This window comes from Bacteroidales bacterium, from assembly GCA_014860585.1.
Lineage (GTDB): Bacteria > Bacteroidota > Bacteroidia > Bacteroidales > 4484-276 > RZYY01.
In genome coordinates, this window is the sequence record JACZJL010000114.1 from 1 (window position 1) to 57,671 (window position 57,671).

Genomic DNA, 57,671 nt, shown 5'->3' on the forward strand with positions numbered 1-57,671 from the left:
AAAAAAACCATGAAAAATTTATTCATCGCCATCGAAGGCATTGACGGAAGCGGAAAAAGCACGCAAATCAATCTATTAAAGGAAAATCTCCAAAAGGCTGGCCACCACGTTTTTACTACTTTCGAACCAACCGACGGCCCAATCGGGAAAATGATCCGGGATATTTTCAACCACCGATTGGAAGCCGACCAGCGTACAATCGCAGCTTTGTTCGTCGCCGATCGGTTCGAACACCTGCTCAACAAACATCATGGCCTGGTAAGAAAAATGGAAGAGGGGTTTACGGTGATCACAGATCGTTATTACTTCTCCTCCTATGCTTATCATGGCGTACACATGCCGGTTGATTGGGTCATACGTTCGAATGCCTTGTGTGCGGAAATACTGCAGCCTGATCTCAACATTTTCATTGATATTGATCCAGAAACAGGAATGGAAAGGATCAGGAGAGGACGCGAGTCTGTTGAAATGTTTGAGACCCTCGAGAATCTCAAGTTAGTTAGGGAAAAGTATTTTGAGGTGATGGAAAGACTAAAACCGGAAGAGAAGATATTCATCACCAACGGCAACCGCCCGCCAGAAGAGATTGCCGAAGATATTTGGAAAGCGGTGAAAAGGATTGGGGAATGAGATTGATTGCTTTCTCTACTTCCTCATCGGTTGCCATTGCAGGTAAGTCAGGCTGCGCCAGAGCCACTCAAACGGACCAAACCTGAAATGCTTCAGCCATAAATTGCTTAGCGGTATCTGAACAGCAAATATTGCAATTGTTATCAGGATCCCCTGCCAGATGTTTACTTTTCCATAAAGTGCAAACCCATAGCTGAGATACAAAACGGAAGCGATGATACTGTGCATCAGATAATTGGTCAAAGCCATTCTGCCAACCGGTGCAAGTTTGGCAGAGAAGGATTTGAGATGGTCTTTGCTGATTAGCAGAACGATTCCGGAAACATAAGCCATTGTGAGGGCGGGACCGCCAAAGCCGGAACAAATCGTAGCAATTAAGGTGTAAATTGACGGCTGGTTCATTTGTCCCATCGAATAGATTGTAGTATAGATAATATTTAGCGGTAATCCGATGAGTAACCCACGGACGAATACTTGACGGAAGAATGGCAAATGATTTTCAGGATTGTTCAGATAACCTTTACGTGCAGCATATTGCCCTAAAAGAAACATGGCAAGTACGTTTGGATAAAAGAAGACAATACCGGGTAGTAACATGCCGTATTCGGTAAGCCGCATTTTTACGATATCCGAAAAACTTCCCGAAGGATAAACCTCTAAAGCCTTGGTAACGACTGCTGATAATCGTTGGGTGTTTTCGGCAAAACCTGCTTCCATGGCCGATTTTGCTTCGGGACTGAACCCGGCAAGAAAAACAAAAAAGACCATGATCGCATTGAGTGTTATGGGTACAAGGATGAAACCCAGCGCCCATTTCACCAAACTACGGTCTGGCGTTTTTTTGAACAGCAACAGCAAAAACCCGAATAATGCATAAAAAATCAGGATATCGCCCGGCCAAAGTAACGTCATGTGTGCAATCCCAAACAGCAACAGAAAAAATACCCGCCTGCGATAAACCGGAATGACTGTTTTGCCTTCCGGCATTGTTTTGTTTAAAAACAACCAGAAACCATAACCGAAAAGCAACGAAAACAGTACATAGAATTTACTTTCGAAAAAGAGTTTGATAAATCCTGTTGTCAGTTGGTTGGGCAGGTCAGTCCAAAGTTTAACATCCGAAAGTATGGTAACCAGCGGTGCATTCATCAGGGGCATGTTGACCATCAGGATGCCGAAAATAGCCAGTCCGCGCAGCATGTCAAGCGTTTGAATCCTTTGATTCCCGGGAATAGGTGTAAATAGACGTTCCATAATTTTTACAGATTTATTGTATTGGCAAAAAAAAGAAATATTTTTGATGAGCAGAAACGTGTAAAGTTTTGTTAATTTGTACATTGAAAAATTCGATCTATGGTACTTGCAAATCGTTATGTTTTAATTGAGGTCAGTGGGGCAAAACTTGAACAGGAATTTCTCGATTTTCCGTCGCACCTTTACAAGGAGGACAAGAATTTCATCCGGCCCCTCGATCAGGACGTGAATGCAATTTTTAATCGTCAAAAAAACAAATTGTATCGAAATGGCGATTCAAAGCGCTGGTTATTAATGGATGATAAGGATCAGACCCTTGGGAGAATTGCAGCTTTTTACAACCACGCTGTTGCAAAAGCCAACGATCAACCGACGGGTGGAATAGGCTTTTTTGATTGTATCAACGATAAAGAAGCGGCTGCCCTTTTGTTTGATGCTTGTAGAGACTGGCTTAAGGAGAACGGGATGGAAGCCATGGATGGACCGGTCAATTACGGCGATCGCGACAGTTTTTGGGGATGCCTGGTGGATGGGTTTTATGAACCGCTGTACAACATGCCCTATAATTTCCCTTATTACCAAGAACTTTTTGAGTCTTATGGCTTTAAGAACTATTTCAATCAATACACCTATCACCGCACAACCGAACCCGGAGGTGTGGATCCTGTAATTGAAGAAAAGGCAAACCGGATTTACAACAATCCTGATTACCATTTTGAGACCATCAACCTGAAAAATACAGATAAATATGCTGAGGATTTTATGGTGATTTTCAACAAAGCATGGGCAAGGTTTCCTGGTGTGAAGAAACTCTCCAAATCCCATGCGGTCGCTTTGCTAAGAAAAATGAAACCAATTATGGATCCCAGGCTGGTACTTTATGGCTATTATAAAGAGGATCCGATTGCATTTTTTATCATGATGCCCGATATTTACCAGATCATCCGTAAGTTCAAAGGGAAATTCAACCTGATCAATAAATTGAGATTACTTTACCTGCTTAGGGTAAGAAAGACGTGTACACGTATTGTAGGTCGAATTTTCGGTGTGGTACCCGAACATCAGGGCAAAGGGGTGGAAGGCGGTATCATCAAAGCTTTCCAGGAAGTAATTTCGGCATCAAGAAACTTCCAATACACTGATTTGGAAATGAACTGGATCGGCGATTTCAACCCCTCGATGATGAAAGTATGCGAACAAATAGGCAGCAAAATCCGAAAGACCCATGTCACTTACCGCTATCTTTTCGATCGCACCAAGACCTTCAACCGGTCAAGGAGGGTAAACATCTAAAAACCTTTGACCTGCATAATGGAATTTCTGCTTTCAGTTGACCTTGGTATCCGAACCGGTTTGGCTATGTTTGGATCCGACCAGAAGCTTTACTGGTTCCGTTCTCAGAATTTTGGTTCTTCTGCACGCCTTCGCAGGGCAATTCCCTGGTTGCTCAACCAGGAAGAGGATCTGGCTTATGTCATCATTGAGGGAGGCGGGCCATTGCTTAAAATCTGGGATGCTGAACTTCAAAGACGAAACCTTGAAGTGATCAAAATCATGGCAGATAACTGGCGCAGCGAGTTACTCTACTATCGCGAACAGCAAAACCGCAGCGATGCCAAATCCAATGCGATTATTTATGCCGGAAAAGTAATCGAAAAGCTTTCTGATCACAAGGCCACATCCCTCGATAATAACGCCGCAGAAGCAATCCTGATCGGACTTTACGGTATGCAAAGATTAAACTGGATTCGATCTGCAGGACAATACATGAGGAAATAGCTTACTATCCTTAAGTCTTTCCTTTTTGAAGGGCTGAAAATAGTTACCCAATAAAATTTCCATTTTAAATACTTTTTTACCAACCATCCGCGCCCAAATGTCCAGAGCTTTTTAGAATATGTTGGGGACTTCCGGGGAACTTACCTATGTGACGTATTGAGGTCAACAATCAAGGATAAATCCCGGATTTTTTAAAGATTTTAATTGATAAATGATGAAGGTTAGAATGACCGTTTAACAAAATTTAGGATTAATTAGTGTTTTTTTTGAAAATAAGGTAATTAATTACCTTAATTTTGTGATCGTCAATTCAATTTATTCATTCACACCCATTTGGGACTAAACCTGTTTAATTATGAAAAAGCTTAACACAATGGCATTGTTTCTTTTTTTGTGGTCGATGTTCACTTTGCAAGTCGCCGGACAAGATCATCCGGCTTTGAAAATCACAGCTAATCAAGAGGTTATTCAGCAGAAGGCCACACGTGACTTTTCGCTGCTTTACAGCCAGATGGACAATCCGTCTGATGTTGGAACCAATTCGCAGATGTATCCTGACTTTCCAACGTTTTCCTGCCAGGGAGCGGATGATTTCTTTGTTCCTGGCGGTGAAATATGGCAGATAAATTTGATTGAAGTTACCGGATTTTATTCTTTGGGGGGCGGTCCGGCTCTTAAGGCAAATGTTTTTGTGTATCAAAACAATCCGACAACCAATTCACCGGGTGAAGAAATGTATGCTTATTATCAGTATTTAGTTGAAGCACTTCCGGATGGTTCACTGTTACTTATTTTTCCAGTCCCACTTGTTATTCCAGAGGGTCATTACTGGTTATCGGTTCAACCAGTGATGGATTATACTACTTTCGGTCAATGGTTTTGGAGGCGACAGTCCGCCCCTACGATACTTGAAGAGTTTCACTGGCAAAATCCCGGCGGCGGTTTTGGTCAACCCAATGCGCTGACATGGCAAAAAGCTTCATTAATTGACTTTGGTACAACATCGGTGGATTACAATCTGAGTTTTGCTCTTTCAGGGACCATCGTAGAAGAGCCCGGCGAGATGAGTTTTGATCTGATAATAGGAAAATACTTAAATCCGGAGCCCTGGAACAATTGGGTCGGGGGTATTGGAGAAGTTACAAAAGTTACCCTGATACCCACAGGTGTTGGCTTAACACCAATGACCAATATTGAAGGGGTAAATTTTTCCTATTCTTCAGATGGACTCGTGTATGTTGACTTTTATTTTGATACAGAAGGTTCAAATATTGTTTTGAACAGCATTGGGCCGGATTATGGCGCCGGAGATGGCTGGAGCGGTTATTTGCCCCATGAAATGCTTCCACAGATCAATTTTGAGCTGTTCATTAAAGCTACTGTTAGCCTGTTAGACGGCTCTATGCATGAAGTTACAAAATCAATATTTTATGATCCTACACCTCCCTCGGCTGCAACAATTAATATTTATGACTGGCTTGCAGTTGAGGATGAAACCATCCTGATCAACATTCTCCCGGAACTGGCAGCCGACCTTGCCGAAGTGCAAATTGCAGTGGAAGACAAACCCGAAGAATTTCTGAAAGGTGTCGGTGATTACAGTCAGTTTGATGATGATGGTTGTGCCTCGGCCAGTGCTGCAGCCTGTCTGAAATGGTTTGCTGACTCGCTCGGAGATGACCAGATCATGGGCGGCCTTACCCTAGACCAGCTTTACGACCAGTTGTATGAAGATTTTCAAACCAGCCAACGGGTACTGGAGGATGGATCGAATATGTTCGGAGCACATTACGAAGATGTGGTAAGCGGTTTGAGAAACTGGATTGCGCAACATGGCAACGGATACCGGGTGAACCTGCAAAATCCGTTTAACTGGCAGGAGATGCGCAACCAACTGGAAAGAAGACAGGATGTGCTCACTACTTTTTACTATAATACGGACAATGGACAAGCCGGGCATCAGGTAACCTTTAATTCGATAAAAAACCGGCCTGAAGAAAACGGAACGATCCGTGTGGATTTTATGGATCCCTGGGGTGACGGAGAAATTCAACACGGCTACCTCAATCCTGAAACAGGCCAGATCACCGGTTACACAGGGGAGTTGTTCAATGAGGGAACAATTGCAGGAAATATAATCATTTGTCCTGTAGAAGAAGGAATTAACCTGCCTGAATCTCAAGCTGTTTCATCCGGACCTGACTTCCCACCGGTACTGATCAACCTGGGTGAACCCGGACTGAAATGGGTAAGATTACGGTTTATTGATTTTTCAGGTCACGCCTGGCAGGAGGACATTATTCTGGAAAGGATATTGCCCACACCTTTGCCGGTGGATGGCTATTTGCGAATCGGTGATTGGAGTATAGCTGAAAATTGGCATAACTGGATTGGCGGACAGGATGGGACGACACAATTACAACTGCATGGTTTTTCGGAGTTTCCGGTTGCCAAAGTCAGTTTTTTGGTGCAAATTGGAGATGAATGGGTGGTGTTTGATGAGGATGAAGATGGTTATGAACTCATTGAAAATACCACCGGAACGGGGAGCGGAGAGGGTGATGGCTGGAGTGGCTATTTTCCGCACAATTTCGTTCCACAGATCAATGCCGACCTGATGTTCAGGGCAGATGTAATTCTTGAGGACAACAGCACCTTCGAAGTGATGAATTCGATCACATACGACCCCACGCCACCGGATGACGTGCAATTGAACATAGAGGATTTTATGATCCTGCAGGATAATTTTTTGTTGTTGGATATAGAACCAGGATCAGCAAATATTCAGGAAGTGAATATTGAAGTGGTAACAAAGCCAGAGGAATTCAATAAGGGAATCCCCGGGATTACCCAACCCACCGGTGTAACCTGTGCCCCCACTGCTGCCGCTGCCTGTCTGAAATGGTTCGAAAGCCAGGGCGACACGCAGATCACCGCAGGGTTGACCAATGCAGCGTTGATCGACAGCTTAAAAAAATACTGCAAAACAAGTGCAACTGGCACACTTCCGGAAAATCTGGCCAATGGACTCAAAAAGTGGATAGAAGGTCATGGCAATGGATATACGATCAGGGGACCACTCCCATTTGACTGGAAAGAGATGCGCAATGAGCTGGAAAGAGGCCAGGATGTGCTGTCGGGTATCGCCTGGACAGGTGGTGGCGGTCACCGGATGACCTTCAATTCGATCAAGAACCGCCCGGAACCAGACGGTAAGATCAGGGTGGATTTTATGGATCCCTGGACCGGCCAGCAAGAGTGGGGTTACCTTGACCCGGCTACCGGTGAGCTCACCGGCTTTACCTCTACAGCAGGAAATTCAGGAAAACTCAAAGGGATCATCATCATTTGCCCTAAAGAAACGGCGCCATTGCCTGCATCCGGATATACCGTGACGGGTCCCAATCCGCCACCCGTCACCATTCCGGTTGATGATCCCGGGTTGTATTTCCTCCGCATTAATATCCTCGACCAGGACGGGCATACTTCGAGGTTCGACCTGGTGGTTGACCGGGTAGTTCCTGTGGAGCCCTTTGATGGTTTCATCAGCATTGGCGATTTTGTAAATCCTGAGCCCTGGAATAACTGGATAGGAGGAGTTGATGCGACCAGCACGGTTCAGTTGTTCCAAACCTCGGGAGAAGTGTCCATCGACAAGGTTGAATTTTCGTTCAGAAATGAAGACCTGACCTGGAGTGAATTCTATATTGATCTTGACGGCAGCCAGACCTCACTTAACACCCATGGCCCGCTCTATCCCGAAGGGGACGGCTGGAGCGGATACCTGCCGCATGCGCTGCTGCCACAAACCGACCATGAAGTCTTTATTAAAGCCGCAGTAACATTGACCGATGGCACAACCCATGAATTCATTCATTCAACATTCTATAATCCGACACCGCCTGATGGAGTGGAGATAAACCTCACGGACTGGCTGATCATTGACGACGAGACACTCTTACTTGAAATCAATCCTGGAACATGCACAGACATTCAGCAGATCGAAGTAGAGGTTGTGGAGAAGCCCGAAGAGTTTAACAAGGGCATTCCGGATGTATGGCAATTCCCGTATGATTACGGATGTGCTCCGGCCAGTGCTGCGGCTTGTCTGAAATGGTTCGAAAGTCAGGGTGATGATCAGATTGCGGGAGAATTGACTTCTGACCAGTTGCTCGATAGTTTGTACAAATACATGCACACCGATCAAAGGGTAAACGAGGAGGGAGACACCATCAGGGGAACCCTCCCCGCGGATGTGGTTTCGGGTTTGAGAGAATGGATAGAAAAACACGGGAACGGATACAGGGTAACACCCGTGCAGCCCTATGACTGGAAACAGATGCGTGATGAACTGGAAAAGGGGCAGGATGTGCTTACAGGTGTGCTGCATTCAACAGGCGGCCACATGATGACCTTCAATTCCATCAAAAACCGTCCTGAACCAGATGGCCGCATCCGGGTAGATTTCATGGATCCCTGGTCGGGAGAGGAGGAATACGGATACCTGAATCCCGAGACCGGAGTGATATCTGACTTTTCAAATCCTGACACCTTTGAAAGTGCCACGATTTTCCTGAATGTCATCGTTTGCCCCAATGAAACGACGTCATCAATGCCTTCACCTGATGTCGTGATTCCTGGTCCTGTGCCAGCCCCGACACCAATCGATGTAGGGGATCCCGGCCTGAAGTGGATCCGTATCCGTGTCATTGACCAGTCAGGTCATGTTTGGCAGGAAGATTTGGTGGTTGAACGTACCGAACCAATAAATCCGTTTGCTGATGTTATCGTCAAAATCGGCGATTACATTGGGTCAGAGGATTGGTACAATTGGTTTGGCGGACCAGATACAACAACTCCGGTTCAGCTTTTGGATCTGCCGGGCGTTGGCGATGCCTGTTACGATATTCAACTGGTGAACTTTTCCTGGTCAGCTGATGGGATTGAATGGCAGTTATTCGACAGCGATGACGATGGATCAGAACCCTACGAAAACACATTTGGCAGTTTTCCTTCTGAGGGTGATGGCTGGACCGGATACATCGAGCATGCCAACCTGCCACAAAGTTATCAGGAGATTCTGTTCAAAGCTGAAATTGTCACCGACATGTGTGGTTCGTTCGAAGTGGGAGGTTCGAAAAACTTTGATCCAACACCTCCTTCGGGTGTAATCATAAATGTTGAAGATTTTGTCATGATAGAAAACAATGAAATAGTGCTGGAAGTAAACCCGGGCCTTTGTTCCAATCTGACGGGCATTCAATACAACATCACCAAAAAACCCGAGTACTACAACAAAGGCATTCCACATGTGGGTCAGCGCGAAGGAGACCACCCGAATGGGGGTAATGCCTATTGCGCACCAACTGCGGCAGCTGCCTGCCTTAAATATTTTAACGACCCGTTTGCCACTGGTTTCATCGACAGCATCCATGTTTTGATAGATTCACTTGCAAGAATTTGCAGAACGGATTCGATAAGAGGAACCGCTCCTTCCAATCTTGCCGGAGGTATGTTGGAATGGATCCTGAGATATGGATTCCATTATTCAGTGCGTGGTCCGCTGGCTTTCAACTGGCACCAGATGAGATCGGAGTTGCTGCGCAGCCAGAACGTGCTATCCGGCATATACTGGCCAAATGGTGACGGGCACCGCATGACCATGAATTCGATAAAATTGCGACCTGAAAAGGATGGAAAAGTCAGGGTTGATTTTATGGATCCCTGGACAGGCAAGGAAGAATGGGGATATTTGAACACAACTACCGGTCAGCTGACAGGTTTTACCGGAGCCGGCGCCAGCGGCAGGTTAGGAAATATCATTATCGTTTGCCCCCGTGAGCCAGAACCTGTATTACCAGATTATCCTTATTTGCCTGGAAGTGGTGGAGTATTGACCACGATTTCAGTACCTGATCCCGGCCTTTATACACTGGAAGTACGGGCGATCAATGAATCAGGAAGCATTTACACCCATTATTACATTCTGGAGAATCCGGTTCGCCAGGAAGTCGCTTTAAATGCCGGATGGAGTGGTCTTTCTTCTTATGTTGTTCCTTCTGATGACAACTTCGAGGCAATCTTCGGATCCGCTATTGACGATCTGATTATTATGTATAATAACGATGGCATGCTCTGGCCTGCTGAAAATATCAACACGCTGGGATTCTGGAATGCAGACGAAGGGTATGTGATAAAAATGGCCGCTGATGCCACTGTAACGTTCACTGGACAACCCAATCCATTGACAACCGTTACACTCACGGAAGGACTGAATATTCTGCATGTTCCAACCGAATGCGGCATGTTAACATGGGAAGTATTCGAACAATTGAACGAAAATTTCCTCTATATCCAGGGAATTGCCCTTCCACAAATATTTATTCCCATGTATGGTATCGACAATTTGAATATCCTCGAACCTGGCAAAGCCTACTTCATCGTTACAACCCAGGATGTGACCCTCACTTTCCCTGAATGCGGGGTTTCTCGTGGAGATGAAAAGGGACAGATTATTTTTGAAGAAGAGGAATCACCCTGGGGAGTTACCATCAAGTCGCCAGTAAGTCATAATATTGTCGTAACCTCTCATGCAACGGGTTTTTTGAACCCTGGTGATTTTATCGGGGTGTTTAACCCGGCCGGACAACTTGCCGGATATGTATTGGTGGGGGAAAGCCATTCGTCGGTCAATGTTACCGTTTTTGGGAAAGATCCTTTCAATTCTGTTGCTTCCGGGATGAATGAAGGCGAAAAGTTTGAATTCAGGTATTATGATAATGCCTCACGATTGACCAGAACTCTTGAGCCGGTTTATGACGCTTCGCTTCCCGCTGCAGGAACGTTCCAGCCTTTTGGTCTTTCGGTAGTTATCGGGTTTAAAACCAGTTCCTTATCCGTTACTATCCCGGATGTCAGTGAAATCACCCTGTATCCCAATCCAAACGACGGTACCTTTACCATTATTCAGAACAATGACCAGCCATTTATCCGATTTGAGGTTATTGATCCGACAGGTCAATCGGTTAGTGAGGGAGCGCTGCAGGCGCAAACGACAATCAATCTGAAAAAAAGAACCGGCGGAATCTATTTTATCCGGCTTTCAGGACCAGGAACAGTTTTATTGAAAAAAATTGTGATTCAACGGTAAATGCCGGATTGAAGGGTAACACAATAGGGTTGCTTCGGCGACCCTGTTGTTTTTATGGTTAGTCGGATTCTATGGAATTATTTGAAAACCAACTCTTTTGTCAGGTCGAACAGGGCAATAAAGCATTTTGCTGTCAATCTGGAATCTTCAAGTGCATTATGGGTTTCGCCTTCACGCTCAAAGCCAAAATAAGCCGCTACATTGGTGAGGCTATGCGACCGGGGAACTTTTTTACCATTATTTTCCAGGATCATAAATGCATATTGCGAAATGCTGCTCAGTTCAAGCATCCGGTAGGAAAACGGCCAGGGTATTTTTTCCTTTTTATAGGCATAAGTCAGAAAATTGATGTCGTTGATGATGCTCTGGCCACAGATCACGATACTTTTTAAAGAATCCTGTTGTCGAAAGAAGAGACTTTTCCTCATCCAGGCCTCAAACTCCTCCAGTACTTCGTTTAGCATTGGTGCTTCATCAAGATCGTCGATGGAAATCCCGTGAATCTCCTCAGAATGCCCGGAAAAAGCATCTTCATTTTCAGGATAAACATTACTGAGGAATTCTCCCCTGAACTTCCAGTCATCATCGTAAACTTCGGCGCCGATCTGAATAATCTCATTGTAATCGGGTTCCGGCCCGGTCATTTCTAAATCAAGGACAAGGTAAGGCATTGTTTTTTTTGTGGCAAAAATAGAATTATTCAGGTTCAATTCCATTTAAAACATGAATACCTCTGTTTTCTAATTATTTATCCATAGCTTTGCAAAAAAAAACTTTGGTATTATTTGATTTTTCTTCTTGCTTAAATACAAAAATGCAGGCCATGTCACGCTTCGCCCACTTCTCTATACTCCTGAAACTGCTCTTCCCTATAGCGCTGATAGCGTTTACAACGACCCTGTATTCACAGAATTTTACCGATAGTAACCTTCCGATCGTAATCATCAACACCGATATTGACCCCAACACCGGCCAACCCGCAATCATTCCTGATGAGCCGAAGGTGCTGGCTACCATGAAAATCATTTACCATCCGGATGGCTCACGTAACTATGTGAGCGATCAAAACAACCCGGATTATCTTAACTATAATGGCCGTATCGGAATTGAACTCCGGGGCACAACGTCTCAATGGCCGCCGAAAAAACCGTATGGCCTTACCACGCTGAAAGATGATAACCAGACCAACAATAACGTGGAAATTCTTGGCATGCCCAGCGAGAACGACTGGATTCTGAATTCTTTTGCATTTGACCCCTCTCTGTTGCGCGACGCGCTTTCTTATCAACTCTCCAGAAACATTGGAAACTATTCCACTCGTTTTGTTTACTGCGAGGTAATGGTGAACGGGGATTACAAAGGCCTTTACATTTTTATGGAAAAAATAAAAATTGACAATGACCGCCTGGATTTGGTTAAACTCACTACTCTCGACAACACATTACCTATTGTTACCGGCGGATATATTACTAAGGCGGATAAAAATACCGGGGGCGACCCGGTAGCCTGGACCATGCCCTCCTATTCCGGCCCCTGGGCTAATGTGGATTACATTCACGACAATCCAAAGCCGGAAGATATCACCACTCAACAACATAACTATATCTATAATTATTTCATGGCTTTCCAGCAAACGATGACTAGCGGGAATGCTTCACTGGTCACCGGGTACCCCTCCAAGATCGATATTCCTTCATTTATCGATTTTATGATCATTAACGAACTGGCCTCCAATGCGGATGCTTATCAGTTCAGTACATATTTTCACAAAGACAGAAGCGGAAAATTGCGCGCAGGCCCTATTTGGGATTTGAATTTAACCTACGGCAATGACTTATTTTTATGGGGTTTCGACCGAAGCCATACAGATGTGTGGCAGTTCAACTATGAAAATCGGGGATCAAAATTTTGGAAAGACTTGTTTGACCATGCTACCTTTAAATGCTACCTGGCCAAAAGATGGAATGAACTTGCAACATCGGGGCAACCACTCAGCTACGCTATTGTGACCGGCCAAATTGATGAGATCGTCACTCTGATCTCAGAAGCAACTGTCAGAGAAAGCCAACGCTGGGGAACTATTGGTAATCACGCCAATAATATTGCCGAAATGAAAACCTGGCTTCAGGAACGGATCACCTGGCTAAACGCGCAACTCAACAACTACCAGAACTGCGCCAACCCTGATGTGCCGGAATTGGTTATCACAAGGATACATTATCACCCTTTGGAAGAGCAGGGATTTGCCGAAGATGAGCTTGAATATATCGAAATTCTTAACAATAGCAGTGAAACTGTTGACCTGACAGGTATCTATCTCAAGGAATTAGGAATTAGTTACCAGTTTCCACCCAACACGTTTATCAGTCCTTTTGAAACCATACAATTGGCTGGTAATGCTATAGCTTTTGAGCAGTTTTGCGGGATTACCCCCTTCGGGCAATATACCCGGTACCTTTCCAACAAATCACATAATCTGGTTTTATGCGATGCTTTTGGAAATATTATTGACGAAGTTGAATACTTCGACTCGGCGCCATGGCCAGAGGAAGCAGATGGCGATGGTCCTCACCTCAAACTGATCAGCCCCGAGCTTGATAATAGCCTGGCTGAAAACTGGATCGCCTCAACCGATCCTTTGCTTAGCCTTTCGAGACCCCGAAACCAGGTACATCTTTCGTTGTTTCCTAATCCTGCCCCTACCAGCTGCCTCATCGAAAGTGACCACCTGATCATCAACTGCCGCCTGACTGACGTCTTTGGAAAAACCGTAATCGAGGACCAACACCCCCTATCTTACTCTCATACCCTTATAGTTGAGAATCTGAAACCGGCAACCTATATCCTGATCACCAGCTTTGAAGATGGGTCAAGAACAATTAACAAACTTGTTGTTTGTAGAGCCAACTAAAGGTTACTCATTTAGCATTCCGGGAAGCAAATCAAAATCCATGCGTTTACTAGGGGCTTTGACTTTATTAAAAGCCAATAAAGATAAGTATTCCAGAAATATTCAGCCTCCTTTTTGTCCACTTGACTGAAAAGTAATTCCTTTATATTGAATACAGAATCATTACTGTTCTTTTGAAAAACAAATTACCTTTGCTCAAAGAATTTTGAATTTGAACAACTACTAAAAACCCAAATCAAATGACAAGTCAAAAATCGAATGAGTACAGTAAAAAGCAGAGTCGCATGTCGCGGATCATCAAAATCAGGGGGATCCTATTAGGGCTTGCTGCCGCTGTTGTGGCTTATTATTACCAGATGGATGCGTTAAGTTTTAAGACTGATCTCGATATTACTGATGTCCCCCAGCTATTCGGTTACCTGATTTTAATTGCCCTGTTTGTAGAAAGAGCCATTGAGTTATTGCTTGCGCTTTGGCGCAGTGCTGAAGCTGACAGCCTTGACAGGAATATTGAGAAACTGAAAGAAAGAATGGCAAAAATTTCTGACAATACGGAAGCAGAAAAGGAAGCCAAGCGCCAAATTATGACAGAGATTGAACTTGCAGAGGACGACAGGGTAGATTTCAAAGCTGAATCACGGTTGGCAGCTATTTGGACAGGGATGGTTATTGGTGTGATCATTTCAACGATTGGTGTCAGAATACTGGGAAGTATTTTTGAAGACCCGGTTTCATCTCATAAGATTCACATGGGGCTTTTTATTGTTGTTGACGTATTTCTGACAGGTTTTGTCCTGGCCGGCGGATCTGGCGCCATACACAAAATCATGACGCTTTACGATAGTGCCATGACCCGTGCTACCGAAAACAACAAGGCGAAAAAGGGGCAGAGCTAATTGAAAAGCATATTTTAAAGATTTTGGTTTTTGCTTGAAATTCAGCAATTCATGAGACCAATAAGAGGTGATTTTGATCGTTAAAATATTTGTAGTGTGGGTATGAGTATTCAAGTTTAAACAGTTATAGCTTTATATAAGTTAATTGACAATGACAACAATACGCATTGATACAAAAACAAAACCTGCCAGAGAATTGGTGAATTTCCTGAGGTCGCTATCGTTTGTACAAGTCCTGGAGGCTAAAGAAGTTGACAGTGAGCTCAACGAAGAAACGATTGAGGCGATCAGGGAGTTCGAATCCGGTGAAAGTGTTGTATGTGAGAATTATGATGACTATCTGAAAAAGATAGAAGATGTATAGGATTGTTTTTACTAAAAAGTTTCAACGCGATTATAAACTAGCTCAAAAACGGGGCTTAAACAATGATCTGCTCAATGAAGTTGTAAGGCTGTTAGCATCAGAAAAAAAATTGCCTCCCAACAACAAAGATCATTTACTAAAAGGAAACTACATAGGTTTCAGAGAATGTCACATTCAACCGGATTGGTTACTGATCTATCTAATTGATAATGACAGAAAGATAGTAAGCCTGATCAGAACCGGAAGCCATGCGGATTTATTCAGCTAAATGAAAAGGTTTTCACCCTGGAAAATCATAATCTATTAAGCAGCTTGGCGACCCATCAACCCAAAAGATGTATTTTTGTTCCTTAATCAAATCAAACAAAATCAGAAAAACTGGATACAATGAACAAAATCGGATTGTTTTACTGGCCCAAAGGGGGCAATGTCGAGTATTGCGCTAAAAAGATCGCAGCAAAACTTAACAACTTTGAAACAGAGGTTTATAGCCTGAATATGATCAGGGAGCTGGACCTGCCATTTTACGACCTGGTGATTGTGGGTGGCTCCACTTCGGGCGCTGACATCTGGGAAAATGCAGCCGACAACAACTTGTGGTTCGACTTTTTTGCCCGTCTCGAAGGAGCAAATCTCCAGGGGAAACCGGTTGCTATTTTCGGCCTTGGCGACCAGGTGCTTTACCCCGACCACTTTGTGGATGGCATGAGTGTGATCAAACGGGAATTAGATCGTGTGGGCGCTTCACTTGTCGGGCGCTGGTCCACCGACAGTTACGACTTCACCGGATCCGAATCGCTGGAGGAGGGGAAGTTCATCGGCCTTGCTCTCGACGAAGACCAGCAACCCGAACTCACCGATCAGCGAATTGAAAAATGGATTAACCAGATTTTGAAGGAGGCCGGGTTGTAAAAAGGTTTTGTTTTTATGAAACCTCCAATTTATTATCCCTGCCCTAACCAGCAGGGATTATTGTTTTATTGGTTAACAGGCTTTTAAGTTTAAAACATAATAAAATGTCCGAAGTCATCAAATACATAGCTCCAGAAACCGAAATTGAACTTGAAGTCGGTTTTGAAAGGGATACTGTTTGGCTTTCACAAGATCAAATGGTGGCTCTTTTTCAGCGCGATCAATCTGTAATTTCAAGGCATATAAAAAACGTTTTTATTGAACGGGAATTGGATGAAAAAAGCAATATGCAAAAAATGCATATTGCAAATTCTGATAAGCCAGTCATGTTTTACAACCTTGATGTGATCATTTCTGTTGGATACCGTGTAAAATCTCTTCGTGGCACCCAGTTCCGAATTTGGGCTACAAAAATTCTGAAAGAGAAACTGCTCGAATCGGTGAGGCGGAAAAGTACAGCAGAGGAACTGGTGAATGTGGTTAAATACATTGGCAGGATCACTCAGGGTAGAGCGCTGGAAAAGGAAGAAGCGGTGGGCTTGCTGTATGTGATCACTGATTACAGTCATGCCCTGGAAATGCTGGATAAATACGATCACCAACTCCTGGAATTAAAAGCAGGGTTGAAAGAATCAACACTAGTTACCGTTGAGGAAATTAGGCAACTTATTGCTGAGATGAAAACGAAATTTGGGGGTAGCGCCCTTTTCGGACTTGAAAAAGACCGGTCACTCGAGAGTTCCGTGACTGCCATATACCAGACTTATGACGGTAAAGAGTTGTATCCTTCACCGGAAATCAAAGCTGCAAACCTGCTTTACTTTTTGGTAAAAAATCACTCCTTTGTTGATGGCAACAAGCGTATTGCTGCAGCATCATTTATCTTCTTTTTGCATAAAAACAACCTCCTGTATAGCGATTATGGCGCAAAAATCATTGACAACAACACCCTGGTGGCTTTAACATTGATGCTCGCCGAAAGTAATCCGGCTGATAGAGAAATGTTAGTTAAGGTAGTTGTAAACTTGCTAAATAGATAAAGTACTACAAAGAGATTGGCTTTTATAATAACCTCCAACTATTGATATCTGGCAAAAAAAGCGGAGTTTTTAGTTTCGGAATTTGCCTGTCACAAATCTATTCACCGCTAAGGCAACTATTTGCTAATTTTGCAGGCATTAACAACCCTCAACTAATACCGGAAAATGAAAGAAAAATTGGCTGCTTTTGAGCGCCTGCTGAAGATTATGGACGACCTGCGCGCCGGTTGTCCCTGGGACCAGAAACAGACGCTTGAAAGCCTCAGATACCTCACCATCGAAGAAACTTACGAACTCTCCGACGCCATTCTCGAAAAGGATATGATCAACATTAAGAAAGAACTCGGCGACCTGATGCTACACCTGGTTTTTTACGCAAAAATCGGTTCTGAAACCGGCCACTTCGACATCAAGGATGTGCTGGACAGCATCAGCGAAAAGCTGATTGAACGTCATCCGCATATTTATGGCGACGTGAAAGTGGCCAACGCGGAAGATGTGAAAAATAACTGGGAGAAGATCAAATTGCGTGAAAAAGACCGAAAGTCGGTGCTGGATGGTGTGCCCAATTCACTACCGGCAACGGTGAAAGCATACAGGATGCAGGAAAAGGCCCGTGGTGTGGGTTTCGATTGGGAAAATGCAGACCAGGTTTGGGAAAAGGTGAAAGAGGAAATGCAGGAACTCCAATGTGAAGTGAAAAATGGTGAACCCGAGAGCATGGAAAAAGAATTTGGCGACCTGATGTTTTCGCTTGTTAATTATGCCCGCTTCATTGGTGTTAATCCTGAAGATGCTTTGGAGCGCACCAACAAAAAATTCCTCCGGCGGTTTAAATACATCGAAGAACAAACTAAAAATCAGGGAAAAAACCTAAAGGAACTAACCCTTCAGGAAATGGATGCCTTTTGGGATGAGGCAAAGAAGTGTGAATAGTGAAGCCATCAATGGCTTCATTACGAAATTCCCGCTTACGACTCAGAGGAATCAACCCTTAAAAATGAAACTCGAGGTTTTTCTTCAGATCAGGATGTAAACTTTGAAAAACAGGACAAGTAAGAGCTGATTGACGGATAATGGTTTTCTGTTTTTCGGTGTAGTCATTTTTCGGGAAATAAAACTCAACGATTACCTCACTCACCCGTCGTGGATTGGCAGCCATAATCTTGGTGATGTTGATCTTGGTTCCGTCAATACAGAAACCGTGCGTATTGGCAGCAATCCCGATAATAGTTACAGCACAGGCTCCAAGCGAAGTAGCCAGCAGATCGGTGGGTGAAATCGCCTCTCCCTTTCCCTGGTTATCGGGCGGTGCATCGGTGATAAATTGTTGACCCGAGCGGGTATGGGTTATCCGGGTGCGAAGTTCCCCCAAATATTCAATGGTAGATGTAGTCATTATTTCATATTTTTACGTTGGAGCAAATTTAAATCAAACCTTACAACCGCTACAAAATCTTTCATAACCCTGAGATTTCAATTCACAAATACCTTCTTGTGTGCTTTTTGTATATTGAATACCGCTGCCCAAATTTTTTCTCAAGAAACGCTTCTTCTTTGAGAATGATGAGGTGATGCAGGTAAATTCCGGTCACACCAATTGGTAAACTTATGATGTTTGGTACGATTAAAACCGATGAAATAGTCAGCAGGATAACTCCCAGATACATTGGATTGCGGCTGAAACGATAAATTCCGTTGGTTTGCAGTTGGATAGTGTCATTTTTCGGAAGTCCCATTTTGGTAAATTTCCCCAGATCGGCCAATGAAAGGTAAAGAAAGCCTGAAGCAATTATCATGATTAAAATACCGGCAAGTTGAACGAATTCGGGCAAACGATAACTGGGAATTTGCACACCGGCCATATGCACAACCATCAGTAAAACCGGGAACAACGCAGCAAATTTGGAAAACAGCACAACAAAATTAGTGATTGATGCCTTTCCGTAAAGCTCCCCTCCCCGTTTCCTTACAGCATGAATTGTCATAGCCATCCGGACAGAAAGGACGAGAAACAACAGCAGAACAACTAAACTTTGGGTTCCCAAAATGTGTTTTCAAAAAGGTTGAAAGGATTAATGAAACTCACTGCGCAGCTGCTCAACCCATCTGCTGATGCGCGCTTGCGTTAAGTCTGCCTGGTTTACATTGTCAATTGCCAGCCCGACAAACCTGTTGTTTTTAATGGCCAGCGAAATTTCAAAATCATAGCCAACAATGGGGGTGAAGCCAACGATGGTGATCTTATCTTTAAAACGGTGATAAAGGGCGCCCAGGCCGTTCACAAAACTGTCGGCCCACTCTTTCTGATCTCCGGTTCCAAACAGGGCAATCCGTTTAGCCGAAAGGTCAGTTGAGTCTATTCGGCCTGCAAATTTCTCCCAGTCTTCCTGCATTTCACCCAAACCCCAGGTAGATGTTCCGAAAATCAGGTTATCATATTTTTCAATGTCTTTTGCTGTCGCTTTTTCGATGCTGAACAGGTCGGCCTGATCGGCGCCAAAAGCTTGTTGTATCTGTTCAGCAACTTTCATTGTGTTCCCGAGCGTAGAACCGAAGAATATTCCAATTTTTTTCATTTTAAATCCATTTTTACAGATAGTAAACAACACGGATTTACTTTTGTTTGTGTGAAGAGCCAATGCTTAGGGATTAATTCAGTCAATTCATTTTAGTAAAAGAAATATTCCGAAATTCAATCTCCACCTTTATGGAAAATTTAAAATTAGCAGAAATCAGAAAAGAATATTTGCAGGGCGAACTGGACGAAAAGAGTGTGGATAAAAATCCTCTGATTCAATTTAGCCTTTGGATGAATGATGCCCTGAAAGCAGAGGTGTTGGAGCCAACTGCCATGGTGCTTGCAACAGTTGGTAAGAATTTTAAGCCCTCCGCCAGAATGGTTTTGCTCAAAGGCGTTGATGATGGGGATTTTTTATTTTTTTCCAACTATGAAAGTAAAAAAGGATTACAAATTGATGAAAACCCGCATGTTGCGCTGACCTTCTTCTGGAAGGAACTTGAACGTCAGGTACGGATTGAGGGTGAAGTGGAAAAAACTTCGCAAGCCATTTCTGATGACTATTTTAAATCTCGCCCTTACGAAAGCCGTCTAAGCGCTGCTGCATCACCCCAAAGTAAGCCCGTCACGGGCAGGCGGGAGCTTGAACGTTTAAAAGATGAGTTAAGAGAGCAATTTCCCGACAGGAACTTTCCCCGGCCGGCAAACTGGGGAGGATACAGGGTTAAGCCCCGGTTGATTGAATTTTGGCAGGGTCGCAGAAGCCGCCTTCACGACAGGGTTGTTTATGAACTGAATAGCCAGGGAGTGTGGCTAATTAGCAGGCTGGCGCCATAGTTTCAATGGGCAGTTGAAAATTCTGAGCTTTCTGTTTTAGCGCAGCAGATCGAAATTGATTGAAATTTCCCTGTTTTCGCGGAAATCGTACATCGTGAGTTTCCTTATCTGGTAATAGTTGTTCCAGTAGTTTTGGAGACTTCTGATGAAGCTGACTCGTGAGTTGTCGCTGTTGATTTGTGCCGTTGTAAGGTCGGTGATGCTCACTTTATCAATCAGGTAGCGCTGTCGTGAAATTTCATAGCTTTTCTGCGCTACGGTGTCGGATTTGGCAGCAATCTCAAGCCGTCGCTGTTGCATCTTGAAATCCATCACCTGTAAAAAAACACTTTGATTAAAGTCAATTCTTTCCTGTTCCACCGCGGTTCGTACGATATCTCTGTCCGATTCAGCCACCTTGATTCGTCCCTTCGCCAGACCCCAGTCAATGATTGGAATTTGGATGCCGAGCACAAATAATTGTTGATCCTGCGGGTCTTTGTAAACTTCTTCGAATTCAGCAGAACTTTGGGTTAAACCGTATTGTGCAAAAATATTGGCACTAAAGCGATCGGTAGTACGGGCACGGACCACTTCTCTGTCTGATTCGATTAACCTGCGATCAAAAGCCAATGCCTGAGAGTTATTCAGGTTAGCCAGTTCGATGGCAAAATCGGGGGGTATTTCAAAGTAGCTCACGCCCTCGACGGGTGGAACCGGTTCTATGGAAACATCATCCTGCAATCGAAGGTAAGACTTCAGTTTAAACATTCGATCTTCAACATCAAGGGCAGCGGTTTCGTAATCGGCCTGTGCCCTCAGGTAGCTAAGCTCAAGTTGCAACAATTCGTTTTCACCGATACGGCCAAGATTAAAACGACCAAGCCCGATTTTATACAGCGTGTCATAGTAGGCCGTGTTTTGTTCAGCAACATCCTTTTGAATTTGCGAAATGAGCAGGTTAAAAAACAGGTTCGTAACATTGATTGCAATCTGTTCCACTTCCTCCAGATACCTTCGTTTGGCCTCGTTGTAGCGGATCGGATCAATCATCTTCGACCATTTATAAGGGTTAAATCCGAAGATGTTTTGTGAATATCCAACCACCAACGGCGTCGAGAGCCATGCATTCGGCGCAAGTCCGGTGAGGTAGTCGATCCGCTGGAGACCTGTTCGCATATACACCTGCCCTCCTGTAACCCCGATATTTTTACTCAGGGTAAGGTCTGCCGAGGCAGTCGAAAGGCTTCGCTCCCTGAAAGCTTCGCTGCCATCTGGCTGGATTACTTTTTCGATCGAACGGGTATATTGTGGCAAGGTGGCTTCAAAATCGAGTTTTGGGAGAAGCATAGCTTCGGAAGTGCGTAATTCCCAGAAGCTTTTCAGGAACCTGTTTTTGGCTGAAAGTGCATCCGGTGACTGCTCCTGTGCAAGGGTAATCACCTGATCAAGAGTCATCTGCTTACGAAGCGGCTGAGTATGGACGCTTGTTGTGAGTAGTAAACTCAATATTGCTAAAGCGAAATTTTTTATTCTTTTCATAAGGCACTATTCATGTCTTAACGAAGTAACCGGGTCTTGTCCGGCGGCTTTTCGGGCTGGCATCAGGCCAAACACAATACCCACTGAGGCGGCTACACCGAAGGAGACCAGTATTGAAAACAGCGAAACTACTGTTAGAATCCCTGTGGTTGTCATAATGATATGAGCCAGAATAACGCCGAGTACTATCCCGATAAAACCACCACTGATACTGATGATGGTAGCCTCGGCTACAAACTGAAAAATAATGTCATTTCGCCTGGCGCCAATGGCTTTGCGAAGTCCGATCTCACTGATGCGCTCCATCACCGAAGCGAGCATAATGTTCATAATACCGATGCCGCCAACAATGAGTGAAATGCTGGCAATAGCCCCCAGCACAATGTTGAAAATGTCTTTAGTTCGTTGTTGCTGTTTGAGCAGGAGTTCAGGTATGATGATCTCGAAATCGTCTAACCCGGCATGTCGACGTATTAGCATGCGCTGAATGACTGCAGCGGTGGCAGCCAGTTGCTCGCTTTCCTTCATCTGGACAATCAATTTATCCAACTGATTGGTATTATCGCTGGTTTGCTCGTTGTTTCCCTGGTTAATGCTGGCTTTGGTGAGTAAAGAACGATCGCGGTAGCGAAGCAGGACGGTTTTTATAGGAGCAAAAACTGTGTTGTTAAACTCGCTCACACCCAACGTTTCTGTTGCTGCTTTGCTTACTGCACGCGATTTGGTCACCCCGATCACTTCAAGCCAGATATTTCCGCATTTAATCTTTTTTCCGATTGGATTTTCCTGTTTAAAATACTTTGCGCGAATATCCGGCCCTATGATACAAACGGGAGCTCCGTGTTCGCGTTGCCAGTCTGAAAACATTTCGCCTTCGTATAATTCCAGGTTGTACACATCGAAGAAGCCGGGTTCGACACCCGAAAAACGTGCATTTCCACGGGTACCTGATTTAACAACAAATGTATTGTAAACCACTTCAGGGCTAATTCTATCAACTCCAGGAATAATTTCGCTGATGCTTTGAGCGTCGGCAAGTGTAAGTCCCGGGGAATATTTTTTATTTACCGTCTGACCGTCTTCTTCGGTTTGTTCCTCTTCGGTTTTGGTTTCGTCAGTAATTTTTGGGGTAATTACGATGTTGTTGACGCCAACCATCCGGATTTGTTCCAGAATTTCCTGCTGGGCACCTGTTCCAATTGCCATCATTGCTATAACTGCAGCCACACCAAAAATGATTCCCAGCGCAGTAAGGATTGAGCGGAATTTGTTGGTAAATACCGCTTCAACCGCTGAATTCAGGTTATAGAGATGCCGCTTCAAAAGTTATTTGTTGAGGGTGACAAGTTTTAAATCTGCATGATTTTCAGGAATAGCAATGTGCACTTCATCTCCCTGTTCCAACCCCTCAAGAATGATAATTTCATTGTTGTTGGTCGGACCGGGCAAAACCTGTTTTTTTACAGTGTTCATTCCCACATCCTGAAAAACATAACTTATTGTATCGTTGCTGTGTAAAGCTTCAATCGGGATAAAAAGCACACTGTCAATCTGAGCTGTAATGATCATATTTTTAGTGGTCATGGCCGGACGCATGATGGTATCGGACTCGTTTACAGCAATAATTACTTCAAACACTTTAGCATCTGAGCCCGGGCGTTGTTCGCCAATATTTGCCACTTCACTGACAATCCCCGAATATTCGCGTTCGGGGAAAGCATCTATGTTCACCTTTACCTGCTGGCCGGTTTTCACTTTTGAAATGTCTATTTCGTTAACATAGGTTTTCGAAATCATTCTCGAAAGGTCGGGTAGCAAAGCAACCACATTATCCCAGGAGTTGACGGTTGATCCTGTTTCGGTTTTTCTTCCCCGCCAGTCTCTGCGATAAATAATCATTCCCCGTTTTGGGGCATAAACGGTGAATTGCTTGAGGATGTCGAGCATACGTTCTCTGCGACGCTGCGCCTGCTCAAGCGTTGCCGTGACTTCCTGCATCTCAGCTTTCGATTTTTCAAACCTGAGCACATAATTTTCAACAGCCTGGTCGTATGCACGCTGTGCCTTTTCGTAGTTGATGGCCTCCTGGCGCTGCACTGCAGGGGGTTCATAGATAGATTGTTCAACTTTGATCTGCTGTTCTTCGAGGCCAAACTTAAGGTTTATCAGCTCATTACGGGCAGCCCTCATGTTGAGGGACGTGTCGAGCATGGTCTTGGTATATTGGGACTCCAGTTTCTCCAATTCACTCTCGAGGTCTTTAAGTTTACTCATGACCTCAGTCTGATCAAGGGATGCAACAAAAGCGCCTGAGTCGACAATGGTACCTTCAGGGATCAACTGATTGATCCTTATGTCACTCCAGATTTGAATTGAACGAAGGTTTTCGGGTCCGTAGATGTTTTCGGAACTTTTTGCTTCAAGCTCGCCTGTGGTGTTCACATCAACGATAAATTTCCCGTATCTGACCGGCACCTTTATTGATTCTACCGTTGATGTTTCTTGTCGCATCAGGTACCAAACAACGACAATGAGCACGAATGCCGAAACCATAAATATTACCAACTTTTTATTCATAGTCAGTATTTTACTAATTAGTTATCATTACCCGAAAAAAGTAAATCACCAGGAGCAAGAGTTAAGAAAATATGGATGATAGAAATAAACAGAATTATTCATCTTTTAATAACTCGTTGATGATTTTTTCGATGGAGATACCTTCTGCTTCTGCTTTGTAATTGCGCACAATTCTGTGACGCAGGATGGATGTTGCTACACTTTTCACATCTTCGATATCGGGAGAATATTTACCATTTATCGCTGCATGACATTTTGCTCCCACAATGAGGTACTGGGATGCACGTGGACCAGCTCCCCAGGTCAGGTATTCGTTGGCCCATGGATGTGATTCCTTGCGGTTTGCCCGGGTTTTGGTGGCCAGCTTCACAGCATATTCATACACATTGTCTGCCACCGGTATTTTTCTGATCAGGTTTTGGAAATATAAGATTTCATCACTGCTGATTACTACTTCAGGCTTGGCTTCGTAGGTGGTCGTAGTAGCTTTCACCACGTTGATCTCCTCCTGAAAAGACGGGTAATCGAGCCAGATGTTGAACATGAAACGGTCGAGTTGTGCCTCGGGCAAAGGATAGGTTCCCTCCTGTTCGATCGGGTTTTGGGTAGCCAGCACAAAGAAAGGCTCAATCAACTGATAATTTTTACCGGCAACCGTAATGGCTTTTTCCTGCATCGCCTCAAGAAGAGCCGACTGCGTTTTAGGTGGCGTACGGTTGATTTCATCGGCAAGGATGATGTTTGCAAATACAGGTCCTTTGATGAATTTAAAATTCCGGGTTTGGTCAAGAATCTCCGTTCCGATGATATCAGAAGGCATCAGGTCGGGGGTAAACTGAATCCGGCTGTAAGTGAGGCCGAGCACTTTCGAAACAGTATTCACCAGCAAAGTTTTTGCGAGGCCGGGTACACCTATCAGGAGAACGTGTCCTTTCGAAAAAATTGAAATGATGACATTATTCACCACCTCATCCTGCCCGACAATCACTTTGGCAATTTCCTTTCGTAATAGTTTTATTTTTTCTCCAAAAGCATCAATTGCTTCAACATCAGATTTGTATTGCATAAAGATTTTGTTTTTCGTTTAAATGGTAAATTAATGGTGTAATAAGGATAAATGCTTTAAAGCCATTTGTGTTCAAAGTCGCAATTAAGAAAACTATCATCAATCCGAATAAATGCCTTACGCGAATTGGCGACGATCCATTTTTTTATAATCTCTGATTTTTTCTGAAACAGCGCCCAGTTCTGTATCTGGTCATAATCTTCCTCAAGACTTGCACGATGGGGTTGGGTTCTTTTTTTCAGATAGAGTAACCGGTAGGCTTCGCTGCCATCCTGATCCTGCATCAAAACGGGAGTTGATAACTGTCCGACCTCTATTTTGTCAATTACAAAGAAAACTTTTGGATCCAATTCTTCTGGAGACCATTGGGTACCCCCTGTGTTAGGGTTGATCATAATACCTGCGTTGTTGCGTGATGGGTCGGTGGAGAATTTTGTTACTGCCTCCTCGAACGTGAGAGAATCAAGTCGAATTAATTGTGCAATGCTATCCAGAAAATTACGTGCATTTAAAAGTTCCTGGGGAGATACCTTGGGCTTCATCAGGATATGCCGGACACGCATAAAATCACCGCGCCGTTCAATACCCTGGATGATATGAAATCCGGCTTCGGTTTCGACTATGTCTGATATCTCACCCGGATCAAGTTTAAAAGCAATCGTTTCAAATTCAGGGTAAAGTTCACCACGTCCGCGTAATCCAATATCACCCCCCTGTCGTGCTGAACCCGGATCTTCGGAATAGAGCACAGCCAATGCTTCAAAACTCTCACCGTTAACAATCCGTTGGCGGTAGGATTGAAGACGTTCTCTGACCTCAAATTTCTCCTCCGGCGAGATGACCGGTTTCTTGACAATCTGAGCCAGCTCAACCACTGAACTGATTAACGGAATGCTGTCGGTCGGGATGTTCTTGAAAAACTTGCGTACCTCCGAAGGGGAAACTTCAGCAAATTCGGTAATACTTTGCTGCACCTGTTCGATCAATATCTGCTTTTCGATCACATCACTGAGATCGCTTTTGAATTCAGTCACCGATTTATCATAGAACTGCTCAAGTTTTTCCTGTGAGCCAAACTGGCCGATAAAATACCGCATTCTCCTGTCTAACTCCGAATTCACCTGGTCAGGCGTGACCACAACACTATCCAGTTCAGCCTGATGTAAGAGCAGTTTTTCGAACAACAAATTTTCCAAAATCATACATTTGGTGGCTTCTTCGCTCTCCTTTACGCCGCCCTGCATTCGCATTTGTAAATATTGCTGCTCAATGTCGGATAGCAATATATACTCTTTGCCCACTACAGCTACCACTTCGTCAATCACTACACCCTTTGACTCCTGACCTGAAGCAGGTTGTTGAAAACAAAAGAGGGTGATCATCAGAACGATTAAGATTGTTTTATTCATGGGTCACTTTTAAAAGTATTCGAAGTCATTTTTTGCCCTCGCCTGTTCGTAAATTTCCTGGTGCATCTCACGGATGAGTTTCTGCTTCCTGTCGTTCAGGATAATGAGCTTGATATTATCCCGCTCATAGAGCAATGGGGCAATGGTTCCTTTTAGTTTGTATTCGGTAAAATAGATCAGGTGGTAATATGGTGTTTCCTGAATTTCAACAAAACTGTTTTGTTCGAGAAATGATTTTGTGTTTTCCACCTGCAAAGGCACCTTTGAAAGGAAACGATTGAATGGTATCCATTCGTCAGTTATGATCGCATAATCTTCGCTAAAATTTACCGCATAATATATGAGCGAATCCTGGTTTCTTTCAAAATTCCTTTTGAAAAGTTTTCTCATCTGAGGCAGCTGGGGCGACTCCTCTCTGATTTTGATGTATAAGAATCGTACAATGTCATCTTTCAGGATGAAGTTGGCGAGGTTGGCTTCGTAATAAGTCAATAATTCCCTGTCGCTAACAATAGTATCCAGGTTCTGACGTATCAGTTCGCTTTCGTAAGTATAAATAATGAGCGAATTGCGGTAATCTCTTAACTGTAGGGTAAAATCCTTTTTTTCACTGGTCAGGTTCTTTTCTGCCTGTTGCAGCAGCAATTGATTTTTAATCCAATTGTTGATGTAGCTGTTGATGATGGCCATACTGTCAGCAGGTGTAGCATCTATTGGAACCAATCCGATCAGTTCAGACTCATAAAGGTAATTACCATAAACTCTTGCCACAGCACGTTCGTTGGTGATCAAACGGTTGTCGTCGCAGGAGCTGAAAATGATGGCCAGGAGAAAAAATGAAAATTGGAAAAATCTCAAATCAGGTGACTATTTTATTGTCGAAAGAACGTCCTGGTTAACTGTTACAGTATATTTCTCCCTCAATTGTTTCAACCACTCCTGCTCAAGATAATTTTGATAATCAGCTGTAATTATACCCCTGGCTTCGCTTAATGATTTTGTTTCCGGGTCAAGTAAATCTTTGATCACTGCAAATCCAAAACGGTCATCTTTTTCTTGAACAACCGGTGATATCCCTTTTTTCCACTCAATATTGTCAATGATAAAGTCTTCCTCCTTTGGGAATTTTCTTTCGGTGATAGTGATCTCATTGGTTTCGTCAGCGTTGAAGGCTTCTTTGATCTGATCAACACTCATTCGCTGCTCTGCCATGGCATGGGCCTTCTCAGCTCCATTTTTTGTTGTTGAAGTCATCAGGATAGCATCAACCCTGCTTCCCCACATGTAATTCACCCGGTTCTTTTCATAAAAATCTTTTAATCCTGTCGTATCTTTAATGGCTTTACTCCATACTTTCTGATCCGTAAGTTCAAAGAGCAAGATGCCGTCACGGTATTCTTTAACCAGCGCTTTAAACTCTGGATGTTTTTCCTCAAGGCGGGCATCTTCGTATTGTATTGCGTTGTCTTCGATGAATTTATCAAAGCTACGGTCAACAAATTGAACTACGGTTTCCTTTGGATTGATAGACTGATTTTTGGCCAGATATTCAGCAAACTCCTGTTGATAATATTCCTTGTCGCCTAACCTGGCAATCACACTATTTAGGCCGGCGGCTTGTTCAACTTCCCATTTTCTGCTGTAAATGCTTGAATCAATCACATTGTAAAAGGCTTCAATCGCTTTGTCAAATTTCTTGAATGGGGCTTCTTGTTTAATTCGCCTTATGATGGACTCCTTGCTTAAATTAGCACGGGTGTCCTTTGTCAGACTTTGTTTCAGGTTAGCTTTTTCGTCTTCGAAAGTACCGATAGGTTTAACATCAATCAGCTTGATGATGTGCCATCCATAGGAGGTTAACACAGGCTCAGAAATCTGTCCGGTATCTGCAATAGTCCGGATGCCATCGATAAACTGCGGCACCATACGATTGGAGCTGAACCATGGGAGTACTCCGCCATTCATTGAGGAACTTTTATCGTCGGAAAATTTCCGAACCAAAGTGTCCCATTCAGCACCCGATTTCAGTGCATTATAAAGAGAGTCGGCTTTTGCTTTCAGTTGAGCATTGTTTTCATCAGTGGGTTCCTGGGGCGTTTGCAAAAAGAGATGTGCAACCTGTACCCTTCCAAGCGCAGGCTTTTTATCCTGAAGTTTTACCAAATGGAATCCAAATTGGGTTCTGACCGGTTGTGAAACCTCGCCAACTTTCAAATTGTATGCTGCCTCCTCGAATGGATAGACCATATCGAAAACTGAGAAATAACCGATATCGCCTTTGTTTCCTTTACGGGCAGGCTGGAAGCCGCGTGCAGCCATATCGCGAGCAGACGGGTCGTCAGAAACCTCGGCAGCAACTTCACCGAAATCTTCTCCGTTTTCGACTATCCGCTTTCTGATTCCCATAATTTTGTTGTAGGCTTCAATGGTATCTTGTGTGGGGGCAAACTGGTCAAGGGTGATGAGGATATGGCTGGCGCGGATGTCATATTTCTTTCGCTCATAAGCCTGTTCAAGCATTTGATTGTTTAAATCCTCGTCCACAAAATATGGCTTGGCCAATTGATCACGGTATCCTTTCAACTCGTTTATAAATGAGGGAACCGTGTCAAGACCCAAGTCTTCGGCCTCTTTTACCTTTAGTTTAAAATTGATGTACAAATCAAGATACTCCTCAAGCGACTTACGATCAAGCACCTCGCCTTCAACGTTGTTTTTTTGATAAACGGCCATGAATTCCGAAACAGTGATGTTTTGATTCCCGATACTCAGCAAAACGGGGTCTTTGTCTTTTTGAGCAAACAGGGTAAGCGTTGAGATGGTTAAAATGGCAACAAGCAGTGTTGATTTGACCAGTTGCGGTATTTGTTTGTGTTTCACTGAATAACTCTGTTTTTGCATCTGATGAGGTTCTTTATTGATGTTAATTAATTTATTATATTTAAGTTTCATTTACGATTAAACAGCCTGATTATTTTATGATTAAGAGTAAAAAACAACTAAAATTTGCTGTAGTTCGGCGCCTCACGTGTAATGGTGATGTCGTGAGGATGGCTCTCAGTAACACCGGCAGCGGTGATTTTGATGAATCTCGCTTTTTGCAGATCATTTATATTACGCGAGCCCGTGTAACCCATGCCAGCCCGGAGGCCACCTACCAGCTGATGGATTACTTCGCTCAATGTTCCTTTAAAAGGTACTCTGCCAACGATCCCTTCAGGTACTAATTTTTTAATGTCGTCTTCCATATCCTGGAAATAGCGATCCTTCGATCCCATTTGCATGGCTTCGATTGAGCCCATACCCCTGTAGGTTTTATATTTTCTGCCCTCAAAAATGATGGTGTCTCCGGGTGATTCATCCACACCGGCAAAAAGTGAGCCGGCCATGATTGAATTTGCACCTGCAGCAATAGCTTTTGCAATATCTCCGGTATAGCGGATTCCGCCGTCAGCAATCACCGGAATACCGGTATTTTTAATTGCACGTGCCACTTCATACACCGCCGAAAGTTGAGGAATGCCAACACCAGCAATAATTCTTGTGGTGCAGATTGACCCCGGCCCAATACCAACCTTTACTGCATTGGCTCCGGCTTTCACAAGGTCACGGGCAGCCTCGGCAGTACCAATGTTTCCAACAACCAGTTGAAGATCGGGATATTTTTGCCTGATCATTCTCGTGGTCTCTAAAACACCCCTTGAATGGCCATGGGCAGTATCTATTACAATAGCGTCCACCTGGTTTAGCACCAACTCATCAACCCGGTCCATTGTATCAGCACCAACACCTACGGCCGCTGCTACACGCAGTCGTCCACGTTCATCCTTGCATGCATTTGGTCTGGCTTTAATTTTAATGATGTCTTTATAGGTGATCAGTCCGACCAGCCTGAAATCCTTATCAACTACCGGTAGTTTTTCAATTTTATATTGCTGAAGAATGTCTCCTGCTTTTTCAAAATCGGTAAATTCCGTGGTAGTTACAAGGTTTTCCTTGGTCATGATTTCGTCCACAGGACGGAACAGATTTCTCTCAAAACGCAAGTCGCGGTTAGTAATGATACCCACCAGACGGTTTTCTTTATCAACCACCGGAATTCCTCCGATACTAAATTCTTTCATGATATGCAGAGCATCCTCCACCCTTGCTGTCTTGTCAAGCGTGATCGGGTTGAGAATCATTCCATTCTCGGCACGCTTAACCTTTTTCACTTCAATACCCTGCTTCTCAATATCCATGTTTTTGTGCAACACACCAATGCCACCCTCCTGTGCAATAGCGATGGCGAGTTTATGCTCAGTTACTGTATCCATTGCCGCTGATACAATTGGAATGTTCATCCGGATGCCGGTGGTGAAATGCGTTGATAGGTCTACTTCGCGGGGCAATACTTCGCTATATGCCGGAAGCAGCAACACATCATCGTAGGTCAATCCCTCGCCGGTAAATTTATCTTGATATTGAACCATTTGCTGTTTCTCTAAAATTGGTGGCAAAATTAGAAAAATTACTTGGAAATTTGCTTATAAAGTTATCTTACTATGATTTTGGTTACAGTTACCCCATAAATATCTTATTTTGCAAATTAAAATGTTGTCATGAACGAACAGATCAAAAGCATCAACCTCAGGGTTTATGGAATTGTTATCAATGAGAAACATCAGCTTTTAGTCACAGATGAATTCCGGTTGGGATTGCGCATGACCAAACTCCCTGGTGGAGGGCTAAATCCTGGAGAAGGAACAATTGATTGTCTTAAGCGCGAATTCATGGAAGAGTTAGGACAGGAAATTATAGGGATAGATCATTTCTATACTACCGATTACTTCCAGGTTACCAGTTTGTTGAAAGAACCACAGCAGTTGATCAGTATCTATTATCTGGTAAAGATATTATCATGGCATCAAATTGAAACAAAAGAAAAGCCTTTTGACTTTGAGGATGTAGATGGTGCTCAATCCTTTCGCTGGGTTGATCTGGAGTCATTTCAGACTGTAGAACTTACCTTCCCGATTGATCGGAAAGTGCTGAAAATGCTAAAAGAAAAGAATTTTTCAAACCGCTAAGAAATCGATCTTCAGCGATTTACCGTATTCACCGTCTACCGAATAAATCATTGCAAAATTTACACGTACAAGGAGTTTTCGATAAACGGCAGGCTAATTGTAAACACCGTACCACTTCCTTGTTTGGACTCAAAACTAATTTGCCCATCCGAATTTGCAATGATACTTTTTACGATGGCAAGACCAAGGCCCATTCCACTTGTTTTTGTAGTGAAATATGGGGAGAAGATTTTTTCAGTTAACTCTGGGGAAATGCCCATTCCGTTATCCGAGACCTTGATAATACACTGCTGATTTTCTTTCTTTACTTCAACATTAATAGTACCTGATGATTTGCGGCCAATGGCTTGCACAGCGTTTTTAATCAGGTTATTAAATGCCCGAAGCAATTGATCTTTATCTGCAAATACAATCACTTGTTCTTCTGAAAAACTCAATGTGATGGTGATGTTCACATAATTTCTAAATAAGTTGATTGTGGTTTGCATAATGTCAACCACATTTACCGCCTGCTTTCGGGTTGCCGGCATTTTGGCAAAATCCGAAAACTCGGTAGCAATGATCGAAAGAGCATCAATTTGTTCTATCATTGTTTGCGTGAACTTGTCCAGCCTGCCAGCCCAGTTAGGTGAGTCCTGGGTCCAAGCGCGTTGTAGGTGCTGAACGCTGAGTTTCATTGGAGTTAACGGGTTTTTAATTTCATGTGCTACCTGCTTGGCCATCTCACGCCAGGCACTTTCACGTTCTGATCGGGCTAGCAGCTCAGCGCTGATTGCTAATTCATCAACCATTCGGTTATAGGCATTTACAAGCTGCCCGATTTCATCTGCATGCCTCCATTCAATCTTTTCATTTTTCCCGCCAAGGTTAAGACCAGCGATCTTACCCATAATTAGCTTAATGGGGCGTGAAACATAATTGGAAATGATTAAAGCTATAATGATCGAAATAGCAATCAGAATAACATAAATATTAATATATGCCACAAGAAAGGTTGAGATTTCACGCTTCAGGTCGTTTTCCTTAGCGAAATAGGGAAGATTTAAATAAGCAATCACTTTATTTCTCTCATTTACAAATGGGATATAGGCCGACAAATAGTCTTGCTTTCCGATATTTTCATTTTGAATAAACAGCGAACTGCTTTTCATCGATAGCTCTTTGTATGCTCTGGGATTCATCTGCGTACCGATCAATTTCTCATCATAAATCTGCTTACGGGAAGAGGCGATGAGCTTCCCATCCAGGTTGAATAAATTGATATCAGTAAAAAACACATTTGAAAACTTTACCAGAAGATCACCTACATATGGTGTAAGATATTCATCAATTTGCTCTTCATTAAAAAGCTTATGTTGCATTTCAACAAGTATCGAATGAGTTTTTTCGCTCAAAATATCATTGTTTTTCTGAGCATTTAGGTTTTGGATATAAAACAACGTAAAAATACCGATTACCAAAAATGAGAATAAAATAACAGCAGACATCGAAAGTTGCAATCTTGTCCGGAAATTAAAACTGATTTTATGGTAGGAAAATGGAAGTATGAAAAAAGTAAATATGATCCCTGAAAAGAGCGCATAGAACAGAAACAAATAGGAAAATGGTGCAATAACGTCAAGAATCGTTTTATTTTTTTTGCTGATGATAAGATCACGTGATTCATCTATATGATAAATAAAGTGATTGTAGTTGTTCTGATCAATGAATGAATTCTTCACTTCATTTGGCAAGTAACTTGCAAGGGTGAAATTATAGAAATACTTTCCTACACGCTGCTGCAATTCACCATGCTGATATTTGGCATACGAATACTCCGAAAGATCAGGACTTCTTATTATTTCACGATCAATCAGCAATTCAGGAAAACCCAGATCCCGAGCTACATATTTGGGTGTGAGTTCCACAAAAATCCTGATAGGCAGAGATTCGGGCAATTTATTGTTATATTCCAAAACTGCTATGTAACCATAGTCTGCAGGTCCAAAATTCAAAAAATATAAATAGGGATTTTGTGTTGCTTTTCCCGAATTCCTGATCATGTTTTCAAAAAATGCCCAACATTCCAACTCTTTTTCATCTGGTTTAACAATCAGAAAATCAACGCTATTGCAAACTGTTATTTGATGATCATATTTGCGCCAGTAATCAGAAAAATACACTCTGCTTAAGTATTTTTCAACTGAATCGAGGTTGTTTGATTGTGATGTGTTAGTATAAATGAAATAATTAATTATGGAGTCGGATAAAATGATATTGACGTTTTTATCAAATAAATACTCGGCTACTGGATCGCGTTGGTCAGATGCCAGGTATAAAGCTAAAAACTTCCGGTGTTCTCGCTCTTTCTCATTATTGTAGGTATGTAAAGCATAGGTAGTGATGAGCGAAAACATCAGAATGTAAAAAACGATAATGCTAAGATTGAATTTCCATTTGCCAATATGAAAGAAACCCCCAAAAGATAGAATGTATAATAGAACAAATGAAATGTAAACCCAATTGCACTTCCCATAAAATGAACAAAACACAGCCCATACAGCAAGGACAGAAAGGGCTAAAATCGCATAAGTAGATATTCTACCAGCAGCCTTAAACGCCATAAAGGCCATTTTTGAAGTAATCAATAAATAGGTTAATATTGAAATAGAAATGATTAGAAAGGACAGCATGCTCATCCAGGAAAGGCTAAAAATGTTGTTAAGATTAACTGACACAATAGAATCGTTGATAAGACTGTCGTAGATGAAAATCAGGCCATTGAAGAAAATAAAAAAATGTAACATCAGAGAAAATGAAAAGAAATACCTGAAGAAAGGTTTCCGTCGCGTGATTTTCCAACTGAATTTATAGTGATAGAAAACGAAGAATGCAATGAGTAGTAGAAATATCATATTTATGAAAAGGTCTCCAAGCGAAGGAATCAATTCCGAATGCGCATAATAATGTGGGCCAAAAAAGCTGGAATTGTAAAGAATGTTTGGAATCTTAAAGTAGAACAGAACGACCCTAATCAGGATAATATCAAAAATAAAAGCAGTCAAAAACAACAGGTTTTTACCTCTCCCACTGAAAATTCTGAGATAAATCTCATAAATGAATCCGATAAAGAACAGCAGTGCTAAAAGATAGAACACGAAAAGCATGAACAACTGATGATTTGACAATAAGCACTTTTGACTTAAGTCAATCGAAAATAAATAATCACCCTCTTCGGAATAAACAGAACTGCCAGATTCCTTATCAATTGATATCTCCGCTGAACACGGAAAACCGAAAGATGGATGAAATTCGTTTTCTAAGTATTTGTTCTGGTAACTATAATTAAACTTAATCAGGTAAACCCCCAAATATTGAGTGGTTCCGGTTTTTTTCTGTGATAACCGGTAAAAGGCATTTCCTGAAAAAACTATATGATCAGAAAGAGCATTATTTACGAAATCAACCGGGACTGAATTCTCAGTCCAGAAAACCAATGAGTCAGATTCAAAAATAAAAAAAGCAAACCCATTTTCCTTAAAAGTAAGTTCATATAGGTTAAGTAAAAAAAAGACGGAATCACTATTGTTTTCGTAAAATCTTTGAAGATTTTCAAGTTCTGACAAAATTTTCTGATCCTTTTGATTGATCTTTTTTTGCAAGTCATTTATCGTTTTTTGCAAATCGACAGATTGCTGATAATATCTACCGGAAAAAACTGCCATAAGGATCATCACCATTGAAGAGATGAGATAAAACTTAACTTTACGACTATTTTGTCCAGATGACCACATAAATTAATAAAAAATATTTATCTTCCTAAAATACAGTATGTTAACTTCGAATTAAAATAATGACCAAATTCGAACGATTTCCAATATTTTGTACAAATGTACCAGAAAACCTAAAACACTGCCAAAGGGGCTCAAATTAAATATTTTGATGTTTGATTAAAAAAACAAGACTTGAATAATTATTTAGGTTCTGTTTTGCCGATTGATTTGAACGCATACCGTTTATCAGAGCATGAATAAAGCCAGGCTTAACGTGTTTGTATTTCTCGCTTAGCAAGCTGATATAAAAAGCATCAAACTTCATCGGATGAGAGGAAATTATTTTTAATTGATGGTTTTTAATTATCAGTGAAAATGTTTTTTTCGAAAAATGATAGAAATGACGGGGAACATCCCATGCTGCCCAGAATGTTTGATAGTGGCCCGCATCCCAGGATTCATGATTTGGCAAAGCAACCACAAGCAATCCATCACTTTTTAGCAGATTTTTGATTTGCTTGATTAGCAGATTTAAATCAGGCACGTGTTCAAGAACATGCCAAAGGGTGATCACATCAAAATTTCCAAAAGGAAGATGGGGAAGTTCTTTCTCGTCAAAAACATCTATATTATAGTTTTGGAGTGCAAACCCGCGGGGACTATCAGCGGGTTCGATACCAGTAACTTCCCACCCTTTCTTTTTCATAAAATGTAAAAAGTCTCCTGTTCCGCAACCGATATCCAGAATTTTCGAGGCTGTTTTGTGTTTGGCAATGAGTTTATACTTCCTGTAAAGTGAAATATTTCGGACAATGTTATAAACGCTACTCAACCATCCGACTTTGTTTTTATTATGAGAGATGTATTCATCAGACTGATAATACCGGGAAATTTCGGATTGTGCTGGTCTTGGATTTGTGAACAAGAAACCACAGTTGTTACATTGTACTACCTGAAATTCTTCCTTCGTAAGAAAATGATCAACAATTTTTTTGAACAATTGAAATTGATCGTTATCACAGACAGGGCAATGAGATAAAGCTTCCATTTAAAATTGTTTCTCGTGAAACATTTGGCTACCTTCCTAGATATACAATCAGTACAGAGATATCAGCCGGTGAAACTCCACTGATCCGCGAAGCTTGTCCGATTGTTTTTGGTCTGATTTTCGATAATTTTTCCCTTGCTTCCCACGACAAGGATTTTAGGTTTTGGTAGTCAAAATTATCATTTAAGTGAATATAATCCAGTTTTGACATTTTGCCGGCTACATCCTGTTCTTTCTGAATATAATTATCATATTTAATCAATATTTCAGCCTCTTCAACAGTCTCTGAAAGATGAGTTTCCCCAAGTGATGTGATGAAGTTTGAAAGAATAGGAAGTTGGCTAGTTAGATCAACAAAACTAACTTCAGGTCGAAGAATAAGGGTTTCGATTTTGACTTTTTGATTAAGGGGTGTTGACCCTATCTTTTCAAGGTAAGAATTTACTTCATCAGGAGAAACACTTTCTTTTTTTAAAAAAGTTCTCAATTTTTCGATGACCGAGAGTTTATAATTTACCCTTTCCATGCGGTCATTTGATGCCAAGCCGATTTTATGAGAAAGAGGAGTAAGGCGTAAATCAGCATTGTCCTGACGTAGCAAAATCCGATATTCTGCTCTGGATGTGAACATCCGGTAGGGCTCATCCACTCCTTTAGTAATAAGATCATCTATCAATACACCGATATAGGCATCCGAGCGGGTTAGGACGAATTCAGGCCTTTCATTTATTTTCAAATGAGCATTAATACCGGCGATAATTCCTTGTGCAGCAGCTTCTTCATAGCCTGTAGTTCCGTTGATTTGCCCGGCAAAAAAAAGATTATTAATCAGCTTTGTTTCAAGGGTATTATTGAGTTGAATGGGGGGGAAATAATCGTATTCAATAGCATATCCGGGTCTGAATATCTTGGCATTAGCGAATCCTGGAATTTTTCTTAATGCATCTACCTGAACGTAATCAGGAAGGGAAGATGAAAAACCGTTGATGTAATATTCGATGGTATTCCAACCTTCAGGCTCAACAAAAAGTTGATGGCTTGATTTGTGCGAAAACCGATCAATTTTATCTTCAATCGAAGGACAATACCGTGGGCCAATACCCTCAATTCGGCCAGTGAACATGGGTGATTCACTAAACCCTATCCGCAAAGCTTCATGTACTTTAAGATTTGTGTAGGCAACAAAACAGCTTCTTTGGTTCTTTAAAGTGGGTGTGTCAGTAAATGAAAATTTCTGTGGGTTTTCGTCCCCACTTTGTTCTTCTAATCTTGAAAAATCAATAGTGCGCCCATCAACCCTAACAGGTGTTCCTGTTTTCATTCTTGAAGATTCAAATCCCAGTTGAACCAAAGATTCGGTCAAGCCTTGAGATGGCTTCTCCCCAATCCTTCCACCACCAAATTGCTTTTTACCTATATGAATGATGCCATTAAGGAACGTTCCGTTGGTGAGAATTACGGATTTGGAACGAATTTCCAGACCCATGCTGGTTTTTACGCCTACAACCTTTTTATCCTCGACTAAAATACCAACAACCATGTCTTGCCAGAAATCAACATTGGGTGTTGCTTCAAGCATTTCCCTCCATTTAATCGAAAACTGTATTCGATCATTTTGAGCGCGGGGGCTCCACATGGCAGGACCTTTGGATTTATTCAGCATCCTGAATTGGATTGTAGTATGATCGGTTACTATTCCCGAATAACCACCCAAGGCATCAATTTCACGAACGATTTGCCCTTTTGCAATACCTCCCATGGCCGGATTACATGACATTTGGGCAATCGTAGTCATGTTCATGGTAATCAGCAGAACCTTTGATCCCATATTCGCTGCAGCTGCAGCTGCTTCGCTTCCGGCATGTCCGGCTCCAACAACTATTACATCATAATTTTCGAACATCATCAATTTGTTTCACGTGGAACACCCCGCTCAATGTTTAAGTTCATCTGGTCTGCGGAAAAGATGCAGGTCTTCTGCCGATCTAATTTTTTCTGTATCCTCGGGTGTTTTATCTGTGTATCCGCACAAGTGAAGGACGCCATGAATAATTACGCGATGCAGTTCATCGGTTTTGTTTTTTGAAAAGATGGTGCTGTTATCTATTACCCTTTCAATGCTTATGTATAGATCACCGGAGATACTATCACATTCGGAGTTGTCGAATGTAATTATATCGGTGAGTTCATCATGCTGCAGATACTTGTTGTTCATAGTATGTAAAAAGTCATCCGAACAAAGAATAATATTAATATCCCCCGGGGTTTTATTTTCTTTAAGGATTGTTTTCCTGATCCAGTCCTTTACCAGCCTTTTGTTCTTTATTCTGTAAGGGACGTCTTCATTGAAAAAATTTATGGAAAAGTTCATTGGCAAGCAGGATTTATTCAAAACGGATAAAATACTCGGAAACTTTATTTCTGTAAAATGGAGTTAAATTCGGTGGCAGAGTTTTAAGTAATTCGACCTCACGATTTTTTAACTTAAAGTATTGGAATATTTCGTCAGGATTGCTGCGGTTAAAAGTTCTAGCTTCGTTCGATTCGCGTCTTTCCTCCTCTTCACGTTGCATTTCAGCTTTTTCTGATTTTAGCATCCGCGTTAATATCTCTCTTTGTCGTTCTATTGTTTCCTGTGTAATCTGTCGGTTAACAATATCCTTTTCGGTTTTTTCCATGTCCTCAATGATTTTGGATACATTACCGTCAGATTTGCCGGTTTCCTCTTTAAGCTGATCCCTAAACTCCTCCATTTTTTTCCTCAATGCTGACTGCTGGGCTGCCATCCGGGCCAGTTGTTCGCTCATTTGCTGTCCTTGTCTTCCATCCATTTTGCCGGGTTTTTGACCATCCCGCATTTGCTGCAACTGTTGGTTAAGTTGTTGCTGGAGTTGCTGCATTGATTTCATTTGTTGCGAACCACCTGGTTTTCCTGGATTAGGGCAGGAGGATTTTCCTGAAGACTGCATATTCATCATTTGTTGTTGCATCTGATCAAAGGCCTCGAAAAGAAGCAGTGCAAGGTTGTTCATGGAGGTCATTGCTAATTGCTGACTTTCCTGTGCTTTTCTTGTTTGCCTGTCATTCATAGCCTCAATGGATAGTTCAAAATTCCTGTCAATGGCATTCAGTTCTTTTGTAACAATTGACTGAATGGCCATTTGGCGTTTGCTGAGTGCTTTCAGTGAATCGGCGACCATACTCATGTTATCTTTAATATCAAATTGAGTTTTGATGGCTTCGGTATATTTTGGATCATTAGTGCTTGTGCCTCCATAAGTAATCGTTAAATCTTCCTGATCAAATGAAAGTTTAATCAAATTGTCGAGAATCTGACGCAATGCATCCAGATCCTCTCCTACCTGATCCATCATCATTCCATCCATCATTTCCTGCAATGCATCTGACAATTCCTCCATTTTTTCCGATGCATCTTTTTGTTTTTCCGATGCTTTTTTATTTTGTTGTTTTTGCAATTGGTCGGAGCTTTCTTTCATGGATTCCTCTATACTTTTTTCTTCCTCCAGTGTGTCCTCCATTTGATTTGGATTTTCAAGTTCTTCGTTTTTCTCTCTTAAATTATCCAGATCCTTTCTCACTTTATCAAATTCCTGATTCAGCTCATCCTGTTTCTCTTTAAGATCATCAGTGGATTGGTCTTTATCGGTATCTTTGGTTTCTTCAGCCAGTTTATCTTGCTTTTCAGCCAGTTTTTTAAGTTTATCAATCGTTTCCTGGAGCTTCTGTTCAAATTCAAGTTGCTTAAATAACTCAAGACTCCGGTCGAGTTCATCTTCCAGGTCCTTATTCGACATTTTCATCTCTTCGAGCATTTCGCTCACTTTATCTTTATCAAGTTCATCTAAAAGTTTCTGGATTTCTTCCATCATTTTCTTCATTTCATCGGTCATCAACTCATCCATCAACTTTTTCAACTCCTCATGTTTTTGCAGCAATGATTCATCCAATTCTTTAAACCGCGATTCATTCCTTAATTTTTCCTCATTTTCTTTCTGAAGGTTTTCAACGCGTTTTTGGATGGACATCTGCATATTTAGCAGGTTCTCCAATTTTTGCCTGTCCTGAAAATTCAAGGTATTTTTTTCCAGCATTTGACGGTTCATCTCGTCGATTTCCTTCTGCAGCAGATTTAAATCCCTTAACGCGCTTTCCATATCATCTTTAATCTGCTGGTTTGAATTTTCAGTGTTTTTCGCAATTTCCTCAAGCGTAGGCGTTTTAAAGATCATTTTCTGGGTACGTGATGCTTTACTGCCATTTACTCCGTCGTTATCCCAAACCTCAAAAAAGTAAGAAATTTCATCACCTGGTTGAAGGCTTAGTATTTGAAGGTCAAAAAAATGAAAAAACTGCTGCTGATTAGTATTGGTCAATATTTGAAGATTCTGTGATATCAACTGAGGTTCAATATCTCTTTCGAAATTTTTTATGTACTCATAATTAAAAGACAGTTTGCTGAAACCATAATCATCTTTAATTAATCCCCTGAAATAGATACGGTCAACAAAGGCAGAATCAACAAATTCTTCAACAGTAATTGTTGGATAAATGTCAGGGATCACACTTATTGTAAAGACGAGGGAATCAGTATTTCGCAGGTATTGGTTTTTTGTATTAATCGAATAAGAAGCATTTTGCAGGAATCGGTCTCGGTAGGTAAAGAGATTTGCTTTTTCAGGGTTAAGCGATATCATAGTATCACTAAAGGATATACCAAGCGCATCTGTATCTCTTGTAAATAGTTTCCATTTAACCCAGGTGCCTTCAGGAATTAAAAGATCACCGGTATTGTCAAGTGTTTCATCCTTTCTTCCGGTGTAACCGGGATAATCCAATTCTGTTGAGAAATTGAGAACGATTGGTTTAGGTAATACTTTTACAGAGAAAACGTCCGACTTCACACCATCTGCTTCAAAGCTGAATTTGACGTCTTTTTGAATATTTCTGTATGTATAATCAAATTCGGAAATACTTTTTTTCCGCATCCTTACAGGTCCATTTTCGGTAATTATGAAAACTGTATTGGGCACCTGTTCACCTTCGATGAGGATTTCGATTGTGTAATCATCCTGCTGAACTGCAGTTAAATCATTGTTAAGGAGCACAAACCGGAATGGTGCTTCTTTTTCAAAATATTCGCCATGGTTAATAATCCTGTTTGTAGGTTCGGTGATCACATTTGGAGCGGCAAGAAGAAAGCCGATGAAAATGAGCAAGGGAGGGAGGGCATATTTCAAGTACTTCCGGTTACTTTTTAAGTCTATTGCACGATTGAAGGGAACCGGCTGCAGTTTGGAAATCCTCTGATCAATACTTGCCCGGATCAGATCAATGTTCTCGGTAGATTGTTCACTTAGCTCCTTTAATTGTAATGTGTTAAGCAGCCTGTCCTGCACATCGGCAAAATGTTTTCCGATAATTTCAGCTGCCTGGCGATGAGAGATGATTTTTCCAATTCTGAATAATTTAAAAACCGGTAAAAAAATCAATTTAGCAAGAATAATAGAGCTGATTGTCAGGTAAGTATAGAAGATAACAGTTCTGACACCAGTGTTGAGCCAGGCAAAATACTCAAACAGGGTGATGGTCAGGTAAAAAATCAATAATGCAGCAATACTGTACAATAAACCTCTGATTATTTGATTTTTATAGTACTTTTTGATGAAATTATCTAACTTCTGTATTAATAATTGATAGCTATCAACAATCATGTTATTTTCCTTATTTATATTTTGGTCAGGGCAGCGCCTCAAGAAAAACGAACCGTTCCTTCCAAATATTTCAAACAAATGGGCAAAGGTAAAATATTCCATATCTTTGCCATTCCATATTCAAATAATTCTAAATTAAACATCCTCAAAATGAAACAACTTGTAGTACTTTTATTGCTTCTGCTCATAACCAGTCAGCTTAGTGCTCAGAATGCCGGCCAACCAACCCTGGTGAAATGCAAACACCAGGAACACCATACATCACATTTCGGTTTCGGTCGATATGAACGCCCGGAATGGTATGATGATTACAATGTTACATTCTACTTCCTTGATATTAACGTTGAAAACAACACTACTTTCGTTAGCGGTAATGCTACAACAATTGCCGACGTGAAAAGGTTGAGTCTTGAAGAATTCAAATTTGAGTTGCTTGCTCAACTGACCATAGATTCAGTAATTGTCAACGGTGTGAATAGTAGTTTTACCCGCCTTGATGATGAAGTGACTGTTGCCCTTCAAAACAATTTAACCTTAGGTGAGACCTTAAGCTTTACAGTTTATTACAATGGTCAGGCGCCGTCCGGGGGTTTCTTTTCCGGGATATCAACTGCCTACATTCAATCGTGGGGGAAAAACGTTACCTGGACACTATCGGAGCCTTTTAACGCAAAGCAATGGTGGCCCTGTAAGCAGGATTTATACGATAAAGCCGATTCAGTGTATGTTTTTGCCACCACAAGCGACATTAACAAAGTGGGTTCAAATGGTCTATTGACTGCAGTTACATCAATGCCCGGCAACAAAGCCAGGTATGAATGGAAATCTTATTATCCGATAGCCTATTACCTGATCTCCATATCGGTTTCCGATTACCAGGAATATAACATTTATGCAAAGCCGACCGAACTTCCGGGTGACTCCATTTTGATACAAAACTTCATTTATAATTCTCCCGGATGCCTCAACTATTACAAAGAAGGCATTGACCGGACAAGCAGTTTCATTGAATTACTTTCCGAATATTATGGGATGTATCCCTTTAAGGATGAGAAATATGGACATTGCCTTGCAGGAATTGGGGGTGGGATGGAGCACCAGACCATGACCACGATAGGTGGGTTCAGTTTTGGTTTGGTGGCCCACGAATTGGGTCACATGTGGTTTGGCGACAATGTTACCTGTGCCACATGGAGCGACATTTGGATCAACGAAGGTTTTGCATCCTATACTGAATATCTTACCGCATATTACATCCAGGGGCCGTCCAGCGGCGCCTCATGGATGAACGGTGCTCATAACTCCATTAAATCTTCTCCCGGAGGGAGTGTTTATGTTCCACCAGATGAAGTGAATCCCGGCAATGTCTGGAGAATATTCGACGGAAGACTTTCCTACAAAAAAGGTGCTGCCATCATTCATGTGCTTCGCCAGGAGATCCAGAATGATGAGTTGTTCTTTGAAATTTTGCAGGAGTTCCAGGATCAATACAGGGACAGTGTTGCTACAGGTGTGGATTTTGTAAATGTGGCAAATCAGCTGTCGGGACAGCATTTTGGCTATTTTCTCGAGCAATGGTATTTTGGAGAGGGCTACCCGATTTATGATGTCATCTGGAATCAATCTGCTGACAAACTTTACATAACAACAACACAGACTGCATCAACAAATGTAACCACACTGTTTGAAACCTATGTTGAGTATAAAGTGAATTACACCGACGCTACCAATGAAATTATTTTACTCCGGCAAACTGAGAATGTAAACAACTACGAAATTCCAATCAGTAAACCCGTTGCTTCCATTGAATTAGATCCTGATAATTGGTTGATAAAAGATGTGGATGGGATAATGGTCGGCATATCCAACCATGATTCGCCGGTACATTTTTCATTGGCGCCAAACCCCTCTTCGGACAAAATGAACCTTTATTTTGATCAACAGAACATTAGCCCCAAAGAAGTGTTGATCACCGATCTTACAGGGAAAGCCATTTTAAAAACTACAGCGGGCGATCCAATTTTCACGATTGATGTTTCGGGTTTTGCACCAGGTGTTTACCTGGTAACAGTATTTGATGGGCAACACAGGCTCACGCAAAGATTGATAAGGAAATAGCTGGGATATGAAGTAACCGTTTTTATAACAACAAAAAGTTTATGACATGAAAAAATTGTTATTCGTTGTAGCACTAATGCTGTTTCTAAAATTGCCAGTATGGTCACAAACCATTTACTGGGTTGAAGAATTTGATGCAAACCAGGGCTGGTCTTTGGATGAAAACTGGAGTTTTTCCGGAGGTAAAATACGCTTTTACTGGACTCCTACAATCACAAACTTTGATCTTTCTGCGGTTTCGCCAGCCATTCAACTTCATGAAAACACCGCTGATCTTATCGTAAATCAGCACCTCGACGCATTCAGCGCAAGCAATCCACCTGAAGCTGCAGAAATTTATATCATTGCGGGTGAAACGGAGTTGCTGCTTTGGGATTACACATTGAACCTTGGCGACTGGGGGCTTAGCACAGGCAGTGATATTGCTTTTGATATCAGCGAATTTGCCGGACAAACCGTACAATTTAAATTCAGGACGTATGGCCCCACGACTTATCAATGGAACTGGTGGGATGTGTTTAGCCTCAAGCTTACTGCTTTGTTTCAAAACGACCTGACAGCATCCGGGATTACCGGTCCATCAATCATTAATCCTGACGAAACCGGAACCTGGAGTGTTCAGGTAAAGAATCTCGGATCCCAACCGCAATCGGGTTTTACGATCACATTATTCAGTATTAAAAACAATGATCTGATAGGTACAATTGATGTTAATGAAAGTATTCAACCCCAACAGTCACTTTCTGTTGATTTCAGCTGGACACCGGAAATAGCCCATAATACTGCTTTATACGCCTCTGTTGAACTTATCGGGGATGAATTTGAAGAAAATAATATTTCTAAAAGTTATTTTTTAAGGATTAAACCGGACATAGAGTTCTCAGTATTGGTCTGGGATAATGACAATGGGATTCAAACCATTAACGACCCTGAAATAGGTGATGAAATAGAACCCTCCTTATCCCTCACCCGCGCGCTTGACAACACCGGAATTACTTACCAGTTGGTGAGTTCGCTCCCACCCTTCCTGAACAACTACGATATCATTTTTGCCACTATGGGTTGTTACTGTCTGAGCTGAGGTGTGACTCCTCCCGGTTCTGTAAGTGTAGCAGACCAGGCAAAACTCATAAGTTATCTTCAAAATGGCGGTAGTTTATACCTCGAGAGCGTAAACATTGCGAAAGATTACGCAAGCAGCAGCCTTAATGGTTATCTGGGTTTGACGTTTATGCATGACGGAAACGACAACGAAGTCAATGTGCTTTACGGAAACAATCAACCATTAACCGAACAACTGGAAATGAATTACCATGGGGGCACAAATGCTCATTACAATGTTGACCGGATGAATACCTTCTCGGGTGAAATGCTCTTCACCTGCGATGGTGACTTCGGTAGAATGGTAATAAATGAAGGGGAGAATTTCAAGGTTGTTTCCTCATCGGTCATCATGGGTGCAATGGCTAACGGCTATGGACTTAATCTCAAACCTTACCTGATAGGTGAAATGGTGAATTATTTCCTGGGCTATGATCCAACAACGGGATTTAACGACCTTTCTTTAGCAAACCATACAATCAGCAATTTCCCCAACCCCTTTTCCTCAACCACAACCATTCATTTTTCTGTTGATGAACCCGGAAATGTCACTGTTGAACTATTTGATGCTTGGAGTCGTAAGATTAAAACGCTGAAACAAGCTTTTTTGATTCCGGGCGATTACACCGTTGTTTGGAACGCCACTGATGAATCGGGGAATCTGGTCAACAGTGGGATTTATTATTCCAAAATGGCCATTGGAAATACCGTCAAAACAAATAAGATGATTTTAGTCAGATAGACTGCAATACCTATTACTCAAACTAAAAATTAAAATGATGAAAAAAAATTTGTTGGTTCTTTTATTAGCCGGCGCTTTATTTGCCCTGATCCCGGCACATGTTTCGGGACAAACATTAAACACTCCAAAAGGTAACAAAACCCAAATGCATCAGGAAACGCCTGACGATCCTTACCTTCCGAACGCTCACTTAAACAAGAAAACCGGGCCGGCCTATAAAGTGCGCAACAGTGGATTCTTTTCTACCCAGGTAAACGTGGACGAATTTGGTCAGAATATTTACGATGATGCGGCAAACGAACCGTCCATTGGCATCGATCCTACTGATCCTCAGCGAATGGTGATCGGCTGGCGGCAGTTTGATAACATCAACAGCAATTTCCGGCAGGCGGGCCATGCCTACACCACTGATGGCGGTGAAACCTGGACTTTTCCGGGGGTGATCAATCCCGGTATTTTTCGTTCTGATCCAGTGCTTGACACCGATGCGGAAGGAACTTTTTATTACAACAGCCTGTCGGTTGACAACCAAAACAACTACTGGTGCGATGTTTTTAAAAACGGAGAAGGAGGATTTGAGTGGGATGAAGGCACCTATGCCCAGGGAGGCGACAAGCAATGGATGGTGATCGACAAGAGTGGCGGAATGGGAGACGGGCACATTTACTCTTTCTGGACTTCAAACTGGAGCATATGTTACCCACAAGCGTTTACCCGATCCATTGATGAAGGCGCCAGTTATGAAGACTGCGTTGAGGTACCCGGCGATCCTTACTGGGGAACAATGGCCGTTGGTCCTGACGGTGAGTTGTATGTTGTCGGCGCCGGGCAATTCGGAAGCCTGACTGTCACCAAATCCACAATGGCGCAAAACCCGGCATTTCCGGTTTCCTGGAATTTTACGACCCAGGCCTATGTGGATGGTGAGCTGAATGGGTGGACCAACGTAAATCCAGCCGGATTGATGGGACAGGCCAACATCTGTGTTGACCAGTCGGACGGTCCCGGAAGGGGTTATGTGTATGTGCTTGCCTCAGTTGACCGGCTTTCGACCAACGACCCCGGAGATGTAATGTTTGCAAGGAGTACCAATGGCGGCTCCACCTGGGACCCACCCGTGAGGATCAACAATGATTTGGGAAACAATAAAGTTCAATGGTTTGGAACCATGTCGGTAGCGCCAAATGGTCGTATTGACGTTGTTTGGCTTGACACCAGAAACGGCGGATCCGGATCGGTCATGTCGGCACTCTATTATTCTTTTTCACTTGACCAGGGCGAGACCTGGTCGGACAACGAACAATTGTCCGAGCCTTTCGATCCACATGTAGGATGGCCAAACCAGGAAAAAATGGGTGATTATTTTGACATGAAATCAGATGAAGAGAGTGCTCACCTGGCTTGGTGTGGAACCTTCAACGGCGAGCAGGACGTTTACTACGCACGCATCACGCCGGTCATCACTTCAGTTCACCAAAAACCCCAGTCGGTCAATACGCCGGCCATTTCGTGCCTGCCCAATCCATTTACCGGCAGTGCAACAATCAGTTATTACATTCCGGAAACCGGCCATGTGGATGTTTCGATCTTTGATATGTACGGAAAAAAAATTAACACACTGGTTAACGGCCATCAACAAGGAGGAACCCACACCGTTTCGCTCACCGGCGACCAACTGACCGGAGGAATTTACATCTGTAGAATTACAGCCGGGGGAATAACCAAGACTTGCACTGTTGTTCACATAAAATAGTTATAGGCTCTGCAAATAAATCACATCGATTGATATGAGCAAATTTGATAACAAAGCGGTTATTCGCCGATACATCGAAGAGATAGAAAATACCGGAGATGTATCTAACATCCGGGAATTCATCTCAGAGGACTATGTGGAAGTTTTTGAGGGGGAGCGCTATAAGATCGGATTAAAAGGAGCAATAGATCACATTCTCGGTGTAAGACGGGTCTATCCCGATTTGAAACTGACGATCGAAAACCAGGTTTCCGAAGGTGAATGGGTTGTAACAAGCTACTCGGTTACTGGCACATTTAAAGAAGAATGGTTTGGTATGAAACCAACAGGAAAGTCAATTACCTTTACAGGAGTAAATGTTGATCGTATCAAGAATGGTAAAATTATTGAACACGGAGGTGCTGCCAACCTGTTGGAGCCATTAATGAAAGCAGGAGTAATAATTAAAAAAGAATGAGCACAGCCCAACATACCCAATGCCGGCCCATGGGTCATCAGTTAAAAGAATTATAAAATTGAGAATGTGGAAAATCAATAAGTATCAGAGTAAAAAGCTGGATTGGGCAGCTTGTTATCATGATGTTCAATGATTGAGTTTAAGTAAGCAATTTCAAAACATGACCAAAATGAAAGTCAAATGGTTCCTTTTGTTCATTATTACATCACTACCAATTTTCTTTTGCAATAGCTGTGAAAAGAACGAATCAGTGAGCCTGGAGGAACTCATAAAAAGCACTACCTGGACGCAGAAAACCGGATTCCTGAACGGGGAAGACATTGGCCAAATTAAAAGATTTCACCAAATGACCTTTTTTGAAAACGGATTTTGCCATATTGTCTGGGATCCCTGGCAGGGAGGATATCCTCCGCCTTCTGAATTGGACACCCTTGACACAAAGTATTATATTGAAAATAACCAACTCATTTTCCCTGAATCATTTGGTGAAATTATTATCGAATTAAATGGCACTATAGATACGCTTAAAACTTACGTAATGAGCTATGAAATAATTTCATTTGAAGAAAAACTGATTCACATGGATGGGCGGTTTGAACCAGATGATAGCAGTTCAATGTATTTGGGACCCCGGGAGATGTATTTGGAACCCTATTAGTGAAAATAGAATTACAGCTTTTAAAATGAAAAATGAAGCTCATGCAAGGATTAAAATCAACCAATTGCTGACAAAAGCGGGATGGAGATTCTTTGACAATGAGGACGGCAAAGCCAATATTTTACTCGAAAACCATGTGAAAATCACGCAACATGAAATTGACGCCTGGGGCAATGATTATGAAAAAACAAAATCCGGCTCTTTAGATTTCCTTCTCCTTGACAGCGACAACAATCCCGTTTGTGTGCTTGAAGCAAAAAAGGAGAGCCTTCATCCTCTGGTTGCCAAAGAACAAGCCCGAAAGTACGCTAAAACGGCTGGTGCGAGATATGCGATTTTGTCAAATGGCATTGTTCATTATTTCTGGGACGTAACCAAGGGCAACCCAAAACCTATTTACAAATTTCCTTCACCCGAAGAAATTGGAGCAATCAAAAACTGGAATCCTGACAGAAATTCCTTAGTCAGCGAAATAGTAACGGGTGACTACATCGTCAAGATACAAATGCCTGACTATGCAGAAAGGCCAGATTGGAAAGGCAGTGTAGATGCCAGCAAAGATTTTATCTGGTCAAATGGACTTAGATTTTTAAGACATTATCAGTTAAAAGCAATTCAGGCATTACAAGATGCTGTAGCAGAAGGAAAAGACAGATTTCTTTTTGAAATGGCAACAGGAACCGGAAAAACCCTGACTTCTGCGGCTGTAATCAGATTGTTTTTGAGAACCCAAAACGCAAGGCGGGTTTTGTTTCTGGTTGATCGCCTGGAACTGGAAGACCAGGCCTGGAAAGCTTTTACCGAATACCTGAAACCCGATTACAGCACATTCATTTTCAAAGAACACAAAAGCGACTGGCGAAAAGCGGACATCCTGGTAACAACCATTCAATCGCTGATGCACAACGACAAGTACCGGTATGATTTTTCGCCAACCGATTTTGACCTGTTAATATCTGATGAAGCCCACCGCTCGATTTCAGGAAATGCCCGTGCAGTGTTTGAGTATTTCCACGGCTACAAATTAGGTTTAACTGCTACCCCCAAAGACTATCTGAAAGGTGTTGATCCTGAAAAGGTAAAAGAGAACGACCCGAGGGAAATCGAACGCCGGATGTTGCGCGATACCTACACAACTTTCGGCTGTGAAGGCGGCGATCCAACTTACCGCTATTCATTGCTGGATGGAGTGAAGGATGGTTACCTGATCAATCCAAAGGTATTGGATGCCCGCACAGAAATTACCACCCAATTGCTTTCTGACAAAGGTTATGCAGTTGTTGTTCCAACCGAAGAAGGCGAAGAAACAGAAACCTTTATTTCACGTGATTTTGAAAAGAAATTCTTCTCCGAAAAGACCAACAGCATTTTCTGCCAGACATTTTTGGAAAATGCCTTGCGCGATCCGATAACAAAAGAAATCGGCAAAACCATCATTTTCGCTGTAAGCCAGAACCATGCGCGCAAACTGACCGAAATGCTGAATGAATTTGCCGGGCAGCTTTTTCCCGGGAAATACCATTCCGATTTTGCCATGCAGGTAACGTCTCAGGTAGCTGAAGCCCAACAAATGACCATCAACTTTACCAACAACAATCTGAGCGGAAAAACTACCTGGCTCGAAGGCTACAAGTCATGTAAAACAAGGGTTTGCGTTACCGTTGGGATGATGACAACCGGCTATGACTGCCCCGACCTGATGAACATCTGCATGATGCGACCCATTTTCAGTCCCGCCGATTTTGTGCAGATCAAAGGAAGGGGAACCCGCAAAAACACCTTTGAATTCAAGTTCAAAAACGAGCTGAACGACGAAGAAATCATCAGGCACGACAAGAAGGTGTTCTACCTGTTCGACTTTTTTGCCAACTGCGAATATTTCGAGGAGAAGTTCGACTATGATGAGAAACTGAAATTGCCGCTCCCGAAAAAAGGTACAGGCGTTGGTAGCGACGGCGGGGTTGACATTGATAAATACACCAGCTTTCGTCCCGACCCGCTATTAACCGTTAACGAAAAGGAAATTGGCTATGAAGGGATGCGGGTTGATCGCGAGCTGTTCAAAAAGTTTGAAGACCGCATTGTGATGGACGACATCATTAAAATGAATGTAGAGCTCGGCAACTGGGAACACGTTGTAAGTCACATACAACAGGAAATTTTCGACAAGCCCGAAGAATACTTTAACCTCGAAAAAATCAGGAAAGCCGCCAAAATTGACCGCAAAGTTTCTATCCGTGAAATCGTGGAGAAAATATTTGGCATCATTCCCAAATTCAAGTCAAAAGACGAATTGCTGGAGGAAGAGTTTGACAAGTTCATCTCTATCTATCCGCCGGAGGAAGATGTCAACCTCCGGGCGTTGAAGTACTTTTTCAAGGCGTACATAGTTGACCAGGACATCAGAAAGATTATTGAGACCAAAGATTTCCATGCTTTACAAACCCACCCAACGCTCACCATTTCACAATTCAGGGCGGTAGCGGCAAAATACAGGGAAGTGATTCCTGTTTACATCAAAGATTACATTAACCTTGATAAATTTGCCGCCTGATGAGTGAAAGGAAATACAAGGTTTTTATCAGCAGTGTTCAAAATGAGTTTGAATCGGAGCGGGCTGCACTGGAGCAATTCTTTTCATCGGATGTTTTACTGCAATTATTTTTCGAAACCTTTCTTTTTGAGCGGATTTCTGCCACAAGTCAGCCGCCGGAAAGCGTCTTCCTGGGGGAGGTGCAGAAAGCCGATCTCTATATTGGCCTGTTGGGAAAAAAGTACGGATTTGAAGACAAGGATGGGGTTTCTCCCACCGAAAAAGAGTATGAAGCAGCTAAGAAAAAAGAAATTCCACGCTGGATTTACATTTTAAAAACACCGGAAAAAAGGGATGAAAAGGAAGAGCGGTTCATTGAGAAAGTGAGCAGCGAAGTTTCGTGGAAGTTCTTCTCCGACATCGAAAGCCTCCGAAAGGAGGTGTATCACACCTGTATTGAGTTTTTGAAACAGAAGGGAAAAATCGAAAACAGTGATTTCGACAGCTCGCTTCATCCTTATGCCACACTTGACGACATTAGCGACAACCTTTTGCAGGAATTCATTGTTTTGGCGCGCGAAAAACGAAACTTTCCCGAAAAACCCAACACCCCCAAAGCTGATGTTTTAAAACGGCTGAACCTGACCCGCAACGGAAAAGTGGTAAACAGTGCATTGCTGCTCTTTTCAGCTAATCCGCAGCAGTTTTTTCCGTCGGCAACCGTAAAATGTGCACACTTTCACGGAACACTTGTTCAAAAACCAATACCCGATTACAAGGAATTCGGAGGCACCGTCTGGGATATGGCCGATAGTGCTGTGGACTTCATTCTCTCCAAAATCAATGTCTCAACCGGAACGCGCGACCATTCCAACCTGGTCGAAACGCAGTATGAAATTCCCAGGGTGGCCTTAGCAGAAGCAGTAATCAATGCCATTGCTCACCGTGACTATTACAGCAAGGGCAGTGTACAGATTTCGGTATTCACCGACCGCATTGAAATTGAAAACCCGGGACGCCTGCCCGACGAAATAACCATTGAAGACCTTAAAAAGGTACATTCATCCTATCCGCACAATTCTCTTCTGGCAAATTGCCTTTTTCACACCGGCGCCATCGAGCGTTTCGGCACCGGCACCAACGAGATGGTTGATAAGATTACTGAGAGGGGACTGGCAGAACCTGTATTTGTATCGAGAAATACCTTTAAGGTTGTTCTTTGGCGAAAACTTTTTGCTTATGGGCTAAAGAATAAAGTTAGGGAACAAGATAGGGAACAAGATAGGGAACAAGATGGGATACAAGATAGGGAACAAGTAGCAGAACAAATTTTACAGTTGATCCGGCAGATTCAGGGCGAAATGTCAGCCTCCGAATTGATGGATTTACTGAGCCTGAAAGGCAGAAGGAATTTTACGGAATACTATTTGCAACCATCTATAATGCAGGGTTATATAGAAATGAGCGATCCTGATAAACCTACAATAAAAACACAAACCTACCACCTGACAACCGACGGTTTGAAGCTTAAAGAAGCCATGAAAGCAGCGCCACCCACGCAGGAAACATCGCAAGCTACCGAACAAGTAACCGACCAGGTAGCCGAACAAGTAGCCGAACAAGTAACCGAACAAGTAGCCGAACAAGTGACCCGTTTAATAATGCAGTTGGATGATGAAATGAGTATTAAAGAAATATTGAATGTGTTGGGATTAAAACATCGGCCTACCTTAATTTATGGTTATCTAAACCCTTCATTGAATTCAGGTTTGGCAGAAATGACCCAACCTCATTCACCCAAAAGCCCGACGCAAAAATACCGCCTCACACCAAAAGGAAAACTTTTGCAACAACAACTCAGAAAAAAGCAACATGTTAGACACCCAGACCAAAAGAAGAATTGACGATTGCAGGGATATCCTGGTGGGCAAACTTCCCGACCCCAAAGCGCAGATAGAGCAGATTACCATCGGTTTGATTTACAAGTTTATGGACGACATGGACAAAGAAGCCATTGAACTTGGAGGGAAGTCCAAGTTTTTTTCGGATTATCTGGCGCCCGACCCCGAATTTCCCAACGACCGGAGCAAGGACAAAGTGGTGGAGTTCAGCAGGTATGCCTGGAACAACCTGCTGAACCCAAAAGTAACGGCAGCCGAAATGCTCACACGCTACTCCGAAGCCATTCAGGGAATGGAGAAAAACCCGAACATCCCACAGTTGTTTCGCGATATCTTCAAAAATGCCTATTTGCCTTACCGCGACCCAGAAACGTTGAAGCTCTTCCTGAAAACCATTGCCGAATTTGAATACACCCACAGCGAAAAGCTGGGCGACGCCTTCGAGTACCTCCTTTCGGTGATGGGCTCGCAGGGCGATGCAGGGCAATTCCGCACTCCCCGCCATATCATTGATTTTCTGGTGGCCATCACCGACCCCGGCAAAACCGACGCCATCCTCGACCCGGCGTGTGGCACGGCAGGCTTCCTGATTTCGGCCTACAAACACATTCTGCTCAAACATACCAAAGCCAATCAGCATGCTGTACAAACGTTGCATGCAACGTCTCAACAGTACAATATTTTTAGCTACAACCAGATGGCAGAAAAGCCTTTCAACAACCTGGGCGACCTGCTCACCCCCGACGAGCGCAAAAAGCTGATCCAGAACTTTGCGGGGTACGACATTTCGCCCGACATGGTGCGGCTGAGCCTGGTAAACCTCTACCTGCACGGGTTCAACACGCCCAGCATCAGCGAGTACGACACCCTGAGCAGCGAGGAGCGGTGGAACGAAAGCTACGATGTGATCCTGGCCAATCCGCCGTTTATGAGCCCCAAAGGCGGCATCCGCCCGCACAAGCGGTTCACCATCAGCAGCAACCGCAGCGAAGTGCTGTTTGTGGATTACATTGCCGAGCACCTCAACCCCAACGGCCGCGCCGGCATCATTGTGCCCGAAGGAATCATTTTCCAGAGCGGAACGGCCTACAGGGAGTTGCGCAAAATGCTGGTGGAAAACTACCTGTATGCCGTGGTGAGTTTGCCCGCCGGCGTTTTCAATCCCTACAGCGGTGTGAAAACCTCCATTCTTTTGCTTGACAAGGAACTTGCGAAAAAGCGGGACGAAATCCTTTTTATCAAAATTGGCAACGACGGCTACAACCTGGGCGCACAGCGCAACGCCGTGAAAGGCAGCCAGTTGGAAGAGGCCATCGCTATGATTACCGCCTTCCGCCAGGGGTCGCTTTCCCCCCTTCAGGAGGGGCAGGGGGGGATTATGCATCTTGTCCCCAAACCCGAAATTGTTAAAAGCGGAGATTATAATTTGAGCGGGGAGAGGTATAAATCTATTTTGGTAGTGAATTCAAATTATGAAATGATAAAACTATCAGACGAGAGATTTTTCAAGATAGTTTCAGGCGGAACCCCAAGTTCTAATATTGATGAATACTGGAATGGTAGCATAAATTGGGCGACATTGGCAGACTTACCTCAATCAGATTTTATTTCATCAATATACGCAACTACAAGAAAGATAACTGAAAAAGGGTTGAAGAATTCTTCTGCAAGAATTTTACCTGCTAACTCGATTCTGGTCTCAACAAGGGCTACAATAGGAAGAATTGCAATAAATGCTTTAGAGTGTGCCACAAATCAAGGATTCAAGAATATCATAATCCATGATATTCAAAAGGTAAATACCTATTTTGTAGCTCTCATGTTGACCAGGATAATTGATAAAATGAATGCAATGGCTACTGGTGGAACTTTTAAAGAACTTTCAACTTCAAACTTTAAAACACTTCAAATCCCCCTTCCCCCCTTATCCATCCAGGAAGAGATTGTAGCCGAGATTGAGGGCTACCAAAAGATTATTGATGGCGCCAAAGCCGTGGTGGCCAACTACAAACCCAAAATTGACATTGACCCGGAGTGGGAGATGGTGGAGCTGGGGAATTTGGCAAAAAATTTAGATGGAAAAAGAGTCCCTATTACAAAATCGGATAGACTGAAAGGAAAATATCCCTATTATGGAGCGTCTGGAATTGTTGATTACGTCGACAATTACATTTTTGATGATGACTTGCTTTTAATCTCTGAAGATGGGGCGAATCTCCTGGCACGTGTAACCCCGATTGCATTTTCTGTTTCAGGTAAAATTTGGGTTAATAATCATGCTCATGTTTTAAAGTTTGCACGATATGAAACTCAAAGATTCATTGAGATTTATCTAAATTCTATATCATTGGAGCTCTTTATTACAGGTTCTGCTCAACCTAAGTTAAATCAGAAAGCACTTAATTCAATACCTATTCCACTCCCTCCCCTTGAAAGACAACACCACATCGTTGCTCAAATCGAAAAAGAGCAGGAGCTGGTGAATGCCAACAAGCAACTGATCGAAATCTTTGAGCAGAAGATCAAGGACAGGATAGCCAAAGTGTGGGGCAAGCCGCAAAAGAAAGCAGAAACCGCCACAGAAATTTCGCTGGCCGCTGAACCCCGCTCCGGGTATGTTACAAAGAACCGCTAAGGCAAGCCTACCCGAACATATCCTCCAACGAAAAAGCGATATGAGTAATCTGATAGCCCGGTAGTTTTTCGGTGATTTCGGTTGAACGAAGCCTTAGTTTTTCGAGATTTATTTTTTTTCGGTTACGCTTTACTTCGGCAATGAGGGCTGTTTTTTCGTAGTCGTTAACAGCAACCAGGTCAATTTCGTTTTGATTTCGTTTGCTCCAGTAGCGGCCGACCTGTGAGAAGTTTCCGGTAAGGGCAAGTTTTTCTCTGAAATATTTTTCGAGAAACAAACCGCTATACGTTTCATAATCGCGCTGTACGAGATTCTTCACATAGCCATAATTGCCAATCTCGAGAGCATTGAGGTATTTATGCACAAATCGGAACCAGAAATTCAGGAAGTTGTCGCTGATCAGATATTTTACATTTCTTGAGCCGGGTTTGGAGAGCACAGGGCGGATGCTGCTGATAATCTGGTATTCGTGCTCAAGTTTATCTAAAAATCCACCCACATTTTTTTCGAGCACCGATTCAATTTCACTGCGTGAAGTCCTGGAGGATGCAATCAGTGACAATATGGAAAAATAGGTGGCGTATTCTTTCCCGAACTCTTCAATCAGCAGATTTTTACCCTCTTCAATCAGCAACGAGTTGTCGCGAAATATCTCATCAAGCATCAGGTCAAGTGTAAAACATTGTTTATCAGCAAAAAGTTCCACATACTTTGCCACACCACCGGTCAGAACATAAAATGCAAGCATATCGTCGGCGCTGAAGCCATTGGGGTTGTAATCCTGCATAATTTCCCCCAATGTATTGATGGAGAATGGCTTTAGGTATATTCTTTCATTCGTCCTGCCGAACAATGGCTCTTTGGCGTTCTCAAAAATCTTTTTCATCAGGGTAAATATTGAGCCGCTCATGACCAGGTTCATTTTTGTGCGGTTCTTATATTGATCCCAAAGGTTTTGCATCTCACTGAACACTGATTTGTTGATGTTGTTGAATTCCTGAAATTCATCCAAAACCAAAGTAAAATGCTCGGTTTCCGAAATTTGGAGCAGTTGCTCAAACAATTTTGAAAAGCTTTTAAACTCCCCGGGTACAGACCGGTTGGTTTTCATAACTAATTCATCTACAAACTCCTCGCAGAGCAAAGCTTCACTTTTCCGGGTAATAAAGAAGTAAAGCATTTTTTGGTCTTTAAATGCTTCTTTGATCAGTGTAGTTTTGCCAATACGCCGCCTGCCAATGATCACTGTCATCCTCGATGATTGTTCTGCCATTTTCCGGGTTTCCTCAAATAGTTTCAGCTCAG

The 57,671-nt window shown here is 42.6% G+C and carries 41 protein-coding genes (1 of these 41 running past the window's edge); 22 read left to right on the forward strand and 19 right to left on the reverse strand.

Features of this window, described 5'->3' with window-relative positions; all coding sequences use genetic code 11:
* Nucleotides 1-9 precede the first annotated feature (9 nt).
* On the forward strand, nt 10-630 hold the full coding sequence (tmk, locus tag IH598_12230; protein ID MBE0639277.1) for a dTMP kinase: 621 nt from the start codon (nt 10-12) through the stop codon (nt 628-630).
* Between the two features lie 15 nt (nt 631-645).
* On the opposite strand, the gene IH598_12235 is transcribed toward tmk, so the two are convergent.
* A complete protein-coding gene (locus IH598_12235; GenBank protein MBE0639278.1) occupies nt 646-1,884 on the reverse strand; it encodes a DUF418 domain-containing protein in 1,239 nt (412 codons plus the stop codon).
* 99 nt (nt 1,885-1,983) lie between these two features.
* On the opposite strand from IH598_12235, the gene IH598_12240 reads away from it, so the two are divergent.
* The 3 genes from IH598_12240 (at nt 1,984) to IH598_12250 (ending at nt 10,813) form a co-directional block, all read left to right on the forward strand.
* Nucleotides 1,984-3,177: a hypothetical protein gene (locus IH598_12240; protein ID MBE0639279.1), complete on the forward strand. Its 1,194-nt coding sequence runs from the start codon at nt 1,984-1,986 to the stop codon at nt 3,175-3,177.
* An 18-nt stretch (nt 3,178-3,195) separates the two neighbouring features.
* A complete protein-coding gene (locus IH598_12245; protein MBE0639280.1) occupies nt 3,196-3,663 on the forward strand; it encodes a hypothetical protein in 468 nt (155 codons plus the stop codon).
* A gap of 355 nt (nt 3,664-4,018) precedes the next feature.
* Nucleotides 4,019-10,813 carry a T9SS type A sorting domain-containing protein gene (locus IH598_12250; protein MBE0639281.1) on the forward strand — a complete coding sequence of 2,265 codons (6,795 nt, stop codon included), beginning with the start codon at nt 4,019-4,021 and terminating at the stop codon, nt 10,811-10,813.
* Between the two features lie 77 nt (nt 10,814-10,890).
* On the opposite strand, the gene IH598_12255 is transcribed toward IH598_12250, so the two are convergent.
* Nucleotides 10,891-11,484 (reverse strand): 3'-5' exonuclease, encoded by a 594-nt coding sequence (locus IH598_12255; GenBank protein MBE0639282.1) that lies wholly within the window; start codon nt 11,482-11,484, stop codon nt 10,891-10,893.
* Nucleotides 11,485-11,636: 152 nt separating this feature from the next.
* Here IH598_12255 and IH598_12260 point away from each other — a divergent pair, with 152 nt between their 5' ends.
* The 7 genes from IH598_12260 (at nt 11,637) to mazG (ending at nt 17,872) form a co-directional block, all read left to right on the forward strand.
* Nucleotides 11,637-13,724: a CotH kinase family protein gene (locus IH598_12260; GenBank protein ID MBE0639283.1), complete on the forward strand. Its 2,088-nt coding sequence runs from the start codon at nt 11,637-11,639 to the stop codon at nt 13,722-13,724.
* 239 nt (nt 13,725-13,963) lie between these two features.
* Entirely contained in the window at nt 13,964-14,620 is a 657-nt protein-coding gene (locus IH598_12265; GenBank protein ID MBE0639284.1) for a hypothetical protein, read from the forward strand.
* Between the two features lie 151 nt (nt 14,621-14,771).
* On the forward strand, nt 14,772-14,984 hold the full coding sequence (locus tag IH598_12270) for a hypothetical protein (GenBank protein ID MBE0639285.1): 213 nt from the start codon (nt 14,772-14,774) through the stop codon (nt 14,982-14,984).
* Entirely contained in the window at nt 14,977-15,252 is a 276-nt protein-coding gene (locus tag IH598_12275; GenBank protein ID MBE0639286.1) for a type II toxin-antitoxin system YafQ family toxin, read from the forward strand. The genes IH598_12270 and IH598_12275 overlap by 8 nt, the downstream gene beginning before the upstream one ends.
* A gap of 119 nt (nt 15,253-15,371) precedes the next feature.
* Complete coding sequence (locus IH598_12280) at nt 15,372-15,896, forward strand: flavodoxin (protein ID MBE0639287.1); 525 nt, start codon at nt 15,372-15,374, stop codon at nt 15,894-15,896.
* 104 nt (nt 15,897-16,000) lie between these two features.
* On the forward strand, nt 16,001-16,936 hold the full coding sequence (locus tag IH598_12285) for a virulence protein RhuM/Fic/DOC family protein (GenBank protein ID MBE0639288.1): 936 nt from the start codon (nt 16,001-16,003) through the stop codon (nt 16,934-16,936).
* Between the two features lie 165 nt (nt 16,937-17,101).
* Nucleotides 17,102-17,872, forward strand: coding sequence for a nucleoside triphosphate pyrophosphohydrolase (gene mazG, locus IH598_12290; protein ID MBE0639289.1), 771 nt, complete (start codon nt 17,102-17,104; stop codon nt 17,870-17,872).
* Between the two features lie 58 nt (nt 17,873-17,930).
* On the opposite strand, the gene IH598_12295 is transcribed toward mazG, so the two are convergent.
* The 3 genes from IH598_12295 to IH598_12305 all read right to left on the reverse strand — a co-directional run bounded on the left by IH598_12295 (nt 17,931) and on the right by IH598_12305 (nt 19,515).
* The gene (locus tag IH598_12295) at nt 17,931-18,335 is read right to left on the reverse strand and encodes an OsmC family protein (protein ID MBE0639290.1); all 405 of its coding nucleotides are present in this window, start codon (nt 18,333-18,335) and stop codon (nt 17,931-17,933) included.
* Between the two features lie 82 nt (nt 18,336-18,417).
* Entirely contained in the window at nt 18,418-18,984 is a 567-nt protein-coding gene (locus IH598_12300) for an isoprenylcysteine carboxylmethyltransferase family protein (protein MBE0639291.1), read from the reverse strand.
* A 27-nt stretch (nt 18,985-19,011) separates the two neighbouring features.
* Nucleotides 19,012-19,515: a flavodoxin gene (locus tag IH598_12305; protein ID MBE0639292.1), complete on the reverse strand. Its 504-nt coding sequence runs from the start codon at nt 19,513-19,515 to the stop codon at nt 19,012-19,014.
* A 131-nt stretch (nt 19,516-19,646) separates the two neighbouring features.
* On the opposite strand from IH598_12305, the gene pdxH reads away from it, so the two are divergent.
* On the forward strand, nt 19,647-20,294 hold the full coding sequence (gene pdxH, locus IH598_12310) for a pyridoxamine 5'-phosphate oxidase (protein ID MBE0639293.1): 648 nt from the start codon (nt 19,647-19,649) through the stop codon (nt 20,292-20,294).
* A gap of 36 nt (nt 20,295-20,330) precedes the next feature.
* Here the strand turns inward: pdxH and IH598_12315 are convergent, their stop codons facing one another.
* From IH598_12315 to guaB, 8 genes are all read right to left on the reverse strand, one after another.
* Nucleotides 20,331-21,815 carry a TolC family protein gene (locus tag IH598_12315; protein MBE0639294.1) on the reverse strand — a complete coding sequence of 495 codons (1,485 nt, stop codon included), beginning with the start codon at nt 21,813-21,815 and terminating at the stop codon, nt 20,331-20,333.
* Nucleotides 21,816-21,821: 6 nt separating this feature from the next.
* A complete protein-coding gene (locus tag IH598_12320) occupies nt 21,822-23,138 on the reverse strand; it encodes an ABC transporter permease (protein MBE0639295.1) in 1,317 nt (438 codons plus the stop codon).
* A gap of 3 nt (nt 23,139-23,141) precedes the next feature.
* Nucleotides 23,142-24,392, reverse strand: coding sequence for an HlyD family efflux transporter periplasmic adaptor subunit (locus IH598_12325; GenBank protein ID MBE0639296.1), 1,251 nt, complete (start codon nt 24,390-24,392; stop codon nt 23,142-23,144).
* A gap of 94 nt (nt 24,393-24,486) precedes the next feature.
* Nucleotides 24,487-25,458, reverse strand: a complete 972-nt coding sequence (locus IH598_12330) for an AAA family ATPase (protein ID MBE0639297.1) — start codon at nt 25,456-25,458, stop codon at nt 24,487-24,489.
* 56 nt (nt 25,459-25,514) lie between these two features.
* Nucleotides 25,515-26,867: a peptidylprolyl isomerase gene (locus IH598_12335; GenBank protein MBE0639298.1), complete on the reverse strand. Its 1,353-nt coding sequence runs from the start codon at nt 26,865-26,867 to the stop codon at nt 25,515-25,517.
* A 9-nt stretch (nt 26,868-26,876) separates the two neighbouring features.
* The gene (locus tag IH598_12340; GenBank protein ID MBE0639299.1) at nt 26,877-27,725 is read right to left on the reverse strand and encodes a hypothetical protein; all 849 of its coding nucleotides are present in this window, start codon (nt 27,723-27,725) and stop codon (nt 26,877-26,879) included.
* Nucleotides 27,726-27,734: 9 nt separating this feature from the next.
* Complete coding sequence (locus tag IH598_12345; GenBank protein ID MBE0639300.1) at nt 27,735-29,747, reverse strand: peptidylprolyl isomerase; 2,013 nt, start codon at nt 29,745-29,747, stop codon at nt 27,735-27,737.
* A gap of 119 nt (nt 29,748-29,866) precedes the next feature.
* Nucleotides 29,867-31,339, reverse strand: a complete 1,473-nt coding sequence (gene guaB / locus IH598_12350) for an IMP dehydrogenase (protein ID MBE0639301.1) — start codon at nt 31,337-31,339, stop codon at nt 29,867-29,869.
* A gap of 129 nt (nt 31,340-31,468) precedes the next feature.
* Here guaB and IH598_12355 point away from each other — a divergent pair, with 129 nt between their 5' ends.
* The gene (locus IH598_12355) at nt 31,469-31,936 is read left to right on the forward strand and encodes an NUDIX domain-containing protein (GenBank protein MBE0639302.1); all 468 of its coding nucleotides are present in this window, start codon (nt 31,469-31,471) and stop codon (nt 31,934-31,936) included.
* A gap of 59 nt (nt 31,937-31,995) precedes the next feature.
* On the opposite strand, the gene IH598_12360 is transcribed toward IH598_12355, so the two are convergent.
* The 5 genes from IH598_12360 to IH598_12380 form a co-directional block, all read right to left on the reverse strand.
* Complete coding sequence (locus IH598_12360) at nt 31,996-35,082, reverse strand: GHKL domain-containing protein (protein ID MBE0639303.1); 3,087 nt, start codon at nt 35,080-35,082, stop codon at nt 31,996-31,998.
* Between the two features lie 763 nt (nt 35,083-35,845).
* Nucleotides 35,846-36,736 (reverse strand): class I SAM-dependent methyltransferase, encoded by an 891-nt coding sequence (locus IH598_12365; protein ID MBE0639304.1) that lies wholly within the window; start codon nt 36,734-36,736, stop codon nt 35,846-35,848.
* Nucleotides 36,737-36,764: 28 nt separating this feature from the next.
* Nucleotides 36,765-38,639, reverse strand: a complete 1,875-nt coding sequence (gene mnmG, locus IH598_12370; protein MBE0639305.1) for a tRNA uridine-5-carboxymethylaminomethyl(34) synthesis enzyme MnmG — start codon at nt 38,637-38,639, stop codon at nt 36,765-36,767.
* Nucleotides 38,640-38,669: 30 nt separating this feature from the next.
* Nucleotides 38,670-39,107 (reverse strand): rRNA maturation RNase YbeY, encoded by a 438-nt coding sequence (gene ybeY / locus IH598_12375; GenBank protein ID MBE0639306.1) that lies wholly within the window; start codon nt 39,105-39,107, stop codon nt 38,670-38,672.
* Between the two features lie 13 nt (nt 39,108-39,120).
* Nucleotides 39,121-42,381: a DUF4175 domain-containing protein gene (locus IH598_12380; GenBank protein ID MBE0639307.1), complete on the reverse strand. Its 3,261-nt coding sequence runs from the start codon at nt 42,379-42,381 to the stop codon at nt 39,121-39,123.
* 237 nt (nt 42,382-42,618) lie between these two features.
* Here IH598_12380 and IH598_12385 point away from each other — a divergent pair, with 237 nt between their 5' ends.
* The 9 genes from IH598_12385 (at nt 42,619) to IH598_12425 (ending at nt 56,366) form a co-directional block, all read left to right on the forward strand.
* Nucleotides 42,619-44,586 carry a T9SS type A sorting domain-containing protein gene (locus IH598_12385; protein MBE0639308.1) on the forward strand — a complete coding sequence of 656 codons (1,968 nt, stop codon included), beginning with the start codon at nt 42,619-42,621 and terminating at the stop codon, nt 44,584-44,586.
* Nucleotides 44,587-44,632: 46 nt separating this feature from the next.
* The gene (locus IH598_12390; GenBank protein ID MBE0639309.1) at nt 44,633-45,667 is read left to right on the forward strand and encodes a hypothetical protein; all 1,035 of its coding nucleotides are present in this window, start codon (nt 44,633-44,635) and stop codon (nt 45,665-45,667) included.
* A 3-nt stretch (nt 45,668-45,670) separates the two neighbouring features.
* Complete coding sequence (locus tag IH598_12395; GenBank protein ID MBE0639310.1) at nt 45,671-46,429, forward strand: T9SS type A sorting domain-containing protein; 759 nt, start codon at nt 45,671-45,673, stop codon at nt 46,427-46,429.
* Nucleotides 46,430-46,466: 37 nt separating this feature from the next.
* Complete coding sequence (locus IH598_12400; GenBank protein MBE0639311.1) at nt 46,467-48,182, forward strand: T9SS type A sorting domain-containing protein; 1,716 nt, start codon at nt 46,467-46,469, stop codon at nt 48,180-48,182.
* 34 nt (nt 48,183-48,216) lie between these two features.
* Nucleotides 48,217-48,639, forward strand: a complete 423-nt coding sequence (locus IH598_12405; GenBank protein ID MBE0639312.1) for an ester cyclase — start codon at nt 48,217-48,219, stop codon at nt 48,637-48,639.
* A 169-nt stretch (nt 48,640-48,808) separates the two neighbouring features.
* Nucleotides 48,809-49,297 (forward strand): hypothetical protein, encoded by a 489-nt coding sequence (locus IH598_12410; GenBank protein ID MBE0639313.1) that lies wholly within the window; start codon nt 48,809-48,811, stop codon nt 49,295-49,297.
* A 25-nt stretch (nt 49,298-49,322) separates the two neighbouring features.
* Nucleotides 49,323-51,851 (forward strand): DEAD/DEAH box helicase family protein, encoded by a 2,529-nt coding sequence (locus IH598_12415; protein MBE0639314.1) that lies wholly within the window; start codon nt 49,323-49,325, stop codon nt 51,849-51,851.
* Entirely contained in the window at nt 51,851-53,734 is a 1,884-nt protein-coding gene (locus IH598_12420; protein MBE0639315.1) for a DUF4062 domain-containing protein, read from the forward strand. The genes IH598_12415 and IH598_12420 overlap by 1 nt, the downstream gene beginning before the upstream one ends.
* Nucleotides 53,703-56,366, forward strand: a complete 2,664-nt coding sequence (locus IH598_12425; GenBank protein MBE0639316.1) for an N-6 DNA methylase — start codon at nt 53,703-53,705, stop codon at nt 56,364-56,366. The genes IH598_12420 and IH598_12425 overlap by 32 nt, the downstream gene beginning before the upstream one ends.
* Nucleotides 56,367-56,373: 7 nt before the next feature.
* Here IH598_12425 and IH598_12430 read toward each other — a convergent pair whose 3' ends face one another.
* Nucleotides 56,374-57,671, reverse strand: the 3' portion of a protein-coding gene (locus IH598_12430; protein ID MBE0639317.1) for an ATP-binding protein. The gene runs 22 nt beyond the window's last position; the window shows 1,298 of its 1,320 coding nt (coding positions 23-1,320); the start codon falls outside the window, past its right edge — the gene reads right to left on this strand; the stop codon is at nt 56,374-56,376.

Bases quoted from the DNA above. Each gene is read 5' to 3' on its own strand.
- IH598_12355 (MBE0639302.1), top strand. From the start codon at position 31,469: ATGAACGAACAGATCAAAAGCATCAACCTCAGGGTTTATGGAATTGTT.
- IH598_12280 (MBE0639287.1), top strand. From the start codon at position 15,372: ATGAACAAAATCGGATTGTTTTACTGGCCCAAAGGGGGCAATGTCGAG.
- IH598_12335 (MBE0639298.1), bottom strand. From the start codon at position 26,867: ATGAATAAAACAATCTTAATCGTTCTGATGATCACCCTCTTTTGTTTT.
- IH598_12330 (MBE0639297.1), bottom strand. From the start codon at position 25,458: ATGCAATACAAATCTGATGTTGAAGCAATTGATGCTTTTGGAGAAAAA.
- pdxH (MBE0639293.1), top strand. From the start codon at position 19,647: ATGGAAAATTTAAAATTAGCAGAAATCAGAAAAGAATATTTGCAGGGC.
- IH598_12240 (MBE0639279.1), top strand. From the start codon at position 1,984: ATGGTACTTGCAAATCGTTATGTTTTAATTGAGGTCAGTGGGGCAAAA.
- IH598_12295 (MBE0639290.1), bottom strand. From the start codon at position 18,335: ATGACTACATCTACCATTGAATATTTGGGGGAACTTCGCACCCGGATA.
- mnmG (MBE0639305.1), bottom strand. From the start codon at position 38,639: ATGTTCGAAAATTATGATGTAATAGTTGTTGGAGCCGGACATGCCGGA.
- IH598_12410 (MBE0639313.1), top strand. From the start codon at position 48,809: ATGAAAGTCAAATGGTTCCTTTTGTTCATTATTACATCACTACCAATT.
- IH598_12235 (MBE0639278.1), bottom strand. From the start codon at position 1,884: ATGGAACGTCTATTTACACCTATTCCCGGGAATCAAAGGATTCAAACG.
- IH598_12420 (MBE0639315.1), top strand. From the start codon at position 51,851: ATGAGTGAAAGGAAATACAAGGTTTTTATCAGCAGTGTTCAAAATGAG.
- IH598_12245 (MBE0639280.1), top strand. From the start codon at position 3,196: ATGGAATTTCTGCTTTCAGTTGACCTTGGTATCCGAACCGGTTTGGCT.
- guaB (MBE0639301.1), bottom strand. From the start codon at position 31,339: ATGGTTCAATATCAAGATAAATTTACCGGCGAGGGATTGACCTACGAT.
- mazG (MBE0639289.1), top strand. From the start codon at position 17,102: ATGAAAGAAAAATTGGCTGCTTTTGAGCGCCTGCTGAAGATTATGGAC.
- IH598_12360 (MBE0639303.1), bottom strand. From the start codon at position 35,082: ATGCTTTTCGTGTTCTATCTTTTAGCACTGCTGTTCTTTATCGGATTC.
- IH598_12265 (MBE0639284.1), top strand. From the start codon at position 13,964: ATGACAAGTCAAAAATCGAATGAGTACAGTAAAAAGCAGAGTCGCATG.
- IH598_12365 (MBE0639304.1), bottom strand. From the start codon at position 36,736: ATGGAAGCTTTATCTCATTGCCCTGTCTGTGATAACGATCAATTTCAA.
- IH598_12255 (MBE0639282.1), bottom strand. From the start codon at position 11,484: ATGCCTTACCTTGTCCTTGATTTAGAAATGACCGGGCCGGAACCCGAT.
- IH598_12250 (MBE0639281.1), top strand. From the start codon at position 4,019: ATGAAAAAGCTTAACACAATGGCATTGTTTCTTTTTTTGTGGTCGATG.
- IH598_12415 (MBE0639314.1), top strand. From the start codon at position 49,323: ATGAAAAATGAAGCTCATGCAAGGATTAAAATCAACCAATTGCTGACA.
- IH598_12305 (MBE0639292.1), bottom strand. From the start codon at position 19,515: ATGAAAAAAATTGGAATATTCTTCGGTTCTACGCTCGGGAACACAATG.
- IH598_12405 (MBE0639312.1), top strand. From the start codon at position 48,217: ATGAGCAAATTTGATAACAAAGCGGTTATTCGCCGATACATCGAAGAG.
- IH598_12285 (MBE0639288.1), top strand. From the start codon at position 16,001: ATGTCCGAAGTCATCAAATACATAGCTCCAGAAACCGAAATTGAACTT.
- ybeY (MBE0639306.1), bottom strand. From the start codon at position 39,107: ATGAACTTTTCCATAAATTTTTTCAATGAAGACGTCCCTTACAGAATA.
- IH598_12325 (MBE0639296.1), bottom strand. From the start codon at position 24,392: ATGAATAAAAAGTTGGTAATATTTATGGTTTCGGCATTCGTGCTCATT.
- IH598_12260 (MBE0639283.1), top strand. From the start codon at position 11,637: ATGTCACGCTTCGCCCACTTCTCTATACTCCTGAAACTGCTCTTCCCT.
- IH598_12400 (MBE0639311.1), top strand. From the start codon at position 46,467: ATGAAAAAAAATTTGTTGGTTCTTTTATTAGCCGGCGCTTTATTTGCC.
- tmk (MBE0639277.1), top strand. From the start codon at position 10: ATGAAAAATTTATTCATCGCCATCGAAGGCATTGACGGAAGCGGAAAA.
- IH598_12390 (MBE0639309.1), top strand. From the start codon at position 44,633: ATGAAAAAATTGTTATTCGTTGTAGCACTAATGCTGTTTCTAAAATTG.
- IH598_12385 (MBE0639308.1), top strand. From the start codon at position 42,619: ATGAAACAACTTGTAGTACTTTTATTGCTTCTGCTCATAACCAGTCAG.
- IH598_12315 (MBE0639294.1), bottom strand. From the start codon at position 21,815: ATGAAAAGAATAAAAAATTTCGCTTTAGCAATATTGAGTTTACTACTC.
- IH598_12275 (MBE0639286.1), top strand. From the start codon at position 14,977: ATGTATAGGATTGTTTTTACTAAAAAGTTTCAACGCGATTATAAACTA.
- IH598_12270 (MBE0639285.1), top strand. From the start codon at position 14,772: ATGACAACAATACGCATTGATACAAAAACAAAACCTGCCAGAGAATTG.
- IH598_12425 (MBE0639316.1), top strand. From the start codon at position 53,703: ATGTTAGACACCCAGACCAAAAGAAGAATTGACGATTGCAGGGATATC.